Raw genomic sequence first — 57,671 nt, 5'->3', positions numbered from 1 at the left:
GCGGCGAACACGTATTGACCCGGCGGGCGCGTAGGGTGATCAGGCCCGGTCGGTCCAAGCGTGATCGCATGGCCGCTGGTCAGCGTTCTGAAGTGAAGAATCGTCGCGGCCGTCCCCTCGCCCTGCAAGGTCATGCGATCACGTACGTTCAGAGGCACGCCGATACCGTAATTTCCTCGCGGGAACTTGATGATAGCGCCATAACCGCCGCCTACTGCTTTCTCCGCATAGTCGAACAGCGGTTGCAGCACCACGTTATTGGCGCCATTCAGAGTGGCGTCATTTTTGGCGCCCCACTGCAGCACATTAAACGTATTGGAACCATAGTTCCTGTGCACCCAGCAGCCTGTAGCGCCTGGGGAAGTTTCGCCCGTCCCGGCGATATAGGCGGCGAGCGTTGCCTCCGTGCCGTCCCATGGCACGGTAGGACTGACGATATTCCCGCCGTTATGCTGGGATCGTGGACGCGTGGCATCCCATACGAACGGTGCGCCGCCAACCGGGCCGATCAGCGTCCCCGCCCATCCCGGATGGTAGCTCGTTGTCTCGACGCACTCGCCTTGGCAGCTGCCGATTAGACCGGACAGAGAGCTGACGTTGTCCACATGCCTGCATACCTTTCCTAAGTGGGCAGCGCCTTTGTTAACGTATACGGAATCTGTTACATCATCATCCTTGTCTCTCGCATATCCTGGAGTCATACTGCTCATTACGGTGCCTGCAGCCATGGCGACGCTCGCAAGACCTACCGACGCGAGCAGTTTTCTTCTGCTGATGGAAGCTCCCGTCGCTTGCCCCTCGGTACCGTCCGTCCGGTCCGATTGTTGTAGAATCGGCTGTACCTGTGGCCCGCTTCCGTTTAGCTGCTGCTCTTCCCCGGTTGGATCTTCATTGCGGTTTTGTTCCGACATGTTCATTCCTCCATTATGGATCATGTATATGACTGAACGATGGATGATCTTTTCTTTCGCGGCTATGTCAGGCGCGTTCCCTACATCGCTGCACCTCCAAAATTAGTTTTAGTTGAAGAAAGTGAACATTAATGCGCTTTCAAGATGGATGTCGTCCGGAAATGAACTTTCTCTGGTGTGATTGGTATCCCCCTCCTTGACCGGTCCCCTAAAGCGTAACAAAACTTATTTTTGCCCACAATTAGCAAACAGGACATGTTTTCCAAAAGCGTGTCCGGGGCAGTCGAACGATGTCGCTACGTGGGCACGGGTAGAATCCTCCGCAACGCAGCAAAGCCTGCCCGCATAACGGCACGGGCAGACTTGGTCACAGGAAGCGTCGAGTTCTTCCATCTGTATATGTATGCAGGTTGAATCGCGCGGTTAGCGTTGATTCCGGGTTACAGTCGCTACTGCGCTTCCTCCTTGATCCGTTCGTTTTTATTGACGGTACAGCTCGGCTGCTTCTTGCTCGGATATTGCGCCATCGAGCAACTCCACTTCACGGATTTTGCCGGAAAAATGGGATTGCGGCCCTTTGCCCAGCACAAGCGGCGTACGGCCCAACTCACCTAGTTTCGCCGGGGCGATCGGCGCGGAAGATACAAGTACCCCATCCAGGTACAGAGTGAGGCGCTCCAGATCATAAGTGATCACGGCACGATGCCACCCGTCTGTTACAGTACGATCCAGAGTCACAAGCGGATCATGTCGCAAGCTCCACACTTTGCCGCTTGGCAATGTACCCGCATACAGTTCGCCGCCATATACAGCCATCGACCAGACCCGGCGGTAACGAATGTCCGGATTTTCCGGTTCAAGGACGCCGGACAGCGTCCACTCGCCATCGCCGGCATAACGGTATACATGACCGCCTGGCAATGTACCGCCGTACAGCTTGCCGTTGAACATCGAGATCCCCATCACTTCCAGCTCAGATCCCATCAACCCGTAGTTGCTCCATTGCTGGTCTCCCTCATAACGCAGCATGCGCGCTTCCGGCCAGACCCCCATCAGCAGATCGTTATGGTACACCGCAAAACAATAAACTTGATCGCATTTTTCTACTTTCCCTTCATACACCCAGTCTTCATCCAACGTGCGGCTGTACACACCCTGGAGCTCGTTGCAGCCGATATACAATCGTTCCCGGTAAGCCGCCAAAGTCATGGTCCGCGTCTTTCCTTCCGGCCCTGGCGCGCCCAGATCCTCACATGCCCCCGTTTCATCATAAGCGTACACGCCCGGAGTATAAAAGGACATCGCGATCAGTTTGCCTTGATAAACCACCATCGAAGCAGCACTGTCCGAGCCGGGAAGCTCAGCGAACAACGACCACGTCCGACCGCCCTCATATCGGTATATTTTGCCGCCCGGCTCCATATTGGGCGACTCCGGCAGAGCGGAGCCGGACGCTTTGTAACGCATCGTACTCGCATACAGCTTGCCTTTATACTCGATTAACGACCATACCGAATTACTGTCATCCGGATTGCCGCAGTCTATCCATTCGTCGTTCTCACCCAGCTTGTAGACCCTGCCTTTGTTGTCCCGTGTATCATCGAACACTCCGGCATATAACGCTCCCTCATACACGCATAAGGTACAGATCAGACGGCTGTTGCCCGGATTGCCGCGATCCTGCCACTGGTCCGCTGCCGATTCGGGCAAGCTCCAGCCAAGCTGCAAGTTCCGCCAGTTCGGTTGAGTGGAAGTTACCCCTGCCTGCGTCAGCACGGACAAATGCCAGCCAGCCATCTGCTCCTCGGCATACCGGCTGCATATTCCTCCTGGAAGCGATCCCTTCTCATCATGAATTTCGAATTCCACGGAGAGGGTGAAGGGACGGGCGCCATGGGTCCACTCCGAATCCGGCAGCACAATGGCCGACTGCTCCCCGTCAAAGACGGCTCCGTCCTGGAATTGTACGGCTACCGCTTGCCCGTGACGCTGGTGCGCCGAGGCATCCCGGCAGTCCTCGCGCAACGGCCAATACCCGATACGCACCCGGTTTGTTTTCGTTCCTTTTTGTTCCATTCCGATCATTCCTTCTTCTATATTTGGATGTATGCCGGATAACATGATCCTTCCATCCGCTCCTGCCTCTATACTAAATCATGAAAACCGGCGACACATGCCGAAAATTTGATACCAGCTGCCATTTTTCGTTTCAACGGGTCCTGATTTCAGGTTTACAGTCTGACGGATGTGAGGTTTAATGAAGGAAATGCTCGCTGTGAAATTGACGAATAAGGATGATCCTTATGGATAACACATTTTATCTGGAGTATCAGGGCGACATTGACGATATTCCGAGATTCCGGGAAACGCAGGAACGGTTTGGCATCCTTCATACGAACGTTTCACGGACCGAACTGCACTATCACGACTATGCGGAACTATCGTACTTCACAGGTGGAACCGGTTACGAAACCATCAATGGCGTCCGTCATCTGCTGCGGCAAGGTACGGTCTCTTTCCTTTTGCCCAATCACATGCACTCCATCTCAAGCGCACCCGGTCAGCACGTTTCCAAATACTGCTGTCTGTTTGACATTCAATTGGTATTCGGACAGCAGGAGGATAGCGAGTTTTCCAGATTGCTTGACTCCATCGGCACCGACTTGCCTTCCTTCCTGGACTTCGAAGGTGCTGAGAAAGAGAAAATGAAACAAATTTTCGAGTTCTTATTGGAAATTTCCAGCGAGCCCGATACTCCCATTCACCGCCATCTGATCCGCACCAAGCTTACAGAAGCGATCCTGATCTACATCCGCAGCGCGAGCCGCCGGCAATCCGATCCGAACCCGCTCATCGCAGACAGAAAGTCGGCAGCACGCACACAGCTGTTCTGGCCCGTTCTGAGGTATGTCCATCTCCACTATCGGAAGCCGCTCAGTCTGGAAGAACTGGCACAACGGTTCGAACTCAGTGTCTCTTATATCAGTTTGTCGTTTAAAAAGTATACCGGCCACACCTTTGTGAAATATATCCATCACCTGCGAATTGAAACGGCTGACAATATGCTGCAGCATACGAATATCAGCATAACGGATATTTCTATGGAAGTCGGGTTTGAATCGTTTCGCACGTTTGCCCGCGTATTCCGCGAGATGAAAGGGATAACGGCCAACCAATTTCGCAGCTTGTCCCAACAAAAAAACGATAGTCATCGGGTTAAATGACACGGTTTCCCCATTAACAGCGATAAAAGCTATAAAGCAAAAAAGTCACCATGCGGTGACTTTCAGTTGAATCAAGTTTCGGCGGAACGATCCGGAATCGCCTCAAGGAGTCAACACCAATTCGCGGTTTGCGGTTTCCTCGGCTTCGCGCAGCGCGCTGTTCACATCAGCCTGTCCCTCGATCACCTTGTTAAGCGCCGTTTGCACATACGGTCTGACTTTCGTATCGTGCATCGTTCCGGCGAACGGAGGAGCGAAGCTGCTTTTGAAAATGCCTTGAATATTCTTGCCTTGAACGCTCTTGAGATTTTGCCCGTACAGCGCTTTGATGGCCGGATCTTTTAACGATGTAAATCGTCCCCGCTGGGTCATCGTCTTTTGGTTTTCCGCGCCGACCAGCACTTCGATGACCCGGAAGGCGTCCTGCTTGTTCGCCCCCAGCGACGAAACCATCAAATAATGGCCGGTCGATCCTGCGCTTACGTTCGGACGCTCGGGAAAAGACGGCAATTGCGCCACATCCCATTTGAAATCAGTCGGCGTTCCGTACACCGCCTCCAGATTATGAAATCTGGCATCATAGCTGAACATCATGGCGACGCTCTGCTCCTTCATAAAGTGATCCAGATTCGTTCCGCGATTGCCGGGGATCAGTTGGAACTGTGCGATCAGGTTCACCATCCGCTTCCATCCGTCGGTATTGATGCTGACCTTCCTTGTTTCGGGAGAGAAGTAAGGCAAGCTGAGCTGGCTGTTTAGATCGAACAAGCCGGTCATCATCGCCCCGCGGTATTGAACGCCTCCCGTAGTTCTGGAAAACCGCTTGGCTATCTCCAGCGCATCATCCCAGGTCATGCCGTCCGGCGGATAGGGCACGCCAAAATTGTCGAACAGATCTTTGTTGTAAAAAGTAGCCAGGAAATTCAGCGAGAACGGGATGGCGGACAACTCTCCCGGCTTGCTGTATTTGCGCACCGTCTCCAGCGGGACCGAATCAAACCGATTCAAATCCATGCCGCTTTGTTTGACCAACGGGGTCAAGTCGGATGATGTGGCCATTTCACGGTGAATGGCGATCCGGGAAAACGAAGTCAGGATCAGTTCGGGGAAATCCCCTCCCGCAATCAGCTGCTGCAAACCTTCGTCGCTTTTCGTATTGACCTGCAACTCCACGGTCAAATGAGGATACTTGGCTTTGACCGGAGCCTGCACCAAGGTCTGAAATTCCTCTTCGGTCATCGTAGCTCCGTCCTGGAGTAAGCGGATCACGGCCGGTTTCCGTTCCTCCGGCGGCAGAACCGTCTTTTCCGTCTCCCCTGCGGTTTTTCCGCAAGCACTCGCCAACACGGACACACTCAGCAAAATCCCCGTCTCTTTCCAGCCGATTCTCATACGGACTGCCCCCTTCAATTATGATCTGCGGGTATGTCCTAAGTATAGGCGTCCGGCTTTCCGGCCACCATCGGCGAAACGGCCATCGCGCTGTTCATTTCAGTCAACTTCGGAATTTGATCCGGTAATTTCCGGGGGAGAACCCGGTTTTCCTTGTAAACAGCTTGCTGAAAAAGGAAGCGTCTTCATAACCGACCGCCTCCGATATGGCCGCAATGGTCTTATCGGTATCGGCCAGCAAACGTTTGGCTTTTTCGATTCGTGTTTTATGAATATATTCAATCGGACTGCAACCGACATAACGGTTGAAATAACGGTTCAGCTGGCGTTGGCTAATATGAAACAAGTTGCCCAGAAATGTCATGCTGAGCTTCACGTTCGCATGGCGCTCAATATAGCCGCACACCCGCTGCACCAAAATTTCTCCGGTCGACAGGTTGTCTCCGAAAATATGCCTCTCTTGATAAAACCGGGACAGCAGCACGAATAATTGAACCATCTTGATCTGAATCAGGAGGCGATACCCTTCCCGCTGCTGGTGCAATTCCTGCATCAGATCTTTAAGCACCGCCGTCACGGCAGCGGCGTCCGACCCGCGAAGATTCAGCTTGTGATGGAACCGGGCCTTCTCATCCAGAAACGGCTGGACATAATAAAAATCCATCGACCACATCGCCCGCAGCTCCATCAGCAGCCTCATCGGAATCAGGCTCATCTCGAACAAGCAATTAATGACGACAAGCTCCTCGCCTGCTTTTAACGAATAGCCGTGCGCCTCGCCAGGATTAATAATAAAAATGTCCCCCTCGTGGATTCCATAGCGAATGTCCTGGAACAAATGCTCGCCGCTTCCTTCCATGACAAACACCATTTCGACAAACTCGTGCAAGTGAAGGTCCGGAAGATCTGCCGTATTATGCCGATTGATCTGGATCCAAAAAGGAAAGTCATCCGGGTGGTCATAAAGTTTCAGCGATTTCCTGCGCAGCATGATCCACTCCTTGTATCAGTCTTGTCCTCCTGATCGCCGCAGGACGAGCGCCTTTTGAATCCCGGTTTGCAGTACGAAGAACCCGCCCCGGGCCCGCCGGTTCAGGTTCTCCGTCGCCTTGCTTACCGACCTGCCGTTGTCTTCAGCCCGCTGGCAATCAGTGTGCCGGAATAGCTCGAATATACCAGTCGTCAAACCATGCCGTTCCGTTCGTACCCGTGTCACTCATCAAATACAATTGAATATGCTGCGCTGTCGGACTCGGCTCCACTACACCACTGTAAAATGTCCAATCCTCCGAGTAGGGGACAGACGACCATATATAACGGATCGATGTCGCCCCTTTGGCGTAGCTCTCCCGGATTCCCACAGCTACACTCCCCTGATCGGATTCGTTTTTTACCCAGCCGCTCCATGCATAACGGAAACCGTCTTCGACCGGAATAAGCGCCGAGTTGATCACGTTCCAGCTGTTTCCGGGATCGGGTTGCAGAGCGGCGGCATATAAACCGGAACGGGAATCCTCCGACCATATCCCCTGCCGAAGCGTCCAGTCCGCCGGTCCGTTGCCCTGCAGGTTGGCCGCCTCGAATCCGGGATTCGGCAGCAAATTGTGATTGACCTCCAGGAGCAACGGCAGTGACCGAATGAGCGTCTCGCCGCTACTTAAGCGAATTTGCGCCGTGTATACCTGATCGGTCACACCGGCGGGGACGTGCAATTCAAAGGGGAGATTCAGCGCCTCATGTCCGGCAAGCTCGACCTGTAACGGCAAAGTAGTCGTCCATTCGGACGGGAGATGCGCCTCCAGAGAGAGTTGCAAGGAATCCGCCATCCGATTTTCCAGGCGCAAGGTGCTCGAATAACGATTGCCCGCCTGCATCGTCAGAGCGGATGGCGACAATTGGCCGTCCACCATGTCGACCAACGGATAAACAGCGCTTCGCTGCAAAACAACCCGCGTTCCCGGGCGATCGGCGTATACGAACGAAACAGCGGCGTTCAATCGGTAGTCCGCTGCAAGCGGCGTATGCGTCAGCGTGAACGGCAACACTGCGGAAGCTTCCTGATTGGCTCCGATGGAAGGTAGAGCTTGCTCCAGCGGCATCAAACCGAACGATTCCGGGAACGCAATCGACACCTCCACTTGCTGAAGCGCTTGCATTCTGGTGTTGGCAACGGACGCATATACCGCGTTCACAACGGACTGGCCGATGATGCGCTCATCGTTCAACTCCACTTTGAATGCAGCAGAAGCACCGGCAATCGTTCCCAGCTCCAGACGCAATTGTTCGAGCCTTTCCTGAATAGTCTCCGCAGCTCCGGAAGCGTGCACGTCGAGCCAATCGAGCAGCACGTCCACTCCGTCCAGCCCGTCCAATGCCGCGGACACAACCGCATCAACCGTTGTCGGCGAAGCCGCAAGCTCGTCCAGCAGTTCCTGAAGCGTTTCATCCAGACGGTCGATTGCATCCTGCCAATCCAAATCATTCGACCACGAAGTCAGGCTCGTCAGCTCGCTGCGCGCCCGGCCGGCCATAGTCGAGAAAGGCGTTAGCCGGTAAAGCAGCGCCTGCAGCGGTTCCAGGGTGACGGTTAAGGAATCTCCGGTATTCACCGTTTCCTTATAGCTGTCCCCATACAGCAAGACCGCTTCATAACCGCTCTCCGCAAGCGGGATCGTCACTTCACCGCCGGTGCTGCCCGTGTTGACCACAGCCGTATAATATTCCCCGCCGTCTTGCCAGAGACGCCACTGCATATCCGCAGCCTGGCCGGAATCTGCGACTTCCATGGACGTTACGATCTCGCCGATTTGTTCAATCTCTTGCCGTATGCCGACAAGTCCCGGCCATAACGCCGAATTCCGGAGCACAAATCCGTTTTCGTTGAAGGAGTAGTAACCCATTCCTTGCGCGCCGCTCGCCAGGCTCTGATAAATCATATTCCGTACCTGCTCGATCGTGGTCAAAACCGGCCAATTCGGCGGATTGTACATCGCCTGCATCATGTTCATCACCGGTTGGTGCTCTCCTGCCAATTGTTTGGCCAACGCTACGCGTTCCCCTACGATGGAAATCGGGTTTCGGGGAATCGGGTACACGTCTGTCGCAAATATATCGGTCACTTTCTCGGTAAACGAGTACGAACCGGGGAGCGCTTCTACCATGTAGACGGGGTGAACCGGGTCGAGCGTTCGCACAAGCCGGTAGGCTTCCACCAGTTCTTCTTTCGTCTTATGGTGGAGCGCAGGCTCGTCCATCACCATCCAGGCGAACAGAGCAGGATGATTCCGGAACTCCGTGACGAACGTCTCGATCAGCTCCATATTTTCCTGCACCTTCATCTGGTAATAGAGCGGAACCGCCAATTTGATTCCGTTTTGAAGGGCAGCATCCAGCATCGCTTGCAATTGCTCCCTGTTATTGGTTCCATTGCCCTGCACGACATTAACTCCCGCTTCACCTACATACGGATAGTCACGCAGCGCGACATGATAGGCCATGACGGGAAAAAACGGCTCGTTGTCCACCAGCAGCGTACCGTCTTCCCTCAACATAGACGGTCGGTCAAAGCGAAAAATGCGCTCCGTCTCCCGCGCTATTTCCTGCTGGCCGTCATCCAGCAGCCGGACAACAACGCGATACGGTTGCTGCTTGACGAGAAGACCGGGATTGAAGGTCATCGTCAGCGGTTGATCGGTATAGGTCGCGTCCGACACCGCAATAGGCGTTCCCCCGGCTTCCGGCGCAATGGTCGCTTCTACACGGAATCTGGCCGGGTCTCCCTGGTGCAGGTTGAAGTCGGCGTTCACCGTGCCGGCGGCCATCCCGGTATAGTAAAAAATGCTATCCGTTTCCAAATCAATTCTACTACGTTCCCGCTCTAATGTGAACGAGATTTCATCCATATCCAGAGTCCCCGTACCATACAACCGGGCATATACGACCACCCATGCCGCCTCTTCCGGCGCGGTAAACCCGTATTCATGGTATTCCCAGTCGCCCGTCAGCTCGCTTGGAGCGGTAATATAGGTTTGATCGAAATTCAGATTGTTCGCAGTTGTCGCAGCAGTGCCCTTGTAAAATTCCAGCTTGAATCCTGCTCCGCTTCCTTGAACGCCGGTGCCTCTCATCCATGCAGCCAGCTTGTACTCCGTTTTTTCTTCAATCTGGACGATTTGTCTCACCCAAGGATTGCGGTTTGCAAGCGCTGTAGAGATCCGAAGCCCGGCCGTGCCGGAGTATGCTCCGGCTGCGGAAACCGACAGCTCCGGATTGGTCCAGCCCTCGAACGCGCTCCATCCGGCCGGGATCGTTCCCTGCTGCTCAAAATCGCCGTTAATGAGCAAGTTGTCATTCCCTCCCTCAGCTGCCGTCGGCACCGGTAAGGCTATCCATAATGCAAGGAAACATACAAACCACAATACGAATACCGGTATTTCCCTCCTGTTTCCCATAACCCGCATACCATCCTTCATACCCTGTCCCTCCCAACCTTTAGAAAACGCATTATCGGTTTCCTGTTTCCCTCCCTCCTCATAGCCAAAACTTCCTTGGCCACTCCATCGTAGCACAAGCGCATTTTTGCCTACGATCGGCATTTCAGACAAATCCATGTCGTTTTCGGCCAAAACGCTCCACGACGCATGCCCCAGCCTTAACGACAGCTTTTTCAAAAAAAACTACGACAGCATACCAACTATATATAGACTGAAAATTAAAGTTCTAGAGTAAAATAGAGAGATAAAATCGTACAATCCTATTGATTCGTCATTACATGACTTCCTGAGATAGTTGTTCTCGAGGTCATACACAGTGGCCGATTGCAACTCCCTCATACTCGTCTAAAAACCATTCGGCGGCTTTGGCCATGTAGACGGTTACTTCATTATCCTTGAATGAAACGGTCATCTTAAGCGAGCCAAGATATATATCCGTTATATAGACCAGCATATTAAGTTTATGATCTTCTACCCATGCAGCCGAAGAAAGGCAATTATAGCATGTGCCGGATTGGGTCCCGATTTTTTCACCGAAATAGTTCTTTTGAGGAAACGGCACTTGAACCGTTTTCCCGATACCGAATCTTAGCCGGTGTTCGCCCGTGGCATTCTCATATTCCCATATGCCCTCGTCCCCTAGAAAGCTGAACCGCAGCCGCTTTATTCCCATCGGATTCTCATTTAATGAATACCATTTGCCATTAACCTTCCGTTCCAACGAAGAGGTGTGATTTCCTTGTTGCGGCATTATCTTAAGAGTTTTAATGGTTTCGTTCAGGATCGTATAGGTCGCATCATTATCAGGCAATGGAGATTCTTGAGTGGCGCTAAAAATTTTTTCGCAAAACGCATGAACAATGTTAACCTCTGCATGGGGGGAGCCCTGCGTATCGGCAATACAAGCAAATATTAGACCTTTATCGGGAAAACAATAGGCAAGCTGGGACCCCATCCCTCTGAAAGAGAATCCGTTGTTCTTCTCCATCCAGATTTGATAGCCGTACCCATGATTGCCTGTCAGGGAGTTATCAATTTGCTTCGACGTTGCTTCACGAATATACGATTCTGAAATAAGCTGACGATCGCTCCAGCTGCCTTTGTTCATGCAGACATAAGCCAGTTTGGCCATATCCCTTAAGCTGCAAATAACGCCGGACCCTCCCCACGATGTGCCTTCCGGAGTTTTAATACACCAAGCATCCTTGGAAAAGCCGATCGGATCAAGCAGCCGCTCACGCATATACGACAGAAAAGGAAGCCCGCTTATCCGTTCCACAATCGTGGAGAGGATCACTGTGGCCGAGGTGTCATAGGCAAAAAGGGTTCCCGGGATATGCGAAGGCTTGCTGTTAAAAAAAGCGGCGGCCCAGTCCGGATCGTAGCGAGTATACGCGGTTTTGATATGAGGACTAGCCATCATCAGAAGGTCTCTTACGGTTGCTTGAGCCAGATATGGATGTATGGGTTGAGGCGATTTATCGTTGAAGAAGGTAACAACCCGGTCATGTAAAGTGATTTTACCTTCATCGATCAACAACCCTATAGCTAAAGACACGAAGCTTTTGCTTACGGAATACATTCGATGCATGCTGGTCTCTGAATAAGGCGCCCAGTAGCCTTCAGCGGCAATTTGCCCATGTCGCAACAGTAAGAATCCATGCATGCAGATTTGTTCCCTCTCGATTCTTTCAATAAATTGAAGGATCGCCGAGGAGGGGATCCCTAAACGCTCAGGCGAGGATGAAAGCGAAAACAATTCATTTTGGTTCATAAAATGATTCAGCTCCTTGTCACGATTAATGTGGCGAAGCAATACTTCTGCCATCCCTAACTATAGATTACTAAAAACCCTGCTCTCTTGACGAGAACAGGGTTTAAACTTATTGGCAATATCCTTTAGCAGGATGGTTTACGAAACGGTAACATTCGTCGTCCTTTGACTCGTGTTCCCTGCTTGATCCGTTACCGTAACTTGAATGACATGGGCTCCTAGCTGGCCTGCCCAATTCAGGGGTGTTCCCGGCACGTAAGGCTGGCCATCGACAGTAACAACCTGAGATGCGACGCCGGATAAGCTATCCCCGCTTAGAACATTCAGCGTAACGGGCTGGCTGTCGTCAAACACCGCGCCGTCCTGCAGCGGATTTCCGTTCGCCGAAACCGTAAACGTCGGTGCAATTTTATCGGACTTCACCGTTATGGATTTCACGGTTTCGAGATTACCAGCCTTATCTACTGAGCGATACTGCACTTCATAAATTCCGTCACCAAGTACAATCGGAGAAGTGTACTTCACAAAGCCGCTCGTCGACAGGACGCCGTAAACGCTCTGCACGACGTTTAACTGATAATTCGTTGCATGTATACCGGCAATATCATATGCGGCAGAGAGCGAAACCGTGGCGTCCGACTTATGCCAGCCGCCCGATCCGGCCGTTCCGGTTACGGCTGCAGCGGTAACAGGCGGAGTGGTGTCCGGCAACCATTTGGCATACAGGACGGTATCTGCTTCGACGGGTTTGCTGAAATCAAACTTGTGCGCGTACGTTTCGTCGTACCAGCCTAAGAAGGCAAAAAGTTCTTTTGTCGGCGTCGGTGGTGTAACCGTTTGGCCGAGCGACATTCCGTTTGCAAGAACCGTCACATTTTGAACAATACTTCCATTAACATAGGTAAGGGTATGGCTCGCATTATAGCTGCCTTCCGTTACATAAACCGAAATCGGTAGGGAAAGACCATCGTCCAATTTAACAAGGAAGGCACCTTTACCTACTGCCGGTTGTCCCGTTAATACATTAGCAGGTGAATTAGCAAGGTCTGCAAGACCTTTTGTTATAGTTTTTCCGAATTGTTCACCAAGGAAATTTTTACCGATTTTCTTAGGGTAACCTGTTACAGTGAGTACCAAGTCGACACCAGACGTTATCGTGCCTTTGGTATTCCCTAATGAATCTGTAACGGTAAACCAATCGTAGTCTCGGTTCTTCAGCAAATCATACTCGGTTCCGGTCGGAACACCAGCTGTTTTTATAATGACTTGCTGAGTCGTATTCCCAGTAACATTAACCTGATACTTACCTCCATCTGATCTTAATGCGGTCGGTCTGGTTGGAACGATCACGTCCTTGCCGCTTTCTATAGCTCCGATATCGGGCGCGGCGCCAGCGTAGTCGGCTGCAGTTACAAAATTGGGAATGGTTGTACCCGCATCAAAACCAAGACTCCCGCTTGTTTGGATATAATTTCCATCGTTTCTGTTGATGAAAGTTGCCTTTTTGCTCGAGTCAGGAGCGATTGCCGTTCCGGTTCTTACCCCGGTAATCCCATTAGGTTCAACGATAGGCGCAGGTCCACCGGTACCTGTAGCATTCGTGGATGCCGAGATTCCGTTAAACAAGTCATAATCGTAACTGACTCCGGGATAATTGTACATATGTTTAATCGTAATTACGTTTTGGCCGCCAACAGGACTATCGATGGATTCAATGATGTTATTCCTATAATACGGTCTATAAATTTGAGCGTCCTTCCGGGTGATATGACCCATTGAACTGAGGATGGTATTGTTAAACAGATAGTTCACACCCAACCCCTTCGTCCATTCATTAGGAGCTGTTCCGTGTTTAGTTACTCCTTGTATCATGCCCCATTCGTCACCCAAGTTGTGAATCAGATTTCTATACACATACACGGGACCTACATAGTTCGAGTCCATTCCTATGCCGCCAGAGACTCCCTCGATTCTGTTATTGTAAAACCTTAAGTTCATATCTGCGCCTTCTAATTCCATGCTGTCAGCTTGGGCATACGCCAAATAATTGCCGTATACATCGGAATCTGTTCCAACACCGCCGTCTCGATCGCCATTAACATACGTTTCAATGCCGGCGTTAAAACGGTGATCGTCGCTTCCGACAATGTCGTTGTATCGAATTACGACGCCTTGACCGCCTCTTGCGTACATGCCGCTTACACCTTGCGGATGCTTTTCATTCCATTCGAAGAACCCAGGCACATTTTCGTACCATCCTCTACCTCCGCCTGCGTTCCAGGCATTGGATGAAGTTTTTGCATCATGGATATAGTTTTTTTCTATGACGAGATTGCTTACGTCGCTTACAAAGATACCAGAGTCATTGTTTACTGGCGTGGCGTTGGCCGAGTAAATGTGCCCTGTACGCAAATCCACCGCCAGGTTAGGATCTGAATTTGCGGTAATCGTCTGCTTACCCAAGTATTGGGTTGTTACTCTACCGAAATTGGAAATATCGCTATTGATAATTCGGATGTGGTGACTGGAACTGAGAACCGAAATCGCACTTCTCTTGCCACCGCGGATCATTAAGTTTTCCAAAATCACATATTCGGATTGCGCGATTATTACCGCTTCCCAGAATTCATCAGAAACATCTATAACGGTGCTGCCATCTCCAATGATACGGATATATCCGTTTGCTGTGCCTCTTAACCCTTGAACGGACAGCGGTTTTCCCGGTTCATAGATGGATGCGATAGGGATATCCGTAGCGATGGGGACATCTTCTTCCCATGTTCTTATGGTTTGGGAGTAAGTCGAATTGTCCTTGAGGATTTTCACTTCCACTTCATATTCCGTGTCGGGTTCGAGACCGACGATAGAGCCTCTGAACTGCTTGTTAGGCGAATCGTATGCCAGTGGGAGGCCATCTTTCCATGTCACATCTCCTACTTTCCTGAAACGCACCTCATTGGCAGGGTCCAGAACAACCTGCATGGAGTTGGGAGCTGCGATCGGAAGCGTGTAAGTAATCGTATCTCCGGGAGTTATATAACCGGTATAATTCAGATACAAGCTGATATTATTGAACGTAGTTCTTAGAAGAAGCTGGTTACCTGTATTGGGTACGGGGTTTCCGGAACCGAGTCGAACGCTCGTGGAAATGGTCGTTTTGAATACCTTATCCGGCGTAATACCGTCTGAGTATTTGATTCTCACTCTAAGGATTTCGTTCCCGGGGCCGGACAGATAGCTAACCCCTCCTTCAAAGGCGCCTGTTGTCGCATTGTAACCGGGCTTAGGCTGTTTAACCCAAGCGTATCCAGTATTTCTCGGTTGAGCAGGGATTACATAGCTTGCCGGGTCCGCGGACTTCCGCCATACCGTTACCTCGGCGTTCGGATCGCTTACCGGAATACTATAATGTCCGTCTCTCGCATTCCCCACGGCGGTTATATCAATACCCGGTACGGCTACTGGCAACGCGGCCTCATCGGTAATATGCCGGTTTTCATCATACAGAACAGCTGCCGTATTGCTCGAGGCATTCCACGTATATGTAGCTTCGAACGCATACATGATCGTATCCAACGGGATAAAGCTTCTAACGCCATCTTTAAAAGGCATTTCTGTAATAATTGTAGTCATCGTTGAGCCGTTTTTTAATGTTACTTGGTTGCTTCCGTACTTAGCGGTCATTTCATAATAATCATTTTTTAATACAAACTCTTTGCCATCGATAGACTCATAGAATACCGAGTATAAATAATGAGCGATCGACTCGGCAGATACCCATATTTTACCGTCTATAAACTTAGGCGGTACATCCGATTTCATATTTTTGCCGTTCACCGTAATCTTGATCGGCGATGCCGGACTTGTAATCGGAACAGGCGCATGCGTATAAGCCGCAAATATTGAAGTAGGAAAAACAAGTGAAATTAACAAGGCAACAACAAATAATAGTCTCATGCTTGGTTTCACTTTGTCCGCCATTTTAATAAAATCCTCCCTTTTTGGATCTTGATCATGCTCACCTGAAAACCTTTTCCGAATCGAATTTTAAATTTGGTCTTCTTTGAACGATTCAAAGAAAAGCTACCTCTTACGCAGGGTCATTCATCGTGGGGAGAGCTTCGTATAGAAGCTTTTTCTTTATTAAGCGAAGGTGTGTTTCAAATCCCCCCTTCATTTCACAATTTTTCGCAGGTATTGCTTGGCATTGGGTTCGGACTCCTCAAGTTAAGAAAATCATAAATAACCGCTTATTACTTATCAATTAATCATTTTCCAATCAGTATTATAATTCTACAAACCCAGGCGTTTCTCTCGTTTCCAGGTCGCTCTTCTATTTCCCTTGACACGCAAATTCTACAATGGCTTTGTCGGCTGCCCATTCATTCATACTCTCGCCCTTTTTCCACGATAAACCATTCGCGGATTTCATACGATCGTGCGCCGTGAATCACATAGGGATCATGGGTTGCAAGCTCTTCGGCTTCCTCTATCGTCTTCGCCCGGTAAATAACCATTCCGCCCGATCCGTTAACAAATCGGCCTTTAACAAATATTTTGCCCTTCTCCTCCAGAGCCACCATATACGCTAAATGATCAGCTCTAACTTGTTGGTTCATCTCTTTATTAATCATTGGCAGCATAACGACAAAATGTTTCATAGTCAGACGCTCCATCTCCCGGCAGTTACACTCTGCCTACAATTCGGCCAGCATCCCTCCGTCAATGACCACACCGGAGCCAACGATAAACTTGGCTTCATCACTTGCCAAGAAGCAAATAAGACTAGCGATCTCTTCGGGTTTTCCGATTCGTCCAAGCGGTTGGGAGTCTTTCCATTCTTCGCTCAGATCCGCGTTGAACAACCCTCCCAATTCCGCATATCGGTTTAACATGCCGGTATCGGTGGCCCCCGGAAGGACGGCATTAACTCGGATCCCCTGCTTGGCATAATCAATGGCCATGCTTCGGGTCAGCGCCATCAATCCTCCTTTGGAAGCAGCGTAGGCGGCATAATTTCGTATCGTTGCCTGAGCATGTACGGAAGCGACATGGATGATCACGCCCCCGCCTGCATCGATAATATGTGGGATCCCGTATTTCCCGAGCAGAAAGGCTGAAGTTAAATTGACATTCAGTGTCGTATGCCACTCCTCGACCGATAAATCTACCACTCCGCGTAAGGATTCAATGGCGGCGCTATGGACGATCCCGTCCAGCCGCCCGTAGGTATTTATCGTTCTTTGGATCAAATTCAGAATATCGTCATGCTGCCCGACATCCGTCTTTACAAATATCCCTTGTCCAGCCAGACCTTCGATCTGTTCCAGGGTCTCTTCGGCATTCTTTTCCGACCGGTTCGCGATGACTACGCGAGCCCCATCGCCAGCCAAGCGTATAGCGGTTGCCCGACCGATTCCGGTACCTCCGCCGGTAACGATGAAAACTTTTTGTACGAATCTCATTGCTGCACCTCCTTCATTACGGATTCAGAATGATTTTACTTAAATTGGATTTCCCTTCTACTAAACTTTGAAAAGCGGCGGGTCCTTCCGTCAAGCTGCGGGTGGCCGTCCACGGTTCCATACTGATATGACCGCCGGCCAACAACTCAACCGCTTGTTTAAAATCCGCATTGGAATACGAGTAGGAACCGATGATGGATACCTCTTGCCGCACAAGGTGGCTCATCAAAATCGGAGATTCATCATGCCCCAAGCCGACCATAATGATTTTTCCGCCGGAATTAATCATTTGCAGAGCTTGTTGTCGAGTGGCCGTAACGCCGACACAGTCTATGATCGTATCGATTCCTTGCGAAAAATAGTCATTAGCCCTGTTTCCTAATCGTTCCGGCAAAACAACATCCGCTCCCAGCCCCTTGGCATGATGCATACGCGCTTCTTGCTTCTCCACGACCAGAACTCGACTCGCTCCCATTTTCTTCGCTACTTGTATGGTGAGCAGCCCGATGGCTCCGGCGCCGAATATTAGGACATCTTCAAACGGTTGGAGACCCAGCTTGACGGCATGGATACAAACCGCTAACGGCTCAGCCAAACAAGCTAACGATGCGTTCATCTCCTTGGGAACGGGATACAAATTGATCATAGGTACTGCTACATACTCGGCAAAGGCACCTGGCCGATGAATGCCAATCAACTCTCGACTGCGGCAAAGATTATGTTTGCCCTTCATACAACGATCGCAGCTCCCGCAAGAGATAAGCGGATTCGCAACGACCTTATCCCCTGCGGACATTTCTGATTTATGGCCGGGTAATCCGAAGATTTCAACGATCGTTCCGCAGAATTCATGTCCCATGATGAGAGGAGGAATCCTCACACTGCTATGCCCCAAATAGCCTTCCAATTCGCTCCCGCAAATGCCTACAGATTCCACTTTGATCAGGGCTTCGCCAGGGCCCGCCTTCGGTATTTCATGTTCTTCGATACTTATTTGCCGAGGTCCGTAATAAACCAGAGTTTTCATTATTTCCTACACCTCTACGCCATTCACGATATGCTTGGGACGCTCACCGCTGAATATACGTTTAATTTCTAGAGCTGCGTGTCGCTGCAATCGGTTTAACGAACTTTCCGAATACCAGGCGCAGTGGCTGGTTATGAGACAGTTTTCGAATCGGAGAAGCGGGCTGCTTTTCGGAATCGGCTGCTCTTCCAATACATCCAACGCAGCGCCCGCGATTTTGTTGTTTTGCAACGCATCAATTAAACTTTCGGTATTAATAACTCCGCCCCTGGACGTGTTAACAAGGTAGGCGGTTGATTTCATTCGCTCAAAGGCTTCATCATTAAATAGATGTATGGTCTCTGGCGTTAAGGGAAGATGAACGGATATCATGTCGCTCCGCTCCAGCAAGGAATGCCAATCAACCTTCTGCGTTCTCCACTCGTTACAAACGTTCTCCGGCACATAAGGATCGTAGGCGAGCGTGTTGATTCCAAAGCTTTGAGCTCTCTTTGCCACATCTTTTCCGATATTGCCGAAGCCGGCTATTCCGAGCGTTTTCCCTTGCAAGCCTATAATCGGCCGGCACGGAGTCGTTTGCCAAACCCCTTTGCGCACCTGAGCAACAATTTGGGGGATTTTCCGAACGCTCGAGAGCAAGAGCGACATCGCATGATCCGCGACTTCCCCGGTCCCATAGTCCGGCACGTTGACAACCGGAATATTTTTTTGTTTCGCCGCAACAATATCAACGCTATCGACACCGACGCCATACCTTACGATGATTTTGCAACGTTGCAAGTTATCGATGACTTCTTTGGTTATCGGTGCTCTTTCGATCAGTATCGCATCCGCATGTCTGGTTAACTGCATCACTTCATCCGGTGTTTTGCATTGTCCGGTTACAAATTCAAAGCCCATCGGGAGTAAAACCTCTTCTTCCTGATGCAGCCCGGGGAAGCCATAGTCGGTCACCGCTACCGTATACTTGGTCATCTCCTCTACCTCTCCTCTGCGTTGGCTATAGCCGGACCATACTCTCCTGTGGTAACCGGAATATATTTCACCATATTCATATCCTCGGATTGAAAGGCATGCTCCCACATCTTGACATACATTTCCTTCAAAAGAGCTTCCGATTCCGGCAGGCCCGCCATATTTCGCATTTCATACGGATCCGATTCCAGGTCATACAGCTCGTCAAAATCAGTAGGATTATAGACGAACTTAACTTTCTTCGTCTTGACCATCCGGCTGGTATAGTACAATTCCGTGCCGTTACATTGGGCGTATATGCTCTCCCGCCAGTTATCCGGAGTTTCACCGGACAGAAACGGAACCAGACTGCGCCCGCTCGTTTTGCCCAGCGGTTCCGTTTCGGCAAGTTCGATCAATGTAGGAGCTATATCCATGAGGGTCACAAATTGTTCGACGACTCTCCCCGGATTTTTGACAAGCTTGGGAGAACTCATAATAAGAGGAACGCGATACCCTTCATCGAACATACTGATCCCTTTGCAGTATAAACCGTGTGCCCCTGCATGTTCTCCATGATCGGAAACGACGATAATGAGCGTATTATCGATCTGGCGGTTCCGTGCCAAAGCATCCAGCACTTCCCCGAACAAATCGTCAATCAGCGAGCAGTAGCCCCAATAATGTGCGATGGACTCTTTTACTTCTTGTTCGCTTAATTGGCTGAACACCTTTCGCATACGTTGATAGATTCGAGGTTTATCCTGCATATCGTCGTAGTAATTGGGCGGCAGTTCGATTTTACTTGGATCATACATACTCGCGTACTTTTCCGGAATTACAAAAGGATCATGCGGACCGTTCGGTCCGATGTACATGCACCAAGGAGCTTCGCTGTCCTGCAGCCTATCCAATTGCGATATGGCTTTATGCACGCATATATAGTCGTTTAACTCGGTGTAGGATTTGTCCGAACTGCCGTAAAGGGTATAGCCTCCCCATCCGGGGCGTAAGATTTCCCCGCGTTTTCGGATTCTTTTGCCGCTTTCGCAGCTCATTTCCCGGTATGCTTTTCTGCGATTTCCGTTATCTAATTCCTGTTCTTTCAGGTATAGTTCCGTCCAACCTCTGGATTTCGGAGTTTCTGTCGCCGAGACGTGCCACTTTCCGGCATAATACATTTGATAACCGTTCTCCGCCAGTTTCTCGGAAAAGGTTTCGATACCGGGGTTTAATTGCCTATGAATCGCCTGATCATTGGAAACGTTATTGTAGATCCCATGCTGCGAAGGATAAAGACTTGTCATGAATGAAGCCCTTGCCGGACAGCAATGTGCCATAGGCGGATATGCGAAGTGAAAACTGACGCCTGTTTCTTTAATTTTATCCATGTTCGGGGTTTTGCAGGGGTGACCGGGAAATGTGACTTGTGCCTGCATTTGATCGGGCATAAAGATCAATAGGTTTGGACGGGGCTGGTTTTTCAACGGCTTGCACCTCATCTATTCGATTTAGTTCAGGGAAGCCCATAAATCAGTCATGGCGATCAAAGGGTTATGGCCCATATAGTCGCGACACGGCTGATTAAACTCGGTATATGGTTTTCTTTGGAGTTCGGTCGGTTGTCCTCCAAGAGGATGATAAAACTCCCATAATGTCCCGGTCTCGGAAAATTTCTCGGCAGTATGGTCCAAGGCGCGTTCCAGAATCACTTTGGCCGCATCGTTTCTCCCGTACAGGGTACAACCCCGGGCGACCCAATAGGAGATACTGTTCCAGGAAGGCCCCCGCCACATGCGAAGTTCAAATGCCGGATCCTCCAGAGCGATAGTCGGAATTGGATGCTTGGTGAAAAAACGGTTCGGATTCAATACATTTTCATCGATCACGCGATTCGCTTGCTCCACTGTTGCCGCCCCTACCATCATTGGCCACATGCCCTCGAAAGTAAGGCGGCGGCTCTCGGGACGATCGACCGACCAAATATCGTGGAATAGAGCCGTTTCTTCATCGAACAAGGCACTGCTTATAAATTCAGCAAGCTGTCCGGCTCTAATTTGCCATTTCAAGGATTCGGCAGTCAAATCAAGAAGACTCGCCCATTGTGCAGCGTAGACATGCATTTGATAAACATGCGCAGTCGCATCGACGCACGCATAAGGACCCGGTGTGATCGAGTCATAACGAATTCCGTCATCGACACCGCTTTCCCATACCTTTTTCCACAGATCGATATAATAATAACCTTCGTTTTCAGCCTTCCGGTTTGTTTCAAACCAACCGATTTGACGAACCAGGGCAAGGTAGGCTTTTTTTAACAAATCGATATCTTCATACAGGTCAATAAAATCCTGTACAGCCACCGGCCAATACGGAGGATGCCCCTTCACCCTACTCCATTTCACCTCGCCGCCGCGGAACCAGATGCAGCCCGGGATCAATCCGTCGAAAGACTGCAGATTTAAGTAGTTTAAGATTTGATATTTGGCATGATCCGGCTCATAGCGGAGAGTGTCCAAAGTCGCATGGGTTAGATCGATGTGACCGAATGCCGGACCGTAGCAATACCCGGTTCCGATTTCTTCCCATGGATATAAAAAGGGAGGCTCCGGATCTCGAGTGCACTTTTTATGAAGCTCTACCGTATATTCCAGCATCGATTTCCACTCGGGCTTGCCCCTGTCAACTACGTGATGTTTCAAGCTTCGCATGAACGTGTCTCCTTATTTTTTTGACTTTGGGGTCCGCTCAGCTCTGTTTCCACAATCCTTCTCCCAGCGAACGGCCGTGACCATGATACAGCCTCCGATTCTCGAGTCGGTGCAGCGTTTCCTTGACGGCAATATCGACAGCCGCATCTATGATTTCATTGCCGAATTCCGCGCTTGAATCTCGGGGATCCAGCTTGCCTCCCGCGCCGATCAGCGGTTCTCCTCGCGGAGGAAGCAGATCGAGGTTGACCGTCTCGGGATGCAGCGCCATCATATGCGAGGTTTCCCATCCTCCCGCATGATCGCCGGCAACTTCGTATTGATCGGCTACCAGCAAATAATCGACAAACGCCCAAGCCAGCATTCCGGCGTTACGGCTATACTGCCGTTTATTGAATAGCAGCGCAGCCGACCTAGCATGGTCAATCAAGGGGTAATGACCTGCTACCAATACGCCGACTCGAAAGCCTAGCGACTCCGCTTCTGCAAGAATGTGAAGCAGCAGTTTCTCATATTGAAGCACTTGCTCGGTTGCGGAGAAAGGCATGCGCTCCGGAATAAAATTGTCCGGCGGAAGTTCCATTTTCTCGGCAATCAAATGTCGGTCCTGCGCAGTTGCCTCCATTAAACATTCCACCCGGCTCTCGCCGTAGTACAAAGGGGGAAAGACGAGCCCGCCGCCTTTCTGCGCACAGCGAATGGCAATGCCTTCCGCCTGCAGGGAATCGGAGCCGACAGCATTGTGCAAGCCGTGCCATTCCAGTGTGCCGATCGGAATATACACAACCGGACACGCTTTCCTCCGGGCCACAATTTGTTCGGGACGCAGCATGTGATAGCGGACTTCGTCGCTCATAAGCCGTTTCGCTCCTCTTCAATTGAAATGGATCAAGCAAATTTGGAAACTGGCGAATGATTTCCCGTCCGGAGGATCGATTCAAATATTCCGTCCGCCCATCGTTTGGTACAGCTGCTCGTAGGCTTCTGCGATCGCTTCCGATGCCCGGTAGGAGCGGACAGGCCAATATCCAAAAGCGTCGTGCGTTCGAATCGTGGCAACGACCAATTCTTCGGCGGGAGCGCCTGCAAGCTCGCCGGGAGAATCCGTCAACTTGCATTCCGAGCTGATGGCGAGCAGGTTGTCGAATTTTTTCGGTCCGATTATATAACTGCCCCCATCCGTAGAGGCTCTCAGGTAAAATGCGTGCGTGGTTGCTGTTTCATCTTTGGCCACTGCCTGTACAGCTACACGGGCACCTGTAATGAGTCCTCCGTTAACCGGATGAATGATCAGCCGTGAGCCGAACATGACAGGCAGCGTTCTCAGATCGGGATATCTTCGGTCATGACATACATGCAGGCTGACCGGGACGCCGTAAATGTCAAATTCGTTCAGCATGTGCCCATGGTAATAGTGCCTTTCGCAAGTCCTGAATTTTAGATTGTCGCGCACGGTATTGCCGTCCGGATCGTACAATCTGCAAGAATTGAAGACAGGTTCGGACGAACCGGATCTCACCTGATCCCAAATCGGTCTCCCGACAATCAAGTAGGGCGAGTTTGCGGTTTCCCGCAAACAGGCTCGAATGATCGCTTCGGCCTCTTGCATCGGTTCCATCTGATCGAGCGTCGGCTTGGTGCCAAAAAAACCGAAAATACAGTATTCCGGCGCTACTAATAATTCAATACCAAGCTCCGCCGCGCTTCGAATCCCTTTGCAAATGGATCGAACATTGTCGTTCATGTCGCGGGAATTCATCATTTGCCAAGCACCCGTCTTCAAATACTCTTTCATCAGCGCTGTCGGACCTTCATGCGTGAATCGCAGCAGCTCCACATCCGCGTCCTCGACACTAATCCTTACCCCCAGCTGAGGGATGATATCATGATTGCCGCTGCGAATCACGCATTCGCCGTTCCAATAGATTGCCAGATCGGCCAGCTTGATCCGATTGCCGGCTCCTTCTGTTTTGACCAAAGTAACTTCGTTCTCGTCATGCACTGCAGACGGCAACTCGACCCGAACGACGGGCTGTGCGCGATTCCACTCGCTGGTGAAAAGCGCAGCCTCGCGACGGGCGAGGTTGCATTCCACATAGGCGAATTCGAAACCGCCGTCAAAGCCGAATCGCACATAACCGGAGCCACTGCCCAGATCTTTGAAAACGAAGTGAATGGCGTCGCCGTTGCGCGTATGAACGCCCGGACCTTCAATCTCAATCGACGGTCCGCCCGAAGCCCGTACGGACACTCCGATCTCCTGCCGTACAACCCGATCCGATTCCGGGATCACCCATGCATCGGATTTTCCTGCAAAATCGAACTTGTTTATTACAATCACAGGATCGTCACCTCCCTCATGAGATGCTTATTGACTAAATCGTAGTTTTTCGATCCATTTCGTACGAACCGTTCCGGCTTTCAATGCCGATTCCCCGGAATTCGGGGATTGCCCGTTTCTCATCCCGTTCCTAGACGAGACGACCAAATACTCCGGCCAGATGGAAAATACCAAAATATTCCCTTCAGAGCTTGATCCCTGCTTTGAGGATGGTGTGATAGTAATAAAAAATCGGGTAATAGTATTGGGCGAACTTTTTCGGACTGTCTCCCCAAAAAATGAGCGCCTCGCCTGATCGTTCCCTTTTTTTCTCTCCAGCCGGGGCAACTCTGATGGCCTCCTCGAATGTGACTCGGCCTGCTTCCAGATAGTTGGTGTCGCCTGTAAATTCGTAGGCATACGAGAGCGACTCGAGACAGATCGGATTGCTGTGCAGATGCTGTGTGCTAGGCAGCTCTTTATAATAGAACATGCCCGCTTCTTTCACGTAGCAATGCTCCACATAATCCTCTACCGCATCCACGATCATTTGCTTGATCCGCTCTTCCGGGCGGATTCGATAATACCGCATCAAGCTGTTGACAGCGATACAGATCATGAAGCCGGAACGATAGACCACATGGCCCGCAGCTGGAGCCAGCCATGCTCCGTATTTCTTTTTCCAGGCTTCGAAATGATCGACGATTCGATCGGCGGATTGCAGCCACTTCTCGTCATGGGTCTCGATATACAAGGCTCCCAGACTGCGAAGAGCCCAGCCGCTTTCTCTTGCGGAAATCCCCCCCTCGCCTTCGTAACGGGGAGTAGTCAACAGCCGCCTCACATTTTCTCCGATGCCGATTGCCGCCTCAAGTGCGGATTGTTCTCCCGTCAGGTGGTAATAATCAAGCAGCCCTTCCACCCACTCATGACAAACTTTCACTTCGCCCGTTACATGGCCCGCTGAATGAATCACTTGACCTTGATTACGCAGCGGATCGGGGCTGTAATGAACGATATCCACATCCTTCCAATGTTCCGCCGCTCTCAGCAAATAGTCGTAAAACCTTCTTTTCCCGGTTCTCGCATACAAATGCATCATCGCATGAGGCAGATCATACTCGTTATTCACCCAAACCCAATCTCCGCCGCCTCTGCCTTGGGACGTATAGTCTTTATCCGGAGCATCGCCCCAATACAGCATGCCGTACGTTCTCGTACGGCCATCAGCCATCCGATAAAATCCGCGTTCAACCCAGTCGATCGTCCGATCGCCGGGAATCGATTCGAATATACCGGCGCGCTCGAACGCAGCGGACTCCAGAACGGGATGATCCGGAAGCTGGAATTGCAGACTTCGCACATGAACCTCTTCCAGCGTTTCGTCCCCGCCATGCACGTGCAGGAACAATCGATGTGTTTTGGCCATACCCTGCATCATAGGGATCGGATGTCCGGATGGAATGATGCCGACCGTTATTTCTTCACCTGTAACATCCAGCGATTTAGGGCAGTTTTGCAAAGCCTGAAACAACGTGACGCTAATTCCACCCAGCTTCTCGTCGGACAAATCTGCCCAGAACGTTCCTGCAAACGTTTCCGGCTGGTCTTCGATAAATTCTTTTTCGAGAATCTCGGCTGTTAATTGACACGACAACCGGTCTCCCGCCGATCCGCTCTTCATCCTGCGGTCGACTCCGGCGCGGCTAATCCCCAATCGAAGCAGATCGGATGTCAACCTGTCATGCGAAGAACGAACATGCAGCCGGGCGGCATGAATCACTTGTTCGCTCTCAGGCTCCTTGTTGACGATCTGATAATCGATCATCAGCCAAGGTTTTCCGGCATACGCATAAACCCGGACTACAAAATCCAGCCAGCGGCTCTCATCTGCACGACTGCGGTGCTTTCCTTTCGCCTCGACCGCGCAGCGGACCGGACCCGGTTCGATGATGCGCCAGCCTTCCGCAGAAATCTCGCATTCGTAGTCCTGATTGGAAGCATCTCGAAGCGACGGCCCAACCACATCATGAGTAGGTACTCCTCCTATTCGTTTCAACGCTTGAAATAAACCCGTTCCTCCTGGGGCCGTCAACTCCGCTTCGATTGCCCCCGTGCGAATGACAAGTGCGCCATTAACCGGCTCGATCATTACCGGTTCCGTAGGCGTTGTCGTAACATCATCCGTCGATATGTTGAATCGTTTGCCTAGGTTGGCCGGTAGATCGGCAAGGAAATGCAGCAGCAGCCACTTTATGGAACCATCGGGCCATTTGGCGGTAACCCTTGTTTGCGTAGGTACCGCCTTGCTGCCGTCAAGAACGGATACTCTTGTTGATTCGGTCAATACCCCTTTCGCGAAAGGCACCGCAATTACGCTCGGTTCCTCGTACCTGGGATACATGGAAATTTTCTCAAATTGGAGCGATATCATGAACGCATCTCCTTCACAAACAAGCGTTGAACTATTAGACCGAACAATGAGATTCTAAATAAGAGGGCAGCAACTGCCCTCCGATTTGTCTTCTTGGATTATTGGGCAGCTTTCAAAGCACGTTGATACGCTGCATTATAAGTCTTGACTAACTCATCCAAGCCGCGTTGCTTCAATTCTCCGACGAATTTGTCGAAGTTAGACAACGGTTCCTGGCCAATGATGAACTTGATCATGTACTCGCTTGTTTTGTCCTGAATCGGCTGCAGGTTTTTGGATACAAGTTCCTGTTCCGCTTGAGTAAAGCTCAGTTGCGGCTCCTGTTTGGTCCAATCTCGTCTTGAAGTCTCTACGGCATCCGCCACTAACGTGCCTTCATTGCGATCCTTGAACAGGTTCTCCATCGGAGCGGTAAAGAAATATTTGGTTGTGCCTAAACCTATATTGGTGAGACTATTCTGAATATTTGACTTGAATTCATCTGTATATTGCGGTTTTCTATCCTTAATGGTGTAGCTCGTTCCTTCAATGCCATATTGCGTCAGAAGCTTGCCCTCGGGGCTGTACAAGAAATTATAGTATTTTACGATCAATTCCGCGTTTTTGGACTTGGACGAAATCGCCATAACACCTTTTAGACTATAATCGGGCAGCAGCTCTCCTTTTCCATTTTTATTTTTGATCGCTCTACCGCCCACCATCTTGGCTTTCGGATTTTCCTTCTTAAGCACATCCGTGAAGAAATCGGTACGGGCCGGGTTAAAGTAGATGGCTCCCACATGGCCTTTGCTAACTTTCGCTTCCCATTGTTGCTTGGATATGATCGCAAATTCTGGATCAATTAATTTTTCATTGTATAGATTGTTCAAGAAGGTCAGCGCTTCTTTCATCCCGGGAAGTGCTGGACCATATTGATACACGCCTTCGCTATTCAGATACATGCGCGGATCCGTTCCAAACGACCTGAAGATCGGAAAGTTGTTAAATCCTTGCGGAGCGAACGGGATCGTGTCCTTGCCGCCCAATTGGGCATCTTTGAAAGCCTTGAGTACTTTATAAAACTCATCCGGCGTTGTAGGGGCTTTCAAATTTAGTTGATCCAACCAATCCTGCCTGTATTGCGGTACGGTAGCGGTGACTCCCGGCATCGTAAAATAGGGAATGCCGTAGATTTTCCCGTCAGAGGCCCGCAGGGAAGCATCCACTCCCTCATCCTTGATCGAATTTAAAATGTTGGGACCGAACTTTTTGAGCAGATCGTCCAGCGCCAGGAAAGCTCCATCCATGCCGTACCTTTTCGCCGAGGCGACGTCCGAATCCATGACATCCGGCAAATTTCCGGAAGCCAGGGTCACCTTGAATTTATCGGCGTAGCTTGCACTGGGAATATTGATCAATTTCAGTTGTACATTCGTTCTCTTTTCAATTTCGGCAAAAATAGGTTCATTGCCCGATTGTGGTTTCGTATCGTGAGCGGCGGAGAAAATTTCGAACGAAGCCTTTTCCTTAAGCGGAAATACGGCTGTTGACGATGACGCTTCTGTCGGCGCCGAGCTTGGCTGCTTGCCCGATTCTGATTCCGAGCCGCTGCATCCTGCCGCGCCGATCATGATAGCGGAACCAGCCGCCATTAACCATAGGCCTTTCTTTAATTCCTTCATCTCCCGAACCCCTCCTAAAAAGTTTACATTTATTAGAAAAGCTTCTAATCGAAGCATTTTCCGCCATGAATGAAACGAACTTAATGATCCTGAATCTTTGGTAAAAAGCTTGCACTCTTTCACCCTTTCAGAGATCCGATCATGGCCCCTTTGACAAAATACTTCTGGATAAACGGATATACGAGGATGATCGGCAAAGCAACAATCATGATGGTTGCATATTTGAGCGATTCCGCCATCAAGATCGTCTCCGTGCTCATCCCTTGCTCCCCCGTGATATCAGCCGTTTGACCAAGCAATACGATCTTTCGCAAAAATAATTGCACAGGATACAGATGTTCGCTCTGCAAATAGATCATCGCCGGAAAATAGCTGTTCCAGTGACCGACGGCATAAAATAAGGCAATCGTTACTAAAGCGGGTTTCGATAACGGCAATAGGATGCGAAGCAAAATATGCATCGACGAAGCGCCATCGATCGTGGCCGCTTCTTCCAACTCTTTGGGCAAGTTTTCAAAGAAAGTCTTCATCAGAATCAAGTTCCACGTACTTACGGCGCCTGGAATCAAGAGCCCCCAATAAGTATCCAACATGCCAAGCGACTTCACGATCAGGAACGTAGGGATCAAGCCGCCTGAAAACACAAGTGTGAACGTAATCATGATCATGAATGGTTTGCGGAATACGAGATTTTTCCTGGAGAGCGGATAAGCCATCAAGGAAGTGAGCAGCATGTTGATTGCCGTACCGACCACCGTATAGAAGATGGTGTTTACGTAACCAATTCTTAGTTCCGGGTAACTTAAAATGGTTTTATAAGCCTTCAAGCTGAAACCGATCGGCCATAAAAAGATTTGATTTTTCAGTACCGCTGTCGGATCGCTGATTGAGGACGAGAAAACGTATACAAAAGGATACAAGGTAACGATCACGACAAACCAAACCAGGATCCGCGAAAGATTGGCAAAGATTCGGTCTCCCCAGCTATCGGCGATTTTCATTGGACGTGCTCCCCACTCGGTTTACCATATACTGGTTTCCGTTACTTTTTTACTGATTTTGTTCGCAGCGAACACGAGAATGAGGCCCACGACGGAATTAAACAAGTCGACCGCTGCAGCGAAGCTGAATTCGCCGGAAATCAATCCTCTGCGGTAAACGTATGTCGACAGCACATCGGCCGTTTCATAGGTGACCGGATTGTATAACAGAATAATGGATTCTGCGCCGACGCTTAGGATATCGCCCAATTGCAAAATGAATAGGATGATGATGACCGGCATAATCCCCGGAAGCGTAACATACCAAACTTTTTTAAGCTTGCTGGCTCCATCTATGGAAGCGGCTTCGTACAGTTCCGGGTTGATCCCTGCAATCGCCGCCAAGTAAATGATCGTACCCCATCCGACCGATTTCCAGATGCCCATGCCGATGAATATCGTTCTGAAGTAATCCGGAATCAGTAGAAACGAAATCGGACTGACGTCAAAGAGACCTAAAAATTTGTTGGCGATCCCGGAGGATGGTGAAAGAAAATTGACCACAAGTCCGGCAATGACAACGGTAGAAATAAAATGCGGTAAAAAACTGATCGTCTGGCTAACCTTTTTGAACCAGGCCTTTCTCAATTCATTGAAAGCAAGCGCTAAAATAATCGGGGCCGGGAAGGCGAATAGGAGTTGATAAATATTAATGAGAAGCGTATTTCGGATCAGCCGCCACATATCCGGCCCTTGAAAAAACTCAATAAAGTACTTGAACCCCACCCACTCGCTCTGAAAAATGCCCTTATACAGATTGTATTTTTGAAAAGCGATAACGACTCCGTACATGGGAGCATACTTAAAAACGAGAAAATAAAGAATTCCGGGAAGCAGCATCAACAAAAGCAAGCGGTCTCTTTTGATTAAACGAAATGTTTGTTTCAACTCATCACCCTCTTCCTGATCGCAACCATTCGCATGCCTTTTTTCGAATCGTGTCGGATCTGTCAACTCTTTGTTAAATTGATCATAAAAGCGGTTTCATTTCGATTCAAGCATTCAATTTCTAATGGGAATTCAAATTCTACATTGTGGCTAACGGTCTCCTTCACAGCCGGTCTTATTTTTCCCGCGATACTCCTTGTTCTACATTTGCATCGCAATAACCCCCAGCATAGTCATACCCACCGGCTTAGCCGGTGGGTATGACTATGCAACTAAAACAACCCCGCTTTGCGGGGTTGTTTATCAAGAAGATATTTCTCTGAATTTCCCGGGTGTCATCCCTTCATGTTTTTTGAAGGTAGTTATAAACGTATTTTTGTTCAAATAGCCGACTTTTTCTCCAATCTCGTCAATATGGAGATTTTTTTCTTTCAGCAACAGCTGTTTGGCATGTTCTATACGCAACCGATTGACATATTGGACGAAATTAACTCCGGTCTGGTCTTTAAAGTAACGGCTCAAATATTTGGGATTCAATTTGAAATGATCGGCAAGTGTGGTCAAAGAAATATCACTGTTATAATGCGACCCGATAAAATGAATCATCTGGTTCTTTAAATCGTTGTTCTTGCTCTCCTTTTTTCCGTACAACGTTTCGATCATATACCGGTAGATGCCAAATACTAAATCCTTCATGCTTTCCAGGCTCGCAATTTCTTTATTCATGTAAATACCTATGACGGCTTCGTCAAACACTTCTTCATTATTGACACTGCTCCTTTGGATGATTTTGTTTGCCGTAGCCATAAGGGTGTTGTAAAGATCATTCAATAACAAATACGTGTTAATGGCCTGCCTGTTTCTATCAATGACTTCATTCAATAACTGCTCGAGTTTGACGTAATCGCCAGAAAGAACGTTTCCAATAATTTGCTGTTCCAGATCGATCGGATAATCTACAAATTTCTGTACGAAAATGATTTCTTTATGTTGAATCAACTGTATCGATTTGTCCAGTTCACGGTAATGTAAAGCGTCCAACGCTTCTTCGTAAGATCGGTTGACGTTCTTTAAATCCTCACACGGCCTTCCAATTCCTAATACGATAGAATATCGGAAGTTTTCCGGCAATTCGGATATTTGCTCTATAGCAGCATGCAAGTTCAGAGCTAGATTATCTTCTGTTTCATAATTCGCAAGAATAGAAATTTGATTTTTGCCAATATTCGTTACCATGCAAGCAATATTCTCTTCCTTGTTCAACGTCTGATTAAACACTTCAATCATACTGCTGTTGAAATTCATTTGTTGGAAGGTGGTGTTTGAAGGATCAGTCATCTCGATCTTGACCGCGATAACCGAAAAGAGCGGATATCTAAAACCTGCTCCAGAGACCGATCTGACCTTTATCCGTTCTTCCGGTATGCCCAGGATCATCGTTTTCGCATAATAATCTTTCAAAAGAGTAATATGTTCCGTTTCGCTTTGCATCAAATGTTGATTCCGCTCTGTTATGTAATGAATGTGGTTCGAGATCAACTCGAATTCGCTTAATTTTTTCTCCTTGTTCCAATCCGCCTCGGACTTATCGAATTGGAACGAACTCACAATTTCTCCAATAGGCTTATATAAGTTTTTGGCCAGAAATATGGACAGCATCACGCCTACGCTTAATAGGAATAAACTGGTGATCACCATCCAAATTCGCAAAAAGAAAACCGGTTTAAAAATATGTGCCGCCGAAGAAAACGTGATATATTTCCAATCCATCACATTAGAGTGGAACTGCGATACGAAGAAATTGTTAAATCGAGCCGTATTGGCAGAACTTTCAACCTCAGTCTCATTCAAAAATTGCTGCAATTTCCGTTCCGACAATGGTACATTCATATGGTTCGTATTCGATTCGATGATCGGCTGTAGCTGATCGTTTAAGATGTAAAATCCGGTTTGAGAGTTCGACGGATTCACAGAATTCATCATGGATAGCAATTTTTCCTCGTTAATTAAGACGACACTAGTCCCTCTGATCTCATTGTTGTAGAGGGGGAACGACAATAAAACAACGATATACCGTTTGCCTGACCCAGATCCATCCGTCATCTTGAAAGTGCCCAGATCCTGAAAGACATTTCGATCTTGCAATTTCTGCAGCAGTTGCTCCTGCTCGTTTGATTCTGGTTTATACACGTAGTCGAAGAAATAATCCGGGTAATATAAACCCGATTCCGTAATAATCCAATTCCTATCCTTATAGAAAACGTATACATCATCAATAAAAGTTTGCGTGCCCTTGATGCGATTTAACGTTTTGGATACGTCAAGCAATTTCGTTGGGTTGCCGGAATCGACATCAACAGTCAACGAAACTTGATACAAGGTTTGCCTGACTTCTTCCATTTTTTGCTCAATGTTGACATAAACATGCTGTAACAATAGATCGTTGTTTTTTTTAACTTCCTCCTGAAGCGCATTCGAGAAAAGAAAATAGGCCAGACTTCCGAAGATAAGAAGCGGGAACAAAATCAATATAATAAATGAACTTAACAGCTTGAAAAAAACACTGCTCGTATTCGGAAAACGCATGTGCAGCCGTCTGTTTTTCATTTTGGTGCGCCTCCTGGAAAAACCGACTCTTCTCATCTGGTGCCAATATAGAATATGGCTGCACACGAAGTCAATACCATTTTTCCGAAAATATATGCTTCTCTAATTACTATGAATATTCCGAATGTAATAAAACTTAGGAACGTCAAGAGTCTGGGGCGATTCATCCCCGGTCTTTCTATGTTAATCAGCATCCTCACCACTAAACCCTTACATCCTTGAACTAATAGAGCAAAGCAGCCCACCCTTGGACGAGGATGGACTGTTTATTTCGTTTCATGGGTATCCGTTTTCCAAATCAAAGTACTTGTTATGACCAAAGCACGGCTATTTGCATTGTTCTCTAGTCGAGCCCTTCGTTTCCTGTGTTATCGAGTCAAAACCCTTAAACGACTTCCATCCAATAGCGGTTCACTGCTCTCTACGATCACAGATTCTTGCTTGAACAATCCTGCGCTGACCGCAACTACGTGAAGGATAAGATATAGCCGATACGCTGCTAGTCTCAAACAGTGCTATTCATAAAGATCATGAAAATCTTAGTTCATACAGGGCAGTCCGCCCCTTATAGTTATAACGGTTCCTTGCAGCGGGCATGTTACTGACTTGTAAACTTTTTGTGTCCGAATAGAGAGAAATTAGACTAACCTTAGAAATTGGAACAGCGACAGCCAAGAGGAGAAGAAAGGCCTAGACTGTCGCTGTTCCATTGAATTAACTTTCTCCGTTAGCGGAGCCCCCCTGAGACTTGCCACTGTCGTCGGCATTCGGCTGTTGCTGCCGGAGCTTGGCCAACAGATCGTAACGTTCGCGAATCTTCTGAACTTTATTGTTCCATACGAACGAGGATCCGGTTATGAATATGAGTACTTGTCCAAATACGGCAAAGAATATATGTTCTTACCAAGCTTTTACCGTCTTCCCGTGTTCAAAACGATCCATAAGAAAAGTAAGTATTCTATCTGCTGCATATTCAGGTGTTTTTAGATTTTTATTATTTGCTGTAGTAACGTGCATTTCAGTATCGACCATACCTAGTCTAACAGCCATGATTTTTACATCGTTCACTTCGATTCCAATACTTTTAGTGAATGTTTCTAAACCGGATTTAGATGTGGAATAGCAACTTCCACCTGAGGTCAAATTGAAAGATGACCCCGAAGAAACATTTAAAATTCTTTTTTCGACATTTAATTGTTTCGAATACTTTATGAAACTTGAAGTTAAAATCATTGGTGAAACCAAATTATTATTCATCAACTTGGCTATTAAACTTGAGTCTGTGTCCTCTATAAGTGGATTAAAGTAAATTGCCGCATTATTGATTAGATACAATGAATTAACGTTAGAACTTATCTTCTTGAAAATATTTTTCATTAATCTATCAATGTCTGCAACATGGTTTAAATCAAATTCGAAATAGTCCTAAACCATCTGCTTTTCGGAATTTGCCAAAGAGATAAGTGCATCATTCTTTTTTCTCGAGACACAAATAAGATGATGATTATCTGATATCAGTTTTTTTCCGATGGCTTCACCTATTCCATGTGAAGCGCCTGTTAATATAAAACAATTCACTTCTATCGCCCCATACGTTACTAATTCGGTTTCACTATATATTCGAGATAGCTCCTAAGGTTCCTGCCCGTTCGTATTAAGAGGTTCGCCAGATCTTCTGGTCGACCACTTTTTACCTTGAATGGACAAATGTAATGAGCCTCTGGGCAAACGAATTCAAAAAATCAATAAAAAACTCAAAGACAGCCGATCGTCGTTTTGACGGTGCCTTCGAGTTTTTATTGATTCGTTTGTTGTATGCATTTTTTAACAACGTTGTCATTGTAAAAATTGCATTATTTCACTGCAAACAGCCGGTTTATGGCTGGCAGGCTGACAATGCCGGAATAGTGGTACACTTGGCTCGCCATTTGATCGCCGTCCGATATATGTGTCGGCTGCTCAATTACGAAATCGGCAAAATCGGGAGCATTGAAGGCAACGTATGCCAAACTGATCGCATCCACTGTCCGTTCGCAATTGGCAGACAGATCCATTAGTAAAACCGGTCCCGTATCGACCTGATACATATTTTTGCGGTCATGAATATTCATCGTCTTAACGGGATACTCCATAATCGTCCTCAACCCGAACTCGGCGTTGTACAGTTCTGTCTGCGCCACAAGCGGAACGGCTTCGTGGGTTGCCTTACGGATATCCTCATTCGACTCCAGCAGCATGCAGTATTCCGGTTCTTTCAGCTTGTACAGTTGTCCCCCCCACATGTCGGCTGCTTCCGGACATGTTTTATAGTTTGGATTCAGGTAAGCTTTGCGTCTGTACACAATTCCGTATTGCGGACCGAAAACCGGAGTAAAATCGTAGTTGTCACTGTAAAACAAATGGCTGGGAGCAAATGTGTCCTCCGATTTGCATGAACCGCACTGATAGTAATCCTCCGTTCGTCCCGTCTTCTCGTCTATCACGCGCAAGCGCGATTCGACCCAAAAGCGCACCGAGTTTTCCGGGTTACATCCAGAAATGAAAGAAAGACCGTAATGTATGGGTTTCATATGATTCCTCCTGACTTCGTAAAGTGCATTCGTTTAGGGTATTTTCTATATTATAATCTGGTCTGACCAATAAAATAAAAAAATGATCCGCCAATCTTTTTTTCTCTTTGACAGTCATAAGACTTCTACATTCAGCGGGCATGGTCGACCTATTCCGACGCCGTCATCGTCCGACAAAGTCCCGCGATCAAGCAAATAAACGGAAAGCGCTTTCGCCATTTGATATCCGAACGAGGCCGATAATTTCCAGCAACGGCAACCACTCATGCACGAAGGAACAGTTCATTTTCAACCCTTCAGCAACAGCCCTCCTTTCGCAAGCATGTTACATGTTTTGAACCAATTTAGATCATGGTCCAACCAGAATATCAATAATCTTGAACACATTTTACATGGCAACATGATATACGTCAACTCTAATTTCACTAATTCAGCGCATTTCCAAATAAGATAAAGCCTGCTTGGAGACGACACTTGGAAAAACAACAGGTATATGTACCACATCATAAAAAAACCTTGATACACTAGACAGTCCCCATACGGCATCCGACTTTCCGATTATCATTGTGAAAAGAACGAGAGAAAGAGCCCAGCCTGCAGCCGATGAAATCAGACGGCTGCCGCCGGGCTCTAGCATTCTAATTTACATGGTGGAGCAGCCGTTTCATAATTGCGGCTGCTTGCGCTCTTGTCGCATGGCCAAGTGAATCAAAGAAATCCGGTTCGGTTCCGAGAATGAGCCCTGTTTCGATGCACAGAGCAACGGCTTCCCGAGCCCATTCGCTGATCGCTCCGCGATCTGAGAACTTCTGCAGCAAGTTGATCTTGGCTTCCGCTCCCTTGATTTTGTAGAGGTGTGCGTAGGCTCGCCAAACCATGACGGCCATCTGCTCCCTCGTAATTAGCGCGTTAGGCTCGAAACGTTCCGGCGTGACGCCGTTTATTAACCCGGCCTCGGCTGCCGCTCTCACATTGGCGCTATACCAAGCTTCATTGCTTACATCTTCAAAGCTACCGCCGCTGCTGCCGGGCGATGCCTCCAAACCGAGCGCTCTCACGAGCATAGTGGCGAATTCGGCTCGTGAAATCGTCTGATCGGGCAGGAACGATCCGGGCGCAGCCCCGTTAACGAGAAGCCGCTGTCCCATCCAGCCTATGTCGGCCGCTCCCCAATGACCTGCGATATCTGCGAACGGGTTCTTATAGGCCATCACCGCGTAAGTGCCGGAAGATTGTACTTCTATCGTCGCGGAACTGCCGCTTTCGTTTGTTTGGCCCCATACGTACGTCCAGGTAGGATTCTCCCCGTTCAGACGGTATATCGCTTCCTGGCGAACCGCGTTTACCGGAAGCTGTAAAATAATCGGATGCGCAGACGTAATCGCAAGGGCGGTCGTTTCTTTCCCTTGATTCACTTCAAGTATTACGACTATCGCATGCCCGACCGGGTTCAAGGCGTTCCCGCTCTGACTTGCGGCGGCTTCAAAGGCCGCCTTCTCCTCCAAGGCTGGCGCTGCTCCGAAGCCGAACGAGATTGATGCGCCCGATGGAACTTGTGCGGCTTCTATCATTTCCCACGGTAACAAGGCTTGCAGCGTCTTTGTTTTGAAAATGATTTCCGCTTTGCTGTTTTTCAGCTTTTCCAACACGTTTGCCGGCAGCTGGAGCACGTACTCGTCTGCTTGCCCGGTTACATCGACAGTCAACTGCTTTTTGCCGTCAGCGCTTGTTTGCAACGCTTTAGCAATCGCGTCGCTTTGCAGTGTACTGCGCAGCCCCGATCCGCCGTTCCGGGCGGTGAACGGCTCCGCTTTGGTCAAAGCCGGCTCTGCCGGTATGTAGCCTCCCTGATTCGAGCTTCCCGGTGTACGTTTTACGCGGACCGAGTACGTCATCTTCGTCGTTCCGTCTGCCGCCGTCACAACTACCTCAATTAGACCGCTTGCCGGAATCGTTACCGTTTGGACCGCTCCGCTCACTACGGCTGCCCCATTAATCGTCAAACCTTGTGCCTTCGAACTGCTGGCAGTAGCCGTCACTTGCAGCGTCGTGACGCTGGAGCTTACTTCTACTTCATATGCCAACTTGGCTGGGTCAAATGCTGGTGCAAGAGTACCCGGCGTTACCGCGAGTCCAGACAATGCCGCGTCTCGATCAGGTTCGTTTGAACGGGATATGCCGATCGAGTACTCCCGAACAGTTGCGCCGTCTTCGGCGATGACGCGCACCGCGATTTCGCCATTATCCGGGATGATCACCGTTTTCGGCACGCCGCTCACCGACTCGACTCCGTCGATAACGAGCTTCGCTTTCGGATGAGCTGTCGTTGCGGTAATGCTCACTTGCTCCGCTGTCAACGGTACCGATGTTGAATAGCTCAGCTTTTCGGGATCGAAGGCAGGCGACAGCATGCCCTCCTCGATGCTAAGCGAATTCAGCCGCGCTTCATCCGACAATACGTTTCTTGAGGCTTGCAATGACTTTTCCACCGCCCCGTTGCCTGCGGCATCGAATACCGCTCCCGGCAATACGGTCAATGTCCCGCCGCCACCCATCGGTTCGGTCAATGTGATCAAGATCGTCCTGGAGTCGCCTACATTAACGCTTTTCACTACAGAAGCAATAAGATCGCTGCTGGCGTTCCATGTAAACTTCGCTGAATCAACCGCGGCAGCCAAGTTCTCGTCGAACGTAAGACGAACGATCCGGCCTTCCGCCTCGACGCTTGCGCTTATGGCCTCCGGTCCGCGTTCGTCGCGCAACCGGACCGCAAACGCGCCGGTAAACCCTTCATTCATCCAAACGCCCGAGTAGCTTTGGAAATAGTTCGGATTCACCTTCACTGTATACCCATCACCGACGGTAACCGCCGCTTTCGGCGTAAATCTTGCGACTCGCGACAAATCGGCTCCGTCAGGATCGGCTGGATTGTTGACTGGACTAACAAAGGCAACAGTGCCTTCTATCGCCCTGCCATCCGGTCCCGTTACGGTTACTGCTTGCGAAGGGATAGCCCATTCTTGAACCTTAACATATTTCGTAAACTCGATATCCACATAGCTGCCTCCGGCATAGGTCACACCGGTAACCGTCTGCACCTTCGGTGCCTCCCACGATACGAGTCCGGCGTTCACCTCGGTATGAGGCGGTGGAACGTCCAGTTCCGCACTCGTCTGCGTCGCGTATCCGGCTTTCTCCCAAACGACCTTCCATTTGCCTTCCGGCACATCCCAGCCGTACTTGCCGCGGTCATCGGTTTGATGCGGATTCACTTGCTCGTACGGTCTCGCATCCCACACGGTCCATTGCTTGCTGTCCGGATCTAGGTAAAGAACGGTCGCTTTTACGCCGCTCAGACGATTTTCTGGCACGGCTTCATAAATATATCCGCTCGGGTCGTAAATCCAGCGCGGACGCGCGATTTTATACCGTTTCCGCTTGCTGGGGTCGACATCTTCTTTAAGACACTGGTTATAGCCGGTGCCGATCGCGTCGATCTGCTGGTCGACGTAACCGTCGATTTTCGCTCCGATTGCAGCTGAAGTGCCAGCCGCGGCTATCGCTCCCGGACCTGAAAGTCCCATTGCCGCGGTCCATGCACCGAGTCCGAACTTGGCTACCTCGCCGCCGACAAGCGATACTAACGCTTTGCCTGCCTGTTTGGCCGTGCGCGGCAGCTCGGCGAGGCAATCGAGACCGCCCGCTTGAACTTTGTAAGTAATTTTATTGACTTTTTCGGCGAATCCCTTCATGCCGTCGTATTGGCTTTTGACCGAATTGAATGTGCCGAACTTATCGCCATCCGGCCCAAACTGCACATAGGACTCCGTTACAACGGCAGCAAAAACGGGATCCGCGTCAAACACCTTTACGCCGCCAAGCGAAGCTTTCATTTCCGCAGGCAAACCTTGCGGAAACAGCACGCTCATGGGCATATAGCCCTTCGAAACGGTATTGAACCCGTCCTCCGTTTCCGTAAGCGTGAAGGAGCTGTTATACATGGGTACCCCGGAACGTTCGGCTAGCGCGATCTCCTCGCTGGTCGCCGAATAATTCGCATTCGGCTCCAATCGAAGGGTTACGGTCATCGTCATGTTGTCGAGCTGCGGGAAGGTCAGCTTCACCGTACCTGAATATTTGCCGTCCTTCAGCTCAAACGGAGACGTTACCTCTGCCTTAAAATCGCGCATCGTGAGCGGCAGCGACGCCCGCACTTCATCCATCGTCGGAGATTTGCCGTCCAATTGGAGCGGCTCCGGCTTCGACTCGAAATCGACGTAAATATTACCAAGCGCTCCCTTATTCGTAGGTGCAAACGCCCGGAACACCCCTCCGTCCCGAACGGCCTTGACCGGTTCGCCTGCCTGACCGTCCAAATAGACGTATGCGTTCTCGACTTTGTCCGGCTTATCGAACTTCAGCTCGAACTGGAACGGATTGCCCGGCACGACGGTGTAAAAAGGATTCGATATGCCGTTCTTGGTATCTATCGTGATCCATTTGCCTTCCGGGGCCTGCGCCATAGCCATCTCCAGCAGCCGCGGCTTCTTCGTATCATAATTGACATAGGAAACCAAAGACTGCAGCTTGAGGCCGTTTGCTTCCACTTCGGCGCGCAGGGCGTGCATGCCGGGATCACCTAAATCCAGCAGCTCCACCTGGAGCACCCAATATCCGTTGCTTGCCGCCGTCGTGCTCCCCAGCAGCTGCCCGCCATCATATATCTTCACTACGCTTTGCTTCGGCGCCACTCCGCTGACCGCGAGCTGCGGCTGATATACGCGTTCGGGCGCCTCGATCGTAACCAACGGGGCATCCAGCAAGACGGTACCGATCGTCTCCTCCACCTGCTTCCCGCCGATCGTAGCACGAATGCGGGCGGAAGACTTCGTCGAGGTTTGGTTAAACGTCGGATCGGCTTTAATTTGGAAGCCAACCGTACCGGACTGTTTCTTTGCCAGCAAACCGATCTTGACCGAAAGCGTCTGGCCGTCGAGAGCCGCCTCTCCGTCCTGCGGAAGTCCGCTCACGACCAGGCGGCCTGTGCCGTCTTTAACTACTGCCGTACCCTCCGGTATATCGAAAAGCAGCGTCACGTTCTCCGCTTCGGAAGCGTCTCCGTTCTTATATCCGGCTTTAAACGTTACCGTTTCGCCCGGTGCAATTCGACTGTTCAAAACGTCGTACGTATTGCCGCTGTAGTTTGCGAAAACGTTCCTTTCGCTAAAGTTGACCGTCCCGATCGATAATATTTGTTTGTCCGCCACCGTAAACTGAACATTCGCATAGTGGTATTGGATCGGGCGCTCCTCCGTACGTCTCGACAGCTCCATAACGTAGGCGCCGGCTTCGGGCACGTTGATGTTAAATTTCCCGTCCGAATGGACGTTGTCTTCTCCGAAGTATGTCGATTGCGATGTGCGTCTCCCGTTTTCCATTTTATATAGCCAACCGGAAACGAAGCCTTGGCCGGCCGGAGCAAGCTGCCCTTGAATGCGCGCGCCTTTTTCCTCCAAATACAGCTTAGCCGTAGCGTTAGCGTTCGAATCGAGCGTCACTTGCGTGCAGGTTGTCATGTACGCCGGCACGGTTCCGGTCACGCAAACGGAAACTTGATCGCCGGGCGACCCATGAAATTGATACGCATTCTGAAAATATCCCGTCATCCATCTATGCTGCGTTTCCAGCCGGGTCAGCATGCCCATCTGCTCCATGTCGACAGGCTCCCCGTATTCGGTATCCTCGAGATATTTCAGCCGCACCTCCAGATTGATGACGCCCCGGCTAGGCTGAAAAACGGGAATATCCACCACGGTCGTCTGGCCTTCCGTCACCTGAGCGGCAACCGAACCGTTCGTGCTGTATTCATAGGACGATTCGTATGCTTCGAGCCTGGCCTCGCCTTTCAGCAGGGACAGCACATACTCGCCGTCCAGATTCGTCCACGCCTTGCGTACGATTTGCTGTCCTCGGTATGTCTGGGTCGACGTAACAAGCGCGTTGCTGACAAACTCCCCGTTCGGCGATTTGACGCGGCCGCGCACGATCCCTTCGTCCGGCGCCTTCAACCGGATCGTTTGCTCATTCGCTCCCGGCTTCAGCAACACTTCTTGATTCGGCACCGGCTCCATCAGAAGCTCGCCGATATCGAACTTAGCGACGACCTGGTCTCCGGCTTTCAAGTTTTCCATCCATCCGCTCCAGCCATCGCTGCCGCTGCTGTCGGAAAAGGGATATTGCTGCTGTGGGCCTGATAGTTCCATACGGACGCCGGATACAGGCATTCCCGTAGGATCGACGACCTGGAACCGGATCTTGGCCGGCTGTTCGATGTTCATGTCAACCTTCTTGCGTTTTCCCGCCTCTGTCTGTACCTGCTCCAGCTTCCCCCACATATGACGGTAATCCGGTGAACGAAGAATGAACGAATAATCTCTGCCCGGATACAGCCCGTTTACGGCAAAAGAGTCCGATTCGGGCAACTGATAAACTTGCTCCACGTATTGTCCATTCATGACAGACAGCACACTGCCTGCGAGACTGGAGTCGCCACGGTTAACAAACCCAAGCACGATCGTCCCCGCGACTTGGATCGGCAGCCCGTCGGCTTGCTTCCCCTTCACTTCAGACGGCTTAGCCGGGTCGGTCAGCTTCACGGTTAAGGAAGTAAGCTGGCTGACTCCGTCCGGGAGCGCCCAGTCCGCACCATAAGTTCCGGGTGAAGCAGCTCGTTCGTCAAGTGTCAGCTCCGCTTTTCGCGTCTCCTGGGAGGCTTCATCCTTCCATGCCGTATATTCCAGCTCGGCCGCAGCCCGCTTCCCGGGCTCCCCGACTGCAGTAACGCTTAGCTTGCTGCCTGGCAAAACCATTCCGAAGCGCATGTTATCGGCATCCCAAGAAACCCTCAGCGTACCGCCCGGATTTTCTCCGCCATGGCCGAGCTTGTGAGTCGGACCGCCGAAACTTTCGATGTACTCCGCATTTACGGCTTCGACTTGAAAAACATGCTCTGCCATGGGTATTAGCCCCGTTGCCGTGAACGTGTAGCCGCCCTCTCCAGCGAACGGAGCATAGCCTATATTTTCGCCGTCTTTATAGACGTGGTAGCCTAGGATGCCTGCCGCATCCGATGCGTTTTGCCAGCTCAGCGTGACCGTCGTGTCCGTCCGGTTCGTCGCTTCCAGCTTGCTGCCGGCCGGCCATGACGGGGCTGACCCGAGCGCGGCGATGAAGATGCCGGGAAACGGGTCTTCTTCCGTCGAACCGCCAAACGTTTCTAAATAGTCCGAGCTGTATACGACGAGCTTTCCACCGCTGCCGATCGCCGGAGACATGCTCGGACCGACCAGACGGTAAGGCGCGTTTTGCACCGTGATCTTATAAGCAGCTTGTGCCGCAACGTCGGCGACATAAGCCTCCTCTGGAATATCGTTTTCTCCATCTACGTATAGGGAGTCCAGATGAAAACCGACATAACGCCCGTCGTCGCTGATCGACGGACTTAAGCTATCGCGGGTAAAAGGGATGCCGCCCAAACCGAGCGAGACTCGAACGATCGAGGCTGCGGTCCGATTGTAGACGAAAATATTTTTCGTATCCTCCCCATTCGTAGTGCCGTCCACCAAATTCGTCGCATAGGATTCGAATGCGATCGTTAAACCGTCCGAGCTGATCGAGGGTATTGTACTTGGACCGTCCGCTTCCTCCCCGCTAGTCCCGACACTGATCCGTTCGAATGGAGAACCGCCTCCTCCCAGACGATCATATACGTAAATGTCGCTCTGGCCGATATGCGGACTTTGACCCGTCAGGTTGGCCTCCGACTGAAATGCGATATAACGGCCATCGCCGCTAATCGACGGTGCTTCGCTGCTGCCGCTATCGAGATCCTGCATGCCGGCACGCGAGCTGATCCTTGTAAGCGAATTTCCCGCTCGGTTATAGAGGAACACGTCGCGATACTCGTCGTTATCATCCGGCACTAATCCCTTAGCATCGGAATCGAAGACGACATAATTGCCATTATCGCTGATGCTGACCCGGTTGCTTTCTCCGGAGGAATCCGAAGTTTCAAATGGTTCCGTTATCGGAATCAGCCTTCGTTCTTCCCGATCGAATAAATAAACTTGCAGCTTTGGATTCATGGAGTAGCGTTCGGTAGCATACGTAAAAGCCACGTAACGGGCATCTGCGCTCATGTCAAAATAAAGCATTTCATCGCTTAGGGAAGCGGCTGGAACCTGGATATCGTCCATGATGCCCGTTACTCGATCGTAGACGGTAATAACCGGTTTGACCGACACCGGATTATTTGCCAACAGCATTCGTTTGAAACCGATGAACTGTCCGCTGCCGCTTAGTTTGAACTGCTGAAAGTCAGGCTGATAAATCAAAGGAATCATACCCCGATTCAGCTTAGTCAGCACGTTCCATGTGAGCGGCGGTGCTGGGACTGCCGCTGCTTTAGGCTTAACCGGCTTAATGCCGTAAACCGCATTCATCACCGCATTGGCGACCAGTTTACCGAGCGGATCTTGGTCCGCCGGCACCGCTGCCGCCGACACAACTCCTAGCTCCGGCACCATTAACGCAACGGCCAGCAATAATGCGGTCATTTTTCTCCATAAACGTTTTCCGATTCGACTCATCGACTCGCAGCTCCTCATCTCCTGATACATAATGTATTTTATGGATACATCATGTATCAGTATAGCGAAGACACCATGCCGCCCATAGTGACGTTAGCACTACAAATTCTGCATGATTTTGCGTACAAGCCAAGGTCTTTGGACCTGATTATGAGAAGCGAAAGACCCCGCCTTTCGAAAGCCTAGAAGAAGATCTCTTACCTTATTCACGCTAGAGACGATTATTTCGGGAGTTGCCGGCTGGCTGCTTTTTGTCCTACCATCTTAGGATACCGTGCCGGCGGCATCGATCCAGGCGGTGCCGTTCCACCAGATCGGTTTGCCAAGCGTACTGTCAAACCACGACATATGAATGTACCTGCCTGTTACGGGTCTCTCCGATGAAGGACCATACATGGATGCCTCAGAATAAGAAGGTACAAACTCGCCATCCGCCACACTATAGTGGGACTGAATCCCGTTCAACACCTGTTTTCCGACAACGCTCGATATTGCCGGGAGTGAACAGTTCGTGCATTTGACAGGAAGATGCACGTAACCCGACATGACGTTTCGATCAAGCACGATGCCGGAAAAAACGGACCACCCCATGTTATTGCTGGTCATCCCGATCGCCGCATTCATATTGTTAGACGAACCGCCAATGATATTGCCTATGATGATCAGGTTGCGAGACACTTGTTGTAAAGTTAACGCAGTTATCGAAATCCCTCTTGAAAAATTGCTTAGTGCCGTAGGAGAATGGATTCGATTGTCTAGAAGATAACACCACTGGCTTGCGTACATCGTAATTCCGCTTCCGCCTTGAGCGTTTCCAAACCGGTAATATGGTTGTTTTGCACAGTTGCATAAGAAACGGTGTGGAGCTGGATTCCCATCCCCGATCCGCTAATTCGATTTTCCCGGACAAATAGGGGCACATTGCATTATCGAGATGAATGCCGATCGTATTGGATACGGGATTGCCCTCGACAAACCCGTTCTCGTATACGTCGTTATCCGCAATTACAATATCGGAGTACTTGCCGCCAGCGGAATTATTTATCTCCTTGACCAGCAGTCCTTTGGAAGAGGCAGGCGCCGTCCGATGATTATTTCGATAAATTGTAAATCCTGCCGTCAAACCTTTAATGACCTGACGAATACCCCGCTCGATCACCAAACTTCGGCTTTCTGCTTATCCTTGTTAAGTTAACGGTCAGGATGCCTTTATTGCTTTTGTTGCATAAGAAGGGATTATTATCCTCAATTGCGAATGTTGATTTATATAAATTTGTTACGGAGCTGATATTAAAATGAATCATAAAATTGCTGACCTACATATTCACTCTTTATTTTCCGATGGAACATTGTCTCCCGAAGAAATTATAGCTATAGCAGTAGAGAAAGGGTTAGGTTTAATAGCGATTACTGACCACAATGTGCTAGAAGGTTCAAGAGAAATACAAAAGCTAAATGATAAAAAAGAACTATTGTTAATATCTGGTGTAGAACTGGACGCATTAGAGAGGGGAAAAAATCTGCATATATTGGGTTATGGAATGGATTTAACTAATGAAAGGTTCAGAGAATTTACTGAAAAAAACAGATTCCCTGCAGCCAAACTCTCAAATCTTCTCTCAATTTTACTTGAATTAAATTTTCAATTTCCATCTTTAAAACCCTCAGTACCAAGTAACATTTTTTAGAATGAATTACTGTTTATTTGAAATCACATTATCAAGAAACTTATCTGCGTCACTATTAAACTTCCAAGAAACTCCGAACTGATCAACCAGCATTCCAAAGCACGAAGACCAAGGAGTATTGGATAAAGGCATTACAACATGACCGCCAACAGACAGACGTTTAAAGTATTCTTCCAATGTTTGTTTATCATCAATGACTAGACTAATAAGTACATGATTTCCTTTCACCAGTTCCCCTGTTACCGACATCATGGAAGGCAAAATATCCGACATCATGATTCTCCCGCCCGCAAATTCTACCGAAGACTCCATGATCATATTTAACTCATTTTCCGGTAATGTATAGTTTGGATCTTGCGGGAAATCCTTAAATTTTACTTTTTTAACTTCCTTCGCATTTAAAGCCTTCGAATAAAAATCAATCGCTTGTTCTGCAACTCCATCGAAGTTTAAATAGACAATAGCTGACATAAAGTAATTCCTCCTTTTTGTTATATAATGAAGTATAATGCATGAGAGGTGACAGCTGTATGTCACCTTTTATAAATAAGTACAAAAAAAGTGGTGCAACTATGGAGAAGGTTGAGAGATTAATATCGATCATCATGATATTGCTGAAAAAGGATGTCGTTTCAACAAAAGAATTCACACAAATATTTAACGTTTCCAAAAGAACGATTCTTCGTGATATGGAAACACTGAGTTTATCGAACATCCCCATCTATTCTGTCAACGGAGTTCATGGTGGCTACGGTATTATGGATGAATACAAGTTTGATAAACGTCTTTTAAGCAGCTCTGACTTAGAAAATATATTAACGGCGCTCGGCGGATTGGAACAAATTCTAATTAGCGAAGAAGTTGAAGTCACTATAAAAAAAATAGAAGCAATGGTTAGCCCATTGTCTTTGAAAGGTTCAATCCAACTATCATTTTATGATTGGGAGGGTCGGTCTGAAATTCGTCAAACCTTGAAGAAGTGTCAAGAAGCAGTATTAGCCAGAAGGTTAATTTCATTTGATTATATTGATAAAAATGGAATGAATACGAATAGAATTGTCGAGCCATACCAGCTTCACTTTAGCGAAACGAGCTGGTATTTGAAAGGATTCTGTTTACATCGTATGAGATATCGAACATTTAAATTATCTCGGATCGATAATCTTACTATGGATGAAAAAACTTATAATCCTAGAGATTACTTATTTGAACAGGAAGATGAAGCAAGTTATCAACCGGAACTAATCGCTGTAAGAGCGTTGATTACACCCAGCATAAAAGATCATTTCATTGAAAGGTATGGTCGAAAGAGTATTGAAATTTATAATGCTGAACTTTTCTTGGCAACAATCCACGTTCCTCAAACCAGTATCGGATTTCAATTTTTAGCAAGTTTCGGAACGAACCTAAAAATCGTAGAGCCCCAATCCTATGTTGAAGAATTTCGAAATTATTTACTAAAAATGGTGGATAAATATTCATAAAGAAACGAATGCTCTCGACAGAAGAAGCGCCCTAGAAACGGGCGCTTTTGGCTCTGGAGGCAGACGAGCTATTTTATTCCAATGCGGTTACCAAATCTTTGATCCAAGGCAGCGCTTTTAGCGGCTCGACTAGGAACTCCTGGCCGGGAACGGCGCGAACCGTGCATAAATATCCCGCTTTGCCGTTTACGAGGGCCGAGCATTCCTTACAGGCATTGGCGGATCGGCAAGAATAACGGACCGACAAAGAAGGATCGCGATGCTCGCGAATCCAAAAAATAGCATCCAGCAAACTCATTCCGTCCCGGAAGGGCACTTCATAGCGTTCCACCACGGAACCGCTCTGCTGATCGCCCCGTACTACTTGCAGCGTGACGGTGGACATCGTCCATCCCCCCTTTATGGATTCGTGCCTTGCAGCACATTCGGTTGAATCTCCCACTGCCGGCGATCGTTCCAGCGAAATGTATAGCTGACCGGCTGTTCGTTCGTTTCCTCATAATCGAGCCGGACATGCGCCCCTCGGGATTCTTTGCGTTCCAGGGCGCCAAGGATGATCGCCTCTCCCGCCTGCAGCATATGGGCGGCTTCAACCTTTTCGACCAGAGGCAGCACGTACGTCGATTGCAGCGCAAGTGCGATTTGCTCCAATTCTTCGCGTAAAACGCGGATTTCGCCCAGCGCTTGAAGCAAGCCGGCTTCGGTCCGCAGCGGTCCTGCCCCTTTCCACATGACATGCTGGAGTTTGCGTTTGAACGCTTGCAGAGAAGACTGGTCGCGGCCCGACGGTTGCGGATGCCAGAACTGTTCAAGGCGGTTCATCTCTTTAGCGAGCGCTTCGTCCACGACAGCCTGCTTGGACGGTTCGCCGGAGTGTGCGGCCGCTTCCCGAGCAGCCGTCTCTCCCGCAATCCGTCCGGTTACGAGCGCTTCGGTTATCGCGTTGCCGGACAAACGGTTCGCGCCATGCATGCCATAGATCAGTTCGCCTGCCGCAAGCAGGCCCGGCACCCGGGTACGCATCCGTTCGTCGACACACACGCCCCCCAGCATAAAATGCGCCATCGGCGCCACTTCCACCAGATCCTTGGTCAAGTCGACATTTTGGCTGCGCAATATATCGATAACCGGTCCGAACGCTTCCTTCAGCTTTTGTTCCGGTACCATGCGGAAATCGAGATAAGCTCCGCTATGCGGCGTCCCGCGTCCTTCCTCCACCTCGCGGAAAATAGCGAGCGTCGTCTGGTCGCGGGTCGCCGTATAGTGGCCGGACACTTCGCCGTTGTACCGGTCCATAAACTCTTCCTCGTTGCCGTTCAGCAGACGGCCGCCTAATTTGTACCGGAACGGGTCCCACATTATCGGATCGATGCCGACTAACGGCGGGAATAAGTGGGCGATCGGGAAAAATTGCACCATTTCCATATCGCGCAGCTCCGCGCCCGCTTCCGCCGCCAGCATATAGCCGTCCCCCGTCATATTGGCGGAGGCGCTATTACGCTCGTACACTTCCGTCAATCCGCCGGTCGCTAATATGACCGAAGAAACCGCGATACTCACGGGACGGTACTGCTCGATATCGAACCCAACCGCGCCAACTGCCCGGCCATCATCGTCGACGACCATGTTTGTGACCATGACGTTTTTGTAACGTCGAATGTTCTCCTCTTTCCAAATCGCTTTCTTCAGCCCTGCCGCCGTCGCCCCGCCGGTGTTTAATATATCGACGTATACGCAGCGGGATTTGGAATGGCCGGGGGCAAAAGCTTGCGACCGTTTCCCATCGGTTGTTCTCGCCCAGTTGACGCCATACTTTTCGGTTTCCATAATCACTTCAGGGCCGCGTTCAACGATGGCCCTTACGATAGCCGGGTCCGCAAGTCCGCGGCTGCCCTTCATCGTATCTTCAAAATGAATCTCGGTATTGTCGTCGTCGGCCTCGCCCAGCGCGACGGCAACGGTCATCTGGGCAAGAATCGTCGCGCCTCCGCGGCCGATCAAGCTTTTGTCTATAAGCAGCACCCGGGCTCCTTCATCTGCCGCAGCTCTGGCCGCCATCATTCCGGCCGCGCCCGATCCTACGATAAGTACATCCGCCTGCAGTTGTAAAGGCTCCATGCCATCCTTCTCCTTCCACTTAGAGGTTTTAACGGAATAACGCACCTTATCCGCTGACGCGCGTAGGGCCCGGAGTTCACAGGTCTCCGTCGAGCTAGCGTCGTCAGCCAGGGGGCGGTGCTTCCGTTAACTCTCCTTGCCGTTTATAACTTCCGTTTCCCGGCACCGGCCGCTTGTACAAGCACCCCGGCTTGCTCCAAGGAACGGCGGATGCGTTCGGCAAATGAGACCGCGTGCGCCCCGTCGCCGTGAATGCATATCGTATCGGCTTGAATCGGAACGTCGATTTGCTGCTGGGACAAAACTTTGCCTTCCTTGACCATCCGGACGACTTGGTCGACCGATTGCTGTTCGTCGGTGATGAGCGCATTCGGCAGTCGGCGGGAAGTAAGCGCCCCGTCCTCCTGATAAGTCCGGTCGGAGAACACTTCGCTAGCCGTCTGGAGACCGGCCTTCCGGCCCGCCCGGATCAGCTCGCTGTTCGCGAGACCGAATAAAATCAGCTCGGGATCAATGCGGTACACCGCTTCCGCAATCGCTTCGGCCAGTCCCCTATTGCGGGCCGCCATATTGTACAGCGAGCCGTGCGCTTTCACATGCTGGAGCTTCGCGCCTTCCGCCCGCACAAAACCCGATAACGCGCCGATTTGATAAACGACGATATCGTAAGCTTCCTCAGGCGATATATCCATATCCCGGCGGCCGAAGCCGATCAGATCCTGCAGCCCGGGATGGGCGCCCAGCGCGACGCCGTGCTCCAAGGCCAGTTTGACGGTACGGCGCATCGTGGCCGGATCGCCGGCATGGAAGCCGCAAGCGATGTTGGCGGAAGTGACATGCCGCAGCACTTCGGCGTCTCTGCCCATCGAATAAGCTCCGAAGCTTTCTCCCATATCGCAGTTCAAATCTACTATGTGCATCATTCTCTCCCTTTCCCGATCGATAGGATCGCCCCGTCATGAACGGGCCATTTGCTCCATTCCGCGGCGGAGCGTGTTTATAGCCTGCTCCTGCTGAACGTATTTTTGCTGAGCTGTCCTCAGCGATACGAGCCGGAAGCTTACTTTTCCGCCCAGATTCGCCTGCGCGAGCAGCGGTAAATCGGCCGAGATAACCTGCGCAATTTTGGAATAGCCGCCTGTTGTCTGATGATCCGCCATCAACACGATCGGATTGCCGTCAGGAGGCACTTGGACGGTTCCGAAGGTCACGGCGGACGAGATCATCTCCCGCTGCTCCCGCAGCAGGAGCGGACTTCCCTTAAGCCGGTACCCCATCCGGTCGGACTGCGGCAATACGGTAAACGGTTCATGAAAAAACCGATGCCGGCTTTTCTCGTCGAACAGCTCGTATTCTTGTCCGGCTATCGCTTGAACGGTCGGTTCGGGCCCATAGGGCGGAATCAGATCATGCGATACCGACCAAGGACTCATCGTGCAGCCGTCTTCGTCCTCATACCCGCTTACTACATGCAGCAGCCGTTTGTTCAGGGAAGAAGGCGCTCTAAAGGCGATTCGGTCTCCTGATTCCAAAGCTCTGCCTAAGTACCCGCCGAGCCTTGCGCGCAAGTAGGTCGAACGGCTATTCATTTCCGAAGGGACATCGAGCCCGCCGCCAATAGCGACATACGCCCGGCAGCCCTGACGGGCTTTACCGAATGTCAGACAGCTCCCTGCCGGCACCATGATGGTTTTCCAGAGTGGAACCGATTTGTCGTCCAACTCCGGGGACAAGTCCGCGCCGCAAATGGAGATCAGCGCCGTACGCTCGAATACCAGTTCGGGACCGAGGATCGTGATCTCCAGACCCGCTTCGCCTTCTTCATTGCCGACGAGCAGATTGGCAATGCGCAGCGCCTGCCGGTCTGCCGCCCCGCTTACGATAACGCCGTACTTTTGCGCCCCGTACCGCCCCAAATCCTGAACGGTTGTTAATAAGCCGGGTCTTCCTACAAGCAAGCTCATCGTCGAGGCTCCTCCCACCGGTCATACTCTGTCCGGGAAATGCGGCGGAAGCGGACAATATCCCCTGCCTCCAGCCTGGTAGGCGGTGTCTGCCCGGGAAGGAACAACGGCATCGGCGTTTTCCCGATCAATTGCCAGCCTCCGGGAGTTTCGATCGGATAAACGCCCGTCTGACTGCCGGCTATCCCTACCGAGCCCGCCGGTATCGACAGCCTCGGCGTTTCGCGCCTCGGAGCAGCGATTTGGCCGGGCATGCCGCCCAAATAAGCGAAGCCCGGAGCAAATCCCAGCATATAAACGAGATAATCGGCAGACGTATGAATGGCGATCACCTCTTCTGCGGTCATTCCTGCATGAGCCGCTACCGCCTCCAGATCCGGCCCGAACTCGTCACCGTAACAGACCGGAATTTCTACTACTCTGGCAGGCCGATCACACGTCGTCTCCAGCTGATTGACGATATCGCTCAGAAGCGCTTCCGCAATGGCAAACGGGAAATCCCGGTTTTCAGGAGCGACGAGCCCGGCGTGCTTATCGATCAGCGTCAGCGCATCGTAGTACACGGTGACGGAAGTAAATGCGGGTACGTACTCGATCAAGCCGGCGAACGGCCGATCTTCCAAAAAAGCCGTTAGCTGCCTGACGCGCTGATGCGTCTTCGGCGTGATGGCGTCGCCCCACTGAACGACAATAGCCATATCTCCAAGCGGTACGATCCGCACGCCCTCCGGCAGCTTCTCCTGCAAGCCCATCATGCTAACATTTGCACCTCGCAATAAGTAAACCGTAAACGGAATGCTGATGAAGATTTCAAATAATAAATTCCGTATTTCGGTTTATGAAGTCCGAAATACGGAAACAAGCAAGTATGCGATCATTATAATGCAAGATGATCTAATTTGTACATGATGCAAGCAAAAAGTTCAAGTTTTACACTTTCGCTCCGAGCTCCTCGATCTCCTCGTTTTCGACATCGTGGCCGACGGGCTCCCATTTAATGAGCAAGGTGGCAATCAATCCGAGAAACGGAACAATCGCGAGCAGCAACAACGTGTTATGCAGCCCTACGGCCGCCAACACAACCGGGAACAGGAAAAAGCCGAGAATGCTGCCCACGCGCGTCGCGCCTTGTCCGAAGCCGGCTCCGATTCCACGTAATTCGGTCGGATAAGACAGCGTCGCCATCGTCATCCCTTGCGACCCCGGACCGAACGCATGACCGAATATAAACGCAGCCAGCAGAACTACCGAAATGCCGATATACGTATTGCCCAACAGCCCCATGCAAAGCAAGCCGATAACTGCCACGATATAACCGACAATGGACAACTTGCGAACCCCCCAGCGGGTATTCAGCGAAGATCCCAGAAACCCTCCAAACGCCCCGAACAAGTTAAAGACGATCGTCCCGGTAATCGCGTAGATGACTCCTTTTCCGAAAAGGATGGTTGAAATCGTCGGAATATAAAAGCCGACGGCAAAGTATTCCATGCTTTGCGTAAACGTGATGATCGACGCAAGCAGCGTGCGCATCCTGTATTTGCCGCGGAAAATAGCCGTATAGGGCACTTTTTTCTTACCTGCTGTCGCGCTGCCCTTCGCCTCGGGGTGGACCACTACTTCCATGTTATACGTTTTGCGGATGACTTTGGCGCTTTCCTCAACCGACAAATAATTCGCCGCCCACAGCGGGCTCTCGTTCATGTAAAAATAACGCAGGAACAATACGATAAGGGCAAAAACGCCGCCAAGACCGACAGACCATCTCCATATATATTCATGCTGGTCCAGCAAATAAAAAGGAAGTGCGATCAAGCCCGTAGCCGAAGCGGCGCAAAACCAGAGCGGGCACCATAACGTGACGTTTGAGCCTTTTTTCTTCATGTTGCTATACTCCGCGATAAAGCTGAGCGCGATCGGGATATCCAGACCGACGCCGATCCCCATCAAAAAACGGAAAATGACAAGGGTGGCAAAGTTGGGCGCGAGCGCCGCTCCGAATGCGGCGAACACCATAAGGAACAAATCGATCATAAACATTTTGTTCCGGCCGAACTTATCGGTGTAATACCCGCCAAAAACAGCGCCGAAGAGCGATCCGACCGCCATGATAGCCGTTAAGCTACCGAGCTCTACGGAGGACAGATCGAACTGTTCTTGCAACTGCGCCGTGCCAATGCCGATGCTTGTAAAATCGTAAGCGTCGACAAACACGCCGGCCAGTGCCAGTAAAATAATTTTAAATCCAGACCGGCTTACTGGATTACTGTTGACAAAATCGATAATATCCCGCCGGCTCCTGACCTGTAAAACTTGAGTGCCCATCCTCTTACCACCGCCTCCTTGGTATATTCCATGAATGAAATTCCGAATATCGGAATTTAAAATCCGAAATTCAATCCCGATATATACGATCATTATAGTTGGTTTTGATCAAAAAGCAAGCTCTTTTTTCCATGTCATCCAAGCCCATAATCGAAAGCTCCCCCTCGTTCCATGAGATTTCTGCCATATTTCGTTGTATACTGTTACTTAACATCATAGATGTAAGCAGCGTCCATGTCGGACAAGATCAAATTGGAGGCAAACGATGCAAAATAAAAATAAAACGGTCGTCAGATCGATGGACCTTCTTCATTTATTCCTGACTCATTCGAAGCTCACGATCAATGAGATGGTCGAGCTGTCTCATATACCCAAAACATCCGTGCACCGTATGATCGGCTCCCTGGAGGAAATGGGGTTTTTGACCAAGCAAGCCGACGGCGGCTACACCCTCGGCCTGTTATTTTTGCAATTCGGGAATTTGGTGGCGGAGCGTCTCGATATTCGGCATGCCGCACTGGAAGCGATGCAGCGGTTGCGCGACGAAGTTAACCGGGCGGTCCATCTTGCGGTGCGGGACGACTCCTCCACCATGTATATCGAAAAGCTGGATACCGATCACCCGGTCCGGCTGTTCACCAAAATAGGCAAAAAAGCGCCGCTCTACGCAGGCGCTTCTTCCCGGATCATACTCGCCTTTATGCCCGAGGCGGAACGGGAGACCTATTTGAACGAAGCAGAATTGAAGCCGCTCGGCTCCGGAACGATCGTGGACAAGCAGAACTTACGCCAAGCCTTGGAACAATCGCAAAAAAACGGCTACAGCTTCAGCCGTTCCGAGCTTGAAAACTACACGGCCGAGCTCGCCGCCCCCATTATGGATCATACCGGCCAAACCGTTGCGGCGCTCAGCATAGCCGGGCTCGATGTGCAGTTTGGAGACGAACATCTTCCCGATCTCATCCAGAAAGTCCAACAAGCGGCCTATGACATTTCGCTAAGGCTAGGCTATTCCGTAGGCCATCCGCTTCCTACCGTCAAGTAATTGCAGGCTGCTTGGAGCAAGCCTACACCATATAGGGCTTGCTCCGCGCTAATCCGCGAGCTCTTCCGCAGCGTTATACCGCTCGGCCCTCCACTGCTGCGGGCTGACCCCGTATGTCTGTTTGAACAGGCGGGAGAAGTAATGAATGCTGTTAAAGCCCGTTTCCTCGGAGATCTGCTGGATGCTCATCCCCGTATGGATCAAATAACTCGTTGCCGCGCTCAGCCGGAGACGGCTCAGATCGTAATCATTCCGGGCGAGCTGTAGTCCGCTTCTTTTTGTAAGCGATTCCAACGAATAGCTTTGAGGGCAAGAGATAGAAGCGAATTCTAACGATACTTTGCACCTCGCATTGGCAAATCACTTTTTCACATTATTGACATACCAGCAGCGGCGTAGAAGCTCATATAAGGAATCCCGCAGCGCCGTATTGACATCCTTCTCGCCTTTGGCAGCGGCGGTGTAAGCGGCCAAAAAAGCATTTCTGGCGAACGAATCGTAAGGCGTTATCGCGTACGGCTTGGCAAACGTCTTCGGCACCGCATCCTGCGCTTTTTTGTCGACCGGAATCGTCGGCACTTCCTTGGCGTAAGTCGCCATTACTTCGGCGCGGTTGCGCATTGCCGGGAATGGTGTAAACCCGGATAAAGTTATCCATGAATTTCCGCCAGTTGTCGTTGTTTAACGTCGCCTTGCCCGTCTTCGGATCAACGTAACCTTGCGACATCTGGTTCGCGTTGGCGATATATGAGGTGTAGTCTACAAAGCCTTGGTACTGAACGCCGCCCTCGTTGCGGGTCAGCCGCTTGGCCAGCTCAAACACTTGATCCCACGTCATGCCGCTCGTCGGATAGGAGACGCCGAATTTATTAAACAGCGTTTTATTGTAAAACAGTGCTACCGTAGCTACCCCGTTCGGGAAGCCGTAAATTTTACCGTCGCCGATCAGCTTGATCAGGTCGAGCACCGCCGGTTCCAGCTTGTTCAGATCGTAGTTGTACTTTTTGATCAGATCGGTCAAATCGTCCTGCAGCCCGTTGTCGATAATCAGCTCAGGCGCGGTCGATTGAATCAAATCGAACTTGACGCCGGCCGCAACGAGGTCGGGTACTTTCTCGTTGTTGCCTCCAAGCACCTTAAACGTAACATTCGGATATTTCTTTTGAATGAAATTACCGAACGTCGTCATGAACCGCTCTTGCGTATAACCGGACAAGTAGGCCGTCAATTCGACCGGTTTATTGTCTTCCTGCGGTTTAAGCGCAGTCTGCGAGTTCTTCTCTTCCTTCGTTCCACTGCAAGCCGTAAGTGCAGATACCAGAAGCACGACCGTCAATGCAGACGCCAATTGTTTTGCCATTTTGAACCCCCAGATCAATATCTTGAAACAGGGTTCAACTTCATACCGGCGCTTTTTTCCGGAAATCGGGAAAGCGTACCGGCTTGCCTTGTTCCGCTACCGATTGTACGGATAACGGAAATACGCTGCTCCACAGCACCGCGTCATATACATCGATCGCGGGCCGGCGACGCTCCAATATCGCCCCGACAAACTCATCAATAATGAAGAAGTCGCCGCCGCCGTGTCCGGCCTTGTTCGCCTCTTCGTTCCACTTGCGCCATAACGGATGCTCGTAATCGGCTGCATGCGTCCATAGCGGCTGCCATTCGGCTGCCGGCTGGCCTTCCAGCCCTTCGGATTTACCTGGAGATCGGCCTTCCAGCCATACTAACGGTCCTTCGCCGTCGTGCCGCGCCGACAAATAGGCGCCTTTCGTTCCTTGCAGCCCGTAATGCGTCATATTATGCGGACGCGCCGACACCCAATCGAGACGCAGGGTAATGACGACGCCTTTCTTCGTGCGGATCAGCGTGGTCGCCGAATCGCCTTGTTTCCAGTACGAACCGTCTGAGGCTCCGGGATGCCGCTCGCCCAGATGCTCATCGTAATAGTGGCGCATGGCCGCAGTGCCCGACGTAAATGTCGTCATATAATCGAACGCGTCTCCGCCTTCTCGGCCAATTCCCAGCCATTGCGCCAGTGGACCGAGCGAATGAGTCGGATAGTTCATGCCGTTGTAAACACGCTGCAGTTCGCCTCTCCAAGTCAGCTCGCCATCCGGATGATGCGTCAATTTGCGGCAATCGTGCAAGTAAGCGCCCTCCACATGGGTAATTTGTCCGAACGCGCCTTGCCTCACCATCTCGCCCACCATCATGTTCGGACGCATGAAGCAATAATTTTCCGCCATCATGTACGTAAGGCCGGTTTGCTCCACCGCTTCGATCAAGCGCCAGCAATCGTCGAGCGTGTGAGCGGCGATCACTTCGCTGAGCACATGCTTGCCGGCACGCAAGGCGCGTATCGCTTGCTCAGCGTGAATGACGAGCGGAGTCGCCAGCAGCACGGCATCGACCTCGGGATCGGCCAACAGCGCATCGAAATTTGAAAACGCTTTTAATTCTGGATTGTTTTGTTTCCAATCGGCCAGCATCCGTTCGTTTAACTCGCACACCGCCGTCAACTGCACCTTGTCGGCCAACACCGCCAACGCCCGATTGAAATGTTTGCCTCTGCGCCCACCGACTACCGTCAGACGAATGGGCTTATAGCTAGCCACTTGTACTACCCCTCCCCGTTTCTCTTCCTAAACAGAGCGAGTCTGTCTAATCATGTCGATTTTCCGTCAGATTCGCCCCGCTCTTGTTCAGGATATTGAATGTTGTTTACTATACGAACTTCACCTTCATATTACCATGCGCGTTGTTCCGGCAATTAACACATCTTGCTTGGATTTTTGCCCGATTTGATCTTTCTTGCATGTTTTGTACCAACCCTATCCGCTCACTCGATTATTGCTTCATTTTCCGGTACTGATTCGGGGACATGCCTACGAGCTTTTTAAATACGCGGCTAAAATGCGCAGG

39 protein-coding genes and 1 pseudogene (2 of these 40 running past the window's edge) are annotated in these 57,671 nt (G+C 50.2%); 4 read left to right on the top strand and 36 right to left on the bottom strand.

What is annotated here, in order from left to right:
• A protein-coding gene (locus AC3Y2E_RS15750; RefSeq protein WP_379211861.1) for a putative phage tail protein crosses the window boundary here: on the bottom strand, positions 1–911 show its 5' end (the start). It extends 925 nt beyond the left edge of the window; 911 of the gene's 1,836 nt are visible here — the first part of the coding sequence; it begins with the start codon at positions 909–911; its stop codon lies beyond the left edge, outside the window.
• Positions 912–1,391: 480 nt separating this feature from the next.
• On the bottom strand, positions 1,392–2,987 hold the full coding sequence (locus AC3Y2E_RS15745; RefSeq protein WP_379211859.1) for a LamG-like jellyroll fold domain-containing protein: 1,596 nt from the start codon (positions 2,985–2,987) through the stop codon (positions 1,392–1,394).
• A gap of 227 nt (positions 2,988–3,214) precedes the next feature.
• Between AC3Y2E_RS15745 and AC3Y2E_RS15740 the strand changes: the two genes are divergently transcribed.
• Positions 3,215–4,135, top strand: a complete 921-nt coding sequence (locus AC3Y2E_RS15740) for an AraC family transcriptional regulator (RefSeq protein ID WP_379211856.1) — start codon at positions 3,215–3,217, stop codon at positions 4,133–4,135.
• Between the two features lie 102 nt (positions 4,136–4,237).
• Here the strand turns inward: AC3Y2E_RS15740 and AC3Y2E_RS15735 are convergent, their stop codons facing one another.
• The 23 genes and pseudogenes from AC3Y2E_RS15735 to AC3Y2E_RS15625 all read right to left on the bottom strand — a co-directional run bounded on the left by AC3Y2E_RS15735 (position 4,238) and on the right by AC3Y2E_RS15625 (position 45,281).
• Positions 4,238–5,527, bottom strand: coding sequence for an ABC transporter substrate-binding protein (locus AC3Y2E_RS15735; protein WP_379211854.1), 1,290 nt, complete (start codon positions 5,525–5,527; stop codon positions 4,238–4,240).
• A gap of 103 nt (positions 5,528–5,630) precedes the next feature.
• Entirely contained in the window at positions 5,631–6,518 is an 888-nt protein-coding gene (locus tag AC3Y2E_RS15730; RefSeq protein WP_332070907.1) for an AraC family transcriptional regulator, read from the bottom strand.
• A gap of 157 nt (positions 6,519–6,675) precedes the next feature.
• Positions 6,676–9,870, bottom strand: a complete 3,195-nt coding sequence (locus tag AC3Y2E_RS15725) for a carbohydrate binding domain-containing protein (protein WP_379211851.1) — start codon at positions 9,868–9,870, stop codon at positions 6,676–6,678.
• Positions 9,871–10,327: 457 nt separating this feature from the next.
• The gene (locus AC3Y2E_RS15720; RefSeq protein ID WP_379211849.1) at positions 10,328–11,794 is read right to left on the bottom strand and encodes a serine hydrolase domain-containing protein; all 1,467 of its coding nucleotides are present in this window, start codon (positions 11,792–11,794) and stop codon (positions 10,328–10,330) included.
• Between the two features lie 138 nt (positions 11,795–11,932).
• The gene (locus tag AC3Y2E_RS15715) at positions 11,933–15,775 is read right to left on the bottom strand and encodes a stalk domain-containing protein (RefSeq protein WP_379211847.1); all 3,843 of its coding nucleotides are present in this window, start codon (positions 15,773–15,775) and stop codon (positions 11,933–11,935) included.
• 401 nt (positions 15,776–16,176) lie between these two features.
• Positions 16,177–16,455: a YciI family protein gene (locus AC3Y2E_RS15710; protein WP_379211845.1), complete on the bottom strand. Its 279-nt coding sequence runs from the start codon at positions 16,453–16,455 to the stop codon at positions 16,177–16,179.
• Between the two features lie 36 nt (positions 16,456–16,491).
• Positions 16,492–17,259, bottom strand: a complete 768-nt coding sequence (locus AC3Y2E_RS15705) for an SDR family NAD(P)-dependent oxidoreductase (protein WP_379211843.1) — start codon at positions 17,257–17,259, stop codon at positions 16,492–16,494.
• A gap of 16 nt (positions 17,260–17,275) precedes the next feature.
• Positions 17,276–18,286 carry a zinc-dependent alcohol dehydrogenase gene (locus AC3Y2E_RS15700; protein ID WP_379211841.1) on the bottom strand — a complete coding sequence of 337 codons (1,011 nt, stop codon included), beginning with the start codon at positions 18,284–18,286 and terminating at the stop codon, positions 17,276–17,278.
• A 6-nt stretch (positions 18,287–18,292) separates the two neighbouring features.
• Positions 18,293–19,261 carry a C-terminal binding protein gene (locus AC3Y2E_RS15695; protein WP_379211838.1) on the bottom strand — a complete coding sequence of 323 codons (969 nt, stop codon included), beginning with the start codon at positions 19,259–19,261 and terminating at the stop codon, positions 18,293–18,295.
• Positions 19,262–19,266: 5 nt separating this feature from the next.
• The gene (locus AC3Y2E_RS15690; protein WP_379211836.1) at positions 19,267–20,727 is read right to left on the bottom strand and encodes a sulfatase family protein; all 1,461 of its coding nucleotides are present in this window, start codon (positions 20,725–20,727) and stop codon (positions 19,267–19,269) included.
• Positions 20,728–20,751: 24 nt separating this feature from the next.
• The gene (locus AC3Y2E_RS15685; protein ID WP_379211834.1) at positions 20,752–21,951 is read right to left on the bottom strand and encodes an MGH1-like glycoside hydrolase domain-containing protein; all 1,200 of its coding nucleotides are present in this window, start codon (positions 21,949–21,951) and stop codon (positions 20,752–20,754) included.
• 37 nt (positions 21,952–21,988) lie between these two features.
• Positions 21,989–22,807: a creatininase family protein gene (locus tag AC3Y2E_RS15680; protein WP_379211831.1), complete on the bottom strand. Its 819-nt coding sequence runs from the start codon at positions 22,805–22,807 to the stop codon at positions 21,989–21,991.
• Between the two features lie 81 nt (positions 22,808–22,888).
• Positions 22,889–24,292 carry a carbon-nitrogen hydrolase family protein gene (locus AC3Y2E_RS15675; protein ID WP_379211829.1) on the bottom strand — a complete coding sequence of 468 codons (1,404 nt, stop codon included), beginning with the start codon at positions 24,290–24,292 and terminating at the stop codon, positions 22,889–22,891.
• 184 nt (positions 24,293–24,476) lie between these two features.
• Positions 24,477–26,705: an RIFT barrel domain-containing protein gene (locus tag AC3Y2E_RS15670; protein ID WP_379211827.1), complete on the bottom strand. Its 2,229-nt coding sequence runs from the start codon at positions 26,703–26,705 to the stop codon at positions 24,477–24,479.
• Positions 26,706–26,803: 98 nt separating this feature from the next.
• On the bottom strand, positions 26,804–28,366 hold the full coding sequence (locus AC3Y2E_RS15665) for an extracellular solute-binding protein (RefSeq protein ID WP_379211825.1): 1,563 nt from the start codon (positions 28,364–28,366) through the stop codon (positions 26,804–26,806).
• 119 nt (positions 28,367–28,485) lie between these two features.
• Positions 28,486–29,367 carry a carbohydrate ABC transporter permease gene (locus AC3Y2E_RS15660; RefSeq protein WP_379211823.1) on the bottom strand — a complete coding sequence of 294 codons (882 nt, stop codon included), beginning with the start codon at positions 29,365–29,367 and terminating at the stop codon, positions 28,486–28,488.
• A 21-nt stretch (positions 29,368–29,388) separates the two neighbouring features.
• Entirely contained in the window at positions 29,389–30,246 is an 858-nt protein-coding gene (locus tag AC3Y2E_RS15655; RefSeq protein ID WP_379211960.1) for an ABC transporter permease, read from the bottom strand.
• A 351-nt stretch (positions 30,247–30,597) separates the two neighbouring features.
• Positions 30,598–32,901 (bottom strand): helix-turn-helix domain-containing protein, encoded by a 2,304-nt coding sequence (locus AC3Y2E_RS15650; RefSeq protein ID WP_379211821.1) that lies wholly within the window; start codon positions 32,899–32,901, stop codon positions 30,598–30,600.
• A gap of 900 nt (positions 32,902–33,801) precedes the next feature.
• Positions 33,802–34,311: pseudogene (locus AC3Y2E_RS15645) on the bottom strand (SDR family NAD(P)-dependent oxidoreductase); the annotation flags it as partial.
• A 443-nt stretch (positions 34,312–34,754) separates the two neighbouring features.
• Entirely contained in the window at positions 34,755–35,471 is a 717-nt protein-coding gene (locus AC3Y2E_RS15640) for a hypothetical protein (protein WP_379211819.1), read from the bottom strand.
• A gap of 638 nt (positions 35,472–36,109) precedes the next feature.
• Positions 36,110–44,119, bottom strand: coding sequence for a cadherin-like beta sandwich domain-containing protein (locus AC3Y2E_RS15635; RefSeq protein ID WP_379211817.1), 8,010 nt, complete (start codon positions 44,117–44,119; stop codon positions 36,110–36,112).
• A 264-nt stretch (positions 44,120–44,383) separates the two neighbouring features.
• On the bottom strand, positions 44,384–44,725 hold the full coding sequence (locus AC3Y2E_RS15630) for a hypothetical protein (protein WP_379211814.1): 342 nt from the start codon (positions 44,723–44,725) through the stop codon (positions 44,384–44,386).
• A 22-nt stretch (positions 44,726–44,747) separates the two neighbouring features.
• On the bottom strand, positions 44,748–45,281 hold the full coding sequence (locus tag AC3Y2E_RS15625; RefSeq protein ID WP_379211812.1) for a hypothetical protein: 534 nt from the start codon (positions 45,279–45,281) through the stop codon (positions 44,748–44,750).
• 133 nt (positions 45,282–45,414) lie between these two features.
• On the opposite strand from AC3Y2E_RS15625, the gene AC3Y2E_RS15620 reads away from it, so the two are divergent.
• Entirely contained in the window at positions 45,415–45,807 is a 393-nt protein-coding gene (locus AC3Y2E_RS15620) for a PHP domain-containing protein (protein WP_379211810.1), read from the top strand.
• Between the two features lie 6 nt (positions 45,808–45,813).
• On the opposite strand, the gene AC3Y2E_RS15615 is transcribed toward AC3Y2E_RS15620, so the two are convergent.
• Positions 45,814–46,278, bottom strand: coding sequence for a VOC family protein (locus tag AC3Y2E_RS15615; RefSeq protein ID WP_379211807.1), 465 nt, complete (start codon positions 46,276–46,278; stop codon positions 45,814–45,816).
• Between the two features lie 101 nt (positions 46,279–46,379).
• Here AC3Y2E_RS15615 and AC3Y2E_RS15610 point away from each other — a divergent pair, with 101 nt between their 5' ends.
• Entirely contained in the window at positions 46,380–47,291 is a 912-nt protein-coding gene (locus AC3Y2E_RS15610; RefSeq protein WP_379211958.1) for a helix-turn-helix transcriptional regulator, read from the top strand.
• Positions 47,292–47,364: 73 nt separating this feature from the next.
• Here the strand turns inward: AC3Y2E_RS15610 and AC3Y2E_RS15605 are convergent, their stop codons facing one another.
• The 6 genes from AC3Y2E_RS15605 to AC3Y2E_RS15580 all read right to left on the bottom strand — a co-directional run bounded on the left by AC3Y2E_RS15605 (position 47,365) and on the right by AC3Y2E_RS15580 (position 53,698).
• Positions 47,365–47,676, bottom strand: coding sequence for a 2Fe-2S iron-sulfur cluster-binding protein (locus AC3Y2E_RS15605; RefSeq protein WP_379211805.1), 312 nt, complete (start codon positions 47,674–47,676; stop codon positions 47,365–47,367).
• A gap of 14 nt (positions 47,677–47,690) precedes the next feature.
• Entirely contained in the window at positions 47,691–49,409 is a 1,719-nt protein-coding gene (locus AC3Y2E_RS15600; RefSeq protein WP_379211803.1) for an FAD-binding protein, read from the bottom strand.
• A 143-nt stretch (positions 49,410–49,552) separates the two neighbouring features.
• Positions 49,553–50,329, bottom strand: a complete 777-nt coding sequence (locus tag AC3Y2E_RS15595; protein ID WP_379211956.1) for a LamB/YcsF family protein — start codon at positions 50,327–50,329, stop codon at positions 49,553–49,555.
• A gap of 36 nt (positions 50,330–50,365) precedes the next feature.
• Positions 50,366–51,373 carry a 5-oxoprolinase subunit C family protein gene (locus AC3Y2E_RS15590; RefSeq protein ID WP_379211801.1) on the bottom strand — a complete coding sequence of 336 codons (1,008 nt, stop codon included), beginning with the start codon at positions 51,371–51,373 and terminating at the stop codon, positions 50,366–50,368.
• The gene (gene pxpB / locus AC3Y2E_RS15585; protein ID WP_379211799.1) at positions 51,370–52,128 is read right to left on the bottom strand and encodes a 5-oxoprolinase subunit PxpB; all 759 of its coding nucleotides are present in this window, start codon (positions 52,126–52,128) and stop codon (positions 51,370–51,372) included. The genes AC3Y2E_RS15590 and pxpB overlap by 4 nt, the downstream gene beginning before the upstream one ends.
• A gap of 175 nt (positions 52,129–52,303) precedes the next feature.
• Positions 52,304–53,698, bottom strand: a complete 1,395-nt coding sequence (locus AC3Y2E_RS15580; RefSeq protein WP_379211797.1) for an MFS transporter — start codon at positions 53,696–53,698, stop codon at positions 52,304–52,306.
• 265 nt (positions 53,699–53,963) lie between these two features.
• Between AC3Y2E_RS15580 and AC3Y2E_RS15575 the strand changes: the two genes are divergently transcribed.
• Positions 53,964–54,743, top strand: a complete 780-nt coding sequence (locus AC3Y2E_RS15575; protein WP_379211795.1) for an IclR family transcriptional regulator — start codon at positions 53,964–53,966, stop codon at positions 54,741–54,743.
• 48 nt (positions 54,744–54,791) lie between these two features.
• Here the strand turns inward: AC3Y2E_RS15575 and AC3Y2E_RS15570 are convergent, their stop codons facing one another.
• From AC3Y2E_RS15570 to AC3Y2E_RS15555, 4 genes are all read right to left on the bottom strand, one after another.
• On the bottom strand, positions 54,792–55,037 hold the full coding sequence (locus tag AC3Y2E_RS15570; RefSeq protein ID WP_379211793.1) for a helix-turn-helix domain-containing protein: 246 nt from the start codon (positions 55,035–55,037) through the stop codon (positions 54,792–54,794).
• 109 nt (positions 55,038–55,146) lie between these two features.
• Positions 55,147–56,103: an ABC transporter substrate-binding protein gene (locus tag AC3Y2E_RS15565; protein WP_379211790.1), complete on the bottom strand. Its 957-nt coding sequence runs from the start codon at positions 56,101–56,103 to the stop codon at positions 55,147–55,149.
• A 40-nt stretch (positions 56,104–56,143) separates the two neighbouring features.
• On the bottom strand, positions 56,144–57,364 hold the full coding sequence (locus AC3Y2E_RS15560) for a Gfo/Idh/MocA family protein (protein ID WP_379211788.1): 1,221 nt from the start codon (positions 57,362–57,364) through the stop codon (positions 56,144–56,146).
• A 232-nt stretch (positions 57,365–57,596) separates the two neighbouring features.
• Positions 57,597–57,671, bottom strand: partial view of an AraC family transcriptional regulator gene (locus AC3Y2E_RS15555; RefSeq protein WP_379211785.1) — the end only. 774 nt of this gene lie beyond the right edge of the window; the window shows 75 of its 849 coding nt (coding positions 775–849); the start codon falls outside the window, past its right edge — the gene reads right to left on this strand; the stop codon is at positions 57,597–57,599.

This window comes from Paenibacillus sp. MAH-35 (assembly GCF_058135425.1).
This window is presented reverse-complemented; position numbering and strand designations above follow the sequence as displayed.

What these genes read in the sequence shown, in the direction of transcription:
- AC3Y2E_RS15650 (WP_379211821.1), bottom strand. Translation starts at nt 32,901, where the DNA reads ATGAAAAACAGACGGCTGCACATGCGTTTTCCGAATACGAGCAGTGTT.
- AC3Y2E_RS15615 (WP_379211807.1), bottom strand. Translation starts at nt 46,278, where the DNA reads ATGTCAGCTATTGTCTATTTAAACTTCGATGGAGTTGCAGAACAAGCG.
- AC3Y2E_RS15740 (WP_379211856.1), top strand. Translation starts at nt 3,215, where the DNA reads ATGGATAACACATTTTATCTGGAGTATCAGGGCGACATTGACGATATT.
- AC3Y2E_RS15730 (WP_332070907.1), bottom strand. Translation starts at nt 6,518, where the DNA reads ATGCTGCGCAGGAAATCGCTGAAACTTTATGACCACCCGGATGACTTT.
- pxpB (WP_379211799.1), bottom strand. Translation starts at nt 52,128, where the DNA reads ATGATGGGCTTGCAGGAGAAGCTGCCGGAGGGCGTGCGGATCGTACCG.
- AC3Y2E_RS15565 (WP_379211790.1), bottom strand. Translation starts at nt 56,103, where the DNA reads ATGGCAAAACAATTGGCGTCTGCATTGACGGTCGTGCTTCTGGTATCT.
- AC3Y2E_RS15635 (WP_379211817.1), bottom strand. Translation starts at nt 44,119, where the DNA reads ATGAGTCGAATCGGAAAACGTTTATGGAGAAAAATGACCGCATTATTG.
- AC3Y2E_RS15605 (WP_379211805.1), bottom strand. Translation starts at nt 47,676, where the DNA reads ATGTCCACCGTCACGCTGCAAGTAGTACGGGGCGATCAGCAGAGCGGT.
- AC3Y2E_RS15685 (WP_379211834.1), bottom strand. Translation starts at nt 21,951, where the DNA reads ATGCGAAGCTTGAAACATCACGTAGTTGACAGGGGCAAGCCCGAGTGG.
- AC3Y2E_RS15660 (WP_379211823.1), bottom strand. Translation starts at nt 29,367, where the DNA reads ATGAAAATCGCCGATAGCTGGGGAGACCGAATCTTTGCCAATCTTTCG.
- AC3Y2E_RS15610 (WP_379211958.1), top strand. Translation starts at nt 46,380, where the DNA reads ATGGAGAAGGTTGAGAGATTAATATCGATCATCATGATATTGCTGAAA.
- AC3Y2E_RS15695 (WP_379211838.1), bottom strand. Translation starts at nt 19,261, where the DNA reads ATGACCAAGTATACGGTAGCGGTGACCGACTATGGCTTCCCCGGGCTG.
- AC3Y2E_RS15680 (WP_379211831.1), bottom strand. Translation starts at nt 22,807, where the DNA reads ATGAGCGACGAAGTCCGCTATCACATGCTGCGTCCCGAACAAATTGTG.
- AC3Y2E_RS15655 (WP_379211960.1), bottom strand. Translation starts at nt 30,246, where the DNA reads ATGCTGCTTCCCGGAATTCTTTATTTTCTCGTTTTTAAGTATGCTCCC.
- AC3Y2E_RS15575 (WP_379211795.1), top strand. Translation starts at nt 53,964, where the DNA reads ATGCAAAATAAAAATAAAACGGTCGTCAGATCGATGGACCTTCTTCAT.
- AC3Y2E_RS15580 (WP_379211797.1), bottom strand. Translation starts at nt 53,698, where the DNA reads ATGGGCACTCAAGTTTTACAGGTCAGGAGCCGGCGGGATATTATCGAT.
- AC3Y2E_RS15720 (WP_379211849.1), bottom strand. Translation starts at nt 11,794, where the DNA reads ATGAACCAAAATGAATTGTTTTCGCTTTCATCCTCGCCTGAGCGTTTA.
- AC3Y2E_RS15715 (WP_379211847.1), bottom strand. Translation starts at nt 15,775, where the DNA reads ATGGCGGACAAAGTGAAACCAAGCATGAGACTATTATTTGTTGTTGCC.
- AC3Y2E_RS15745 (WP_379211859.1), bottom strand. Translation starts at nt 2,987, where the DNA reads ATGGAACAAAAAGGAACGAAAACAAACCGGGTGCGTATCGGGTATTGG.
- AC3Y2E_RS15700 (WP_379211841.1), bottom strand. Translation starts at nt 18,286, where the DNA reads ATGAAAACTCTGGTTTATTACGGACCTCGGCAAATAAGTATCGAAGAA.
- AC3Y2E_RS15735 (WP_379211854.1), bottom strand. Translation starts at nt 5,527, where the DNA reads ATGAGAATCGGCTGGAAAGAGACGGGGATTTTGCTGAGTGTGTCCGTG.
- AC3Y2E_RS15710 (WP_379211845.1), bottom strand. Translation starts at nt 16,455, where the DNA reads ATGAAACATTTTGTCGTTATGCTGCCAATGATTAATAAAGAGATGAAC.
- AC3Y2E_RS15590 (WP_379211801.1), bottom strand. Translation starts at nt 51,373, where the DNA reads ATGAGCTTGCTTGTAGGAAGACCCGGCTTATTAACAACCGTTCAGGAT.
- AC3Y2E_RS15600 (WP_379211803.1), bottom strand. Translation starts at nt 49,409, where the DNA reads ATGGAGCCTTTACAACTGCAGGCGGATGTACTTATCGTAGGATCGGGC.
- AC3Y2E_RS15620 (WP_379211810.1), top strand. Translation starts at nt 45,415, where the DNA reads ATGAATCATAAAATTGCTGACCTACATATTCACTCTTTATTTTCCGAT.
- AC3Y2E_RS15665 (WP_379211825.1), bottom strand. Translation starts at nt 28,366, where the DNA reads ATGAAGGAATTAAAGAAAGGCCTATGGTTAATGGCGGCTGGTTCCGCT.
- AC3Y2E_RS15595 (WP_379211956.1), bottom strand. Translation starts at nt 50,329, where the DNA reads ATGCACATAGTAGATTTGAACTGCGATATGGGAGAAAGCTTCGGAGCT.
- AC3Y2E_RS15640 (WP_379211819.1), bottom strand. Translation starts at nt 35,471, where the DNA reads ATGAAACCCATACATTACGGTCTTTCTTTCATTTCTGGATGTAACCCG.
- AC3Y2E_RS15670 (WP_379211827.1), bottom strand. Translation starts at nt 26,705, where the DNA reads ATGATATCGCTCCAATTTGAGAAAATTTCCATGTATCCCAGGTACGAG.
- AC3Y2E_RS15705 (WP_379211843.1), bottom strand. Translation starts at nt 17,259, where the DNA reads ATGAGATTCGTACAAAAAGTTTTCATCGTTACCGGCGGAGGTACCGGA.
- AC3Y2E_RS15630 (WP_379211814.1), bottom strand. Translation starts at nt 44,725, where the DNA reads ATGACCAGCAATAACATGGGGTGGTCCGTTTTTTCCGGCATCGTGCTT.